Source organism: Pseudomonas sp. Yb2C2 (assembly GCF_052112325.1).
Classification (GTDB): domain Bacteria; phylum Pseudomonadota; class Gammaproteobacteria; order Pseudomonadales; family Pseudomonadaceae; genus Aquipseudomonas; species Aquipseudomonas marginalis.
The window spans coordinates 55,609-110,857 of the sequence record NZ_JAVAJK010000005.1 but is presented as its reverse complement, the minus strand read 5'-3'; the positions used below and the strand labels follow the sequence as shown (position 1 = coordinate 110,857).

At 61.2% G+C, this 55,249-nt stretch carries 56 protein-coding genes (2 of these 56 running past the window's edge); 31 read left to right on the top strand and 25 right to left on the bottom strand.

Annotated features, from left to right (window positions below; all coding sequences use genetic code 11):
- A protein-coding gene (locus tag Q8X51_RS08630; protein ID WP_407693769.1) for a CHASE2 domain-containing protein crosses the window boundary here: on the top strand, positions 1–1,727 show its 3' portion. Its footprint begins 556 nt before the window's first position; 1,727 of the gene's 2,283 nt are visible here — the last part of the coding sequence; its start codon lies off the left edge, out of view; it ends in the stop codon at positions 1,725–1,727.
- 179 nt (positions 1,728–1,906) lie between these two features.
- Here the strand turns inward: Q8X51_RS08630 and Q8X51_RS08625 are convergent, their stop codons facing one another.
- From Q8X51_RS08625 to glyQ, 4 genes are all read right to left on the bottom strand, one after another.
- Positions 1,907–2,677 (bottom strand): lysophospholipid acyltransferase family protein, encoded by a 771-nt coding sequence (locus tag Q8X51_RS08625; RefSeq protein ID WP_065926814.1) that lies wholly within the window; start codon positions 2,675–2,677, stop codon positions 1,907–1,909.
- Positions 2,678–2,759: 82 nt separating this feature from the next.
- Entirely contained in the window at positions 2,760–3,296 is a 537-nt protein-coding gene (gmhB, locus tag Q8X51_RS08620; RefSeq protein ID WP_162494271.1) for a D-glycero-beta-D-manno-heptose 1,7-bisphosphate 7-phosphatase, read from the bottom strand.
- Positions 3,297–3,298: 2 nt separating this feature from the next.
- Positions 3,299–5,353 (bottom strand): glycine--tRNA ligase subunit beta, encoded by a 2,055-nt coding sequence (gene glyS, locus Q8X51_RS08615; RefSeq protein WP_065926815.1) that lies wholly within the window; start codon positions 5,351–5,353, stop codon positions 3,299–3,301.
- Positions 5,350–6,303 carry a glycine--tRNA ligase subunit alpha gene (gene glyQ / locus Q8X51_RS08610; RefSeq protein ID WP_003187265.1) on the bottom strand — a complete coding sequence of 318 codons (954 nt, stop codon included), beginning with the start codon at positions 6,301–6,303 and terminating at the stop codon, positions 5,350–5,352. The genes glyS and glyQ overlap by 4 nt, the downstream gene beginning before the upstream one ends.
- 81 nt (positions 6,304–6,384) lie before the next feature.
- Here glyQ and Q8X51_RS08605 point away from each other — a divergent pair, with 81 nt between their 5' ends.
- The gene (locus Q8X51_RS08605) at positions 6,385–6,942 is read left to right on the top strand and encodes a DNA-3-methyladenine glycosylase I (protein WP_065926816.1); all 558 of its coding nucleotides are present in this window, start codon (positions 6,385–6,387) and stop codon (positions 6,940–6,942) included.
- A gap of 40 nt (positions 6,943–6,982) precedes the next feature.
- Positions 6,983–7,870 carry a lysophospholipid acyltransferase gene (locus Q8X51_RS08600; protein WP_012721461.1) on the top strand — a complete coding sequence of 296 codons (888 nt, stop codon included), beginning with the start codon at positions 6,983–6,985 and terminating at the stop codon, positions 7,868–7,870.
- A 116-nt stretch (positions 7,871–7,986) separates the two neighbouring features.
- On the opposite strand, the gene Q8X51_RS08595 is transcribed toward Q8X51_RS08600, so the two are convergent.
- From Q8X51_RS08595 to def, 5 genes are all read right to left on the bottom strand, one after another.
- A complete protein-coding gene (locus Q8X51_RS08595) occupies positions 7,987–8,298 on the bottom strand; it encodes a tetratricopeptide repeat protein (RefSeq protein ID WP_065926817.1) in 312 nt (103 codons plus the stop codon).
- Positions 8,299–8,316: 18 nt separating this feature from the next.
- Complete coding sequence (gene trkA / locus Q8X51_RS08590; protein ID WP_027608153.1) at positions 8,317–9,690, bottom strand: Trk system potassium transporter TrkA; 1,374 nt, start codon at positions 9,688–9,690, stop codon at positions 8,317–8,319.
- A 22-nt stretch (positions 9,691–9,712) separates the two neighbouring features.
- Positions 9,713–11,023, bottom strand: a complete 1,311-nt coding sequence (gene rsmB, locus Q8X51_RS08585) for a 16S rRNA (cytosine(967)-C(5))-methyltransferase RsmB (protein WP_407693770.1) — start codon at positions 11,021–11,023, stop codon at positions 9,713–9,715.
- On the bottom strand, positions 11,020–11,973 hold the full coding sequence (gene fmt, locus Q8X51_RS08580; protein WP_407693771.1) for a methionyl-tRNA formyltransferase: 954 nt from the start codon (positions 11,971–11,973) through the stop codon (positions 11,020–11,022). Before fmt ends, rsmB begins: the two co-directional genes overlap by 4 nt.
- A 69-nt stretch (positions 11,974–12,042) precedes the next feature.
- On the bottom strand, positions 12,043–12,549 hold the full coding sequence (def, locus tag Q8X51_RS08575) for a peptide deformylase (RefSeq protein WP_407693772.1): 507 nt from the start codon (positions 12,547–12,549) through the stop codon (positions 12,043–12,045).
- A 254-nt stretch (positions 12,550–12,803) separates the two neighbouring features.
- Here def and dprA point away from each other — a divergent pair, with 254 nt between their 5' ends.
- Together dprA and Q8X51_RS08565 are read left to right on the top strand one after the other, a co-directional pair.
- Positions 12,804–13,907, top strand: coding sequence for a DNA-processing protein DprA (dprA, locus tag Q8X51_RS08570; protein WP_137211755.1), 1,104 nt, complete (start codon positions 12,804–12,806; stop codon positions 13,905–13,907).
- A gap of 75 nt (positions 13,908–13,982) precedes the next feature.
- Entirely contained in the window at positions 13,983–14,540 is a 558-nt protein-coding gene (locus Q8X51_RS08565) for an L-threonylcarbamoyladenylate synthase (RefSeq protein WP_027608149.1), read from the top strand.
- Positions 14,541–14,599: 59 nt separating this feature from the next.
- Here the strand turns inward: Q8X51_RS08565 and Q8X51_RS08560 are convergent, their stop codons facing one another.
- Positions 14,600–15,577 carry a quinone oxidoreductase family protein gene (locus tag Q8X51_RS08560; protein ID WP_065926821.1) on the bottom strand — a complete coding sequence of 326 codons (978 nt, stop codon included), beginning with the start codon at positions 15,575–15,577 and terminating at the stop codon, positions 14,600–14,602.
- A 188-nt stretch (positions 15,578–15,765) separates the two neighbouring features.
- On the opposite strand from Q8X51_RS08560, the gene hemF reads away from it, so the two are divergent.
- Positions 15,766–16,698, top strand: coding sequence for an oxygen-dependent coproporphyrinogen oxidase (hemF, locus tag Q8X51_RS08555; protein WP_065926822.1), 933 nt, complete (start codon positions 15,766–15,768; stop codon positions 16,696–16,698).
- Positions 16,698–17,519 (top strand): shikimate dehydrogenase, encoded by an 822-nt coding sequence (aroE, locus tag Q8X51_RS08550; protein WP_253492701.1) that lies wholly within the window; start codon positions 16,698–16,700, stop codon positions 17,517–17,519. Before hemF ends, aroE begins: the two co-directional genes overlap by 1 nt.
- On the opposite strand, the gene Q8X51_RS08545 is transcribed toward aroE, so the two are convergent.
- The 3 genes from Q8X51_RS08545 to betC form a co-directional block, all read right to left on the bottom strand.
- Complete coding sequence (locus tag Q8X51_RS08545) at positions 17,520–19,088, bottom strand: SulP family inorganic anion transporter (RefSeq protein WP_065926824.1); 1,569 nt, start codon at positions 19,086–19,088, stop codon at positions 17,520–17,522.
- 159 nt (positions 19,089–19,247) lie between these two features.
- A complete protein-coding gene (gene choX / locus Q8X51_RS08540; protein WP_065926825.1) occupies positions 19,248–20,162 on the bottom strand; it encodes a choline ABC transporter substrate-binding protein in 915 nt (304 codons plus the stop codon).
- A gap of 16 nt (positions 20,163–20,178) precedes the next feature.
- A complete protein-coding gene (gene betC / locus Q8X51_RS08535) occupies positions 20,179–21,693 on the bottom strand; it encodes a choline-sulfatase (RefSeq protein ID WP_407693773.1) in 1,515 nt (504 codons plus the stop codon).
- Between the two features lie 103 nt (positions 21,694–21,796).
- Between betC and Q8X51_RS08530 the strand changes: the two genes are divergently transcribed.
- The 6 genes from Q8X51_RS08530 to Q8X51_RS08505 all read left to right on the top strand — a co-directional run bounded on the left by Q8X51_RS08530 (position 21,797) and on the right by Q8X51_RS08505 (position 27,492).
- Positions 21,797–22,747, top strand: a complete 951-nt coding sequence (locus Q8X51_RS08530) for a choline sulfate utilization transcriptional regulator (protein ID WP_137211759.1) — start codon at positions 21,797–21,799, stop codon at positions 22,745–22,747.
- Positions 22,748–22,778: 31 nt separating this feature from the next.
- Entirely contained in the window at positions 22,779–23,105 is a 327-nt protein-coding gene (locus Q8X51_RS08525; RefSeq protein WP_027608141.1) for a DOPA 4,5-dioxygenase family protein, read from the top strand.
- Between the two features lie 177 nt (positions 23,106–23,282).
- Positions 23,283–24,248, top strand: coding sequence for a 2-dehydro-3-deoxygalactonokinase (locus Q8X51_RS08520; RefSeq protein WP_065926828.1), 966 nt, complete (start codon positions 23,283–23,285; stop codon positions 24,246–24,248).
- Between the two features lies 1 nt (position 24,249).
- On the top strand, positions 24,250–24,870 hold the full coding sequence (locus Q8X51_RS08515) for a 2-dehydro-3-deoxy-6-phosphogalactonate aldolase (RefSeq protein WP_053127387.1): 621 nt from the start codon (positions 24,250–24,252) through the stop codon (positions 24,868–24,870).
- A gap of 47 nt (positions 24,871–24,917) precedes the next feature.
- Entirely contained in the window at positions 24,918–26,066 is a 1,149-nt protein-coding gene (gene dgoD / locus Q8X51_RS08510; protein WP_003170741.1) for a galactonate dehydratase, read from the top strand.
- A gap of 115 nt (positions 26,067–26,181) precedes the next feature.
- Positions 26,182–27,492 carry an MFS transporter gene (locus tag Q8X51_RS08505; protein WP_027608138.1) on the top strand — a complete coding sequence of 437 codons (1,311 nt, stop codon included), beginning with the start codon at positions 26,182–26,184 and terminating at the stop codon, positions 27,490–27,492.
- A gap of 36 nt (positions 27,493–27,528) precedes the next feature.
- Here the strand turns inward: Q8X51_RS08505 and Q8X51_RS08500 are convergent, their stop codons facing one another.
- The 5 genes from Q8X51_RS08500 to trpB form a co-directional block, all read right to left on the bottom strand.
- A complete protein-coding gene (locus Q8X51_RS08500) occupies positions 27,529–28,374 on the bottom strand; it encodes a BBE domain-containing protein (RefSeq protein WP_407693774.1) in 846 nt (281 codons plus the stop codon).
- On the bottom strand, positions 28,311–29,180 hold the full coding sequence (locus tag Q8X51_RS08495) for an FAD-binding protein (protein ID WP_407693775.1): 870 nt from the start codon (positions 29,178–29,180) through the stop codon (positions 28,311–28,313). The genes Q8X51_RS08500 and Q8X51_RS08495 overlap by 64 nt, the downstream gene beginning before the upstream one ends.
- A 162-nt stretch (positions 29,181–29,342) precedes the next feature.
- On the bottom strand, positions 29,343–29,783 hold the full coding sequence (locus Q8X51_RS08490; protein ID WP_027608136.1) for an anti-virulence regulator CigR family protein: 441 nt from the start codon (positions 29,781–29,783) through the stop codon (positions 29,343–29,345).
- 135 nt (positions 29,784–29,918) lie between these two features.
- The gene (gene trpA / locus Q8X51_RS08485; protein ID WP_065926830.1) at positions 29,919–30,728 is read right to left on the bottom strand and encodes a tryptophan synthase subunit alpha; all 810 of its coding nucleotides are present in this window, start codon (positions 30,726–30,728) and stop codon (positions 29,919–29,921) included.
- A complete protein-coding gene (gene trpB, locus Q8X51_RS08480; RefSeq protein ID WP_027608134.1) occupies positions 30,729–31,955 on the bottom strand; it encodes a tryptophan synthase subunit beta in 1,227 nt (408 codons plus the stop codon).
- A 111-nt stretch (positions 31,956–32,066) separates the two neighbouring features.
- On the opposite strand from trpB, the gene Q8X51_RS08475 reads away from it, so the two are divergent.
- Positions 32,067–32,963 carry a LysR family transcriptional regulator gene (locus tag Q8X51_RS08475; protein WP_065926831.1) on the top strand — a complete coding sequence of 299 codons (897 nt, stop codon included), beginning with the start codon at positions 32,067–32,069 and terminating at the stop codon, positions 32,961–32,963.
- An 8-nt stretch (positions 32,964–32,971) separates the two neighbouring features.
- Here the strand turns inward: Q8X51_RS08475 and Q8X51_RS08470 are convergent, their stop codons facing one another.
- On the bottom strand, positions 32,972–33,298 hold the full coding sequence (locus tag Q8X51_RS08470; RefSeq protein WP_003170746.1) for a DUF883 family protein: 327 nt from the start codon (positions 33,296–33,298) through the stop codon (positions 32,972–32,974).
- Positions 33,299–33,454: 156 nt separating this feature from the next.
- On the opposite strand from Q8X51_RS08470, the gene Q8X51_RS08465 reads away from it, so the two are divergent.
- Together Q8X51_RS08465 and Q8X51_RS08460 are read left to right on the top strand one after the other, a co-directional pair.
- On the top strand, positions 33,455–33,670 hold the full coding sequence (locus tag Q8X51_RS08465) for a dodecin (RefSeq protein WP_027608132.1): 216 nt from the start codon (positions 33,455–33,457) through the stop codon (positions 33,668–33,670).
- Between the two features lie 115 nt (positions 33,671–33,785).
- The gene (locus Q8X51_RS08460; RefSeq protein WP_005783407.1) at positions 33,786–34,010 is read left to right on the top strand and encodes a DUF1161 domain-containing protein; all 225 of its coding nucleotides are present in this window, start codon (positions 33,786–33,788) and stop codon (positions 34,008–34,010) included.
- A 60-nt stretch (positions 34,011–34,070) separates the two neighbouring features.
- Here the strand turns inward: Q8X51_RS08460 and Q8X51_RS08455 are convergent, their stop codons facing one another.
- Complete coding sequence (locus Q8X51_RS08455) at positions 34,071–35,072, bottom strand: LLM class flavin-dependent oxidoreductase (protein WP_021491416.1); 1,002 nt, start codon at positions 35,070–35,072, stop codon at positions 34,071–34,073.
- A gap of 215 nt (positions 35,073–35,287) precedes the next feature.
- Between Q8X51_RS08455 and Q8X51_RS08450 the strand changes: the two genes are divergently transcribed.
- Both Q8X51_RS08450 and Q8X51_RS08445 read left to right on the top strand, forming a co-directional pair.
- Positions 35,288–35,719 carry an OsmC family protein gene (locus tag Q8X51_RS08450; protein WP_065926832.1) on the top strand — a complete coding sequence of 144 codons (432 nt, stop codon included), beginning with the start codon at positions 35,288–35,290 and terminating at the stop codon, positions 35,717–35,719.
- Positions 35,720–35,865: 146 nt separating this feature from the next.
- Positions 35,866–36,105 carry a DUF1161 domain-containing protein gene (locus Q8X51_RS08445; RefSeq protein WP_017734725.1) on the top strand — a complete coding sequence of 80 codons (240 nt, stop codon included), beginning with the start codon at positions 35,866–35,868 and terminating at the stop codon, positions 36,103–36,105.
- On the opposite strand, the gene Q8X51_RS08440 is transcribed toward Q8X51_RS08445, so the two are convergent.
- A complete protein-coding gene (locus tag Q8X51_RS08440) occupies positions 36,106–36,528 on the bottom strand; it encodes a PA0061/PA0062 family lipoprotein (RefSeq protein WP_065926833.1) in 423 nt (140 codons plus the stop codon).
- A 110-nt stretch (positions 36,529–36,638) separates the two neighbouring features.
- Between Q8X51_RS08440 and Q8X51_RS08435 the strand changes: the two genes are divergently transcribed.
- Entirely contained in the window at positions 36,639–37,682 is a 1,044-nt protein-coding gene (locus Q8X51_RS08435; RefSeq protein WP_407693776.1) for an aminopeptidase, read from the top strand.
- Between the two features lie 60 nt (positions 37,683–37,742).
- On the opposite strand, the gene Q8X51_RS08430 is transcribed toward Q8X51_RS08435, so the two are convergent.
- Both Q8X51_RS08430 and Q8X51_RS08425 read right to left on the bottom strand, forming a co-directional pair.
- A complete protein-coding gene (locus Q8X51_RS08430; RefSeq protein ID WP_065926835.1) occupies positions 37,743–38,402 on the bottom strand; it encodes an HAD family hydrolase in 660 nt (219 codons plus the stop codon).
- Positions 38,399–38,941 carry a gamma carbonic anhydrase family protein gene (locus tag Q8X51_RS08425; protein ID WP_027608127.1) on the bottom strand — a complete coding sequence of 181 codons (543 nt, stop codon included), beginning with the start codon at positions 38,939–38,941 and terminating at the stop codon, positions 38,399–38,401. Before Q8X51_RS08425 ends, Q8X51_RS08430 begins: the two co-directional genes overlap by 4 nt.
- Before the next feature lie 102 nt (positions 38,942–39,043).
- Between Q8X51_RS08425 and prlC the strand changes: the two genes are divergently transcribed.
- Positions 39,044–41,095 (top strand): oligopeptidase A, encoded by a 2,052-nt coding sequence (gene prlC, locus Q8X51_RS08420; RefSeq protein ID WP_065926837.1) that lies wholly within the window; start codon positions 39,044–39,046, stop codon positions 41,093–41,095.
- Positions 41,092–41,364: a YheV family putative zinc ribbon protein gene (locus tag Q8X51_RS08415; protein WP_027608125.1), complete on the top strand. Its 273-nt coding sequence runs from the start codon at positions 41,092–41,094 to the stop codon at positions 41,362–41,364. Before prlC ends, Q8X51_RS08415 begins: the two co-directional genes overlap by 4 nt.
- Positions 41,365–41,389: 25 nt before the next feature.
- Here the strand turns inward: Q8X51_RS08415 and Q8X51_RS08410 are convergent, their stop codons facing one another.
- Positions 41,390–42,076 (bottom strand): phosphatase domain-containing protein, encoded by a 687-nt coding sequence (locus tag Q8X51_RS08410; protein WP_065946459.1) that lies wholly within the window; start codon positions 42,074–42,076, stop codon positions 41,390–41,392.
- Positions 42,077–42,355: 279 nt separating this feature from the next.
- Here Q8X51_RS08410 and Q8X51_RS08405 point away from each other — a divergent pair, with 279 nt between their 5' ends.
- The 6 genes from Q8X51_RS08405 (at position 42,356) to Q8X51_RS08380 (ending at position 49,925) form a co-directional block, all read left to right on the top strand.
- Positions 42,356–43,108 (top strand): gluconate 2-dehydrogenase subunit 3 family protein, encoded by a 753-nt coding sequence (locus Q8X51_RS08405; protein WP_027608123.1) that lies wholly within the window; start codon positions 42,356–42,358, stop codon positions 43,106–43,108.
- Between the two features lie 14 nt (positions 43,109–43,122).
- A complete protein-coding gene (locus tag Q8X51_RS08400) occupies positions 43,123–44,895 on the top strand; it encodes a GMC family oxidoreductase (RefSeq protein ID WP_407693777.1) in 1,773 nt (590 codons plus the stop codon).
- 12 nt (positions 44,896–44,907) lie between these two features.
- Complete coding sequence (locus Q8X51_RS08395; RefSeq protein WP_027608121.1) at positions 44,908–46,206, top strand: cytochrome c; 1,299 nt, start codon at positions 44,908–44,910, stop codon at positions 46,204–46,206.
- 70 nt (positions 46,207–46,276) lie between these two features.
- Positions 46,277–47,335 (top strand): PA0069 family radical SAM protein, encoded by a 1,059-nt coding sequence (locus Q8X51_RS08390; protein ID WP_407693778.1) that lies wholly within the window; start codon positions 46,277–46,279, stop codon positions 47,333–47,335.
- 226 nt (positions 47,336–47,561) lie between these two features.
- Positions 47,562–48,293, top strand: coding sequence for a carbonic anhydrase (locus Q8X51_RS08385; RefSeq protein ID WP_027608119.1), 732 nt, complete (start codon positions 47,562–47,564; stop codon positions 48,291–48,293).
- An 84-nt stretch (positions 48,294–48,377) separates the two neighbouring features.
- Entirely contained in the window at positions 48,378–49,925 is a 1,548-nt protein-coding gene (locus Q8X51_RS08380; protein ID WP_065946461.1) for a SulP family inorganic anion transporter, read from the top strand.
- Positions 49,926–49,993: 68 nt separating this feature from the next.
- On the opposite strand, the gene Q8X51_RS08375 is transcribed toward Q8X51_RS08380, so the two are convergent.
- Positions 49,994–50,641 (bottom strand): hypothetical protein, encoded by a 648-nt coding sequence (locus Q8X51_RS08375; RefSeq protein WP_027608050.1) that lies wholly within the window; start codon positions 50,639–50,641, stop codon positions 49,994–49,996.
- A 367-nt stretch (positions 50,642–51,008) separates the two neighbouring features.
- Between Q8X51_RS08375 and coxB the strand changes: the two genes are divergently transcribed.
- The 4 genes in view from coxB to Q8X51_RS08355 are tightly spaced (at most 58 nt apart) and all read left to right on the top strand, a layout consistent with a single transcriptional unit that may run on beyond the window.
- Positions 51,009–52,136 carry a cytochrome c oxidase subunit II gene (coxB, locus tag Q8X51_RS08370; RefSeq protein ID WP_065926843.1) on the top strand — a complete coding sequence of 376 codons (1,128 nt, stop codon included), beginning with the start codon at positions 51,009–51,011 and terminating at the stop codon, positions 52,134–52,136.
- A gap of 58 nt (positions 52,137–52,194) precedes the next feature.
- A complete protein-coding gene (ctaD, locus tag Q8X51_RS08365; RefSeq protein WP_024072609.1) occupies positions 52,195–53,784 on the top strand; it encodes a cytochrome c oxidase subunit I in 1,590 nt (529 codons plus the stop codon).
- 21 nt (positions 53,785–53,805) lie between these two features.
- Positions 53,806–54,357 carry a cytochrome c oxidase assembly protein gene (locus Q8X51_RS08360; RefSeq protein ID WP_065926844.1) on the top strand — a complete coding sequence of 184 codons (552 nt, stop codon included), beginning with the start codon at positions 53,806–53,808 and terminating at the stop codon, positions 54,355–54,357.
- A gap of 35 nt (positions 54,358–54,392) precedes the next feature.
- Positions 54,393–55,249 carry the 5' portion of a cytochrome c oxidase subunit 3 gene (locus Q8X51_RS08355; RefSeq protein ID WP_027608047.1) on the top strand. The gene runs 31 nt beyond the window's last position, so 857 of the gene's 888 nt are visible here — the first part of the coding sequence; the start codon lies at positions 54,393–54,395; its stop codon lies beyond the right edge, outside the window.

Genomic DNA, 55,249 nt, shown 5'->3' with positions numbered 1-55,249 from the left:
CCGGTGCCACGGCGCTTCAGTTAGCGTGGCTGGCTTTCGCGATGAGCGGGCAATCGGCCGAGATGCCCGGGGAACCTCTGCCATCGATCACCCAGGATTGGCACCGGGAGCATGCGGTCCGTATCCCGTTTATTGCTGTCGACACCCATTTCCCGAGCGTGTCTTATGTCAGCGTATTACGTGGTGAGGTCCCTCCCGAGCGGTTGCGGGGCCGTCTGATTCTGGTGGGGGCGACAGCGTCGGGCATGGGCGATCGCTTTGTCACACCGCTCTCTCCTATGGCCGGCACCACAGCGGGTGTGGAGATCCAGGCCAATGTGCTCAATGGCTTGCTGCAAGATCGAAGTATTGTGGACTTGCCCGGCTGGCTGGCCGCACTGATCGCAACGTCCCTGGTGGCGATGTTGCTGGGCCTGCTGCTCTACCGCCCACGCTATGCGCTGTGGATGACCCTGGGGTGCATGTGCATGGCCTTGGTGGGTTCAGCGGCCTTGTTGCGCCTGGGCTACTGGTGGTCGCCTGCGGCCTGCTTGATCGGTTTGCTGCTCAGCTATCTGATCTGGAACTGGCGGCGTCTCAGCGTGATCCTGGCCTACTTCGGCTGGGAATTGACGCGCCTGGATAACGAACCCAAAGTCTTGCCCGAGCGCCGCCGTGCACCCGCCAATAAGGGTGACGTATTGCAGGGCCGTATCTTTGCCTTGGAGCAAGCCGTCAGTCGTACGCGGGACACCCGACGGTTTATGGCCGATGGATTGGAATGCCTGCCGGTGGCGACGTTGATCACAGACACCCAGGGTAATGTCCTGTTGGCCAACCGCATCGCCCGGGAAGTGTTCGGCAATGACTTGATCAACCATAACCTTCTGGAGCAACTGGCCGACCTGGGTTATCCACCGCTGCACAATGGCGTACGCCCCCCCCTCTCGACACTGGAACTCGTTGAGTTTCGTGATATCCATCAACGCAGCCTGCGCATGGAACTTGCCCCCTTGCTGCCGGCCGAAGGGGATGTCGCGCTTGGCTGGCTGTTGAGCCTTACTGATCTGAGCAAGGAACGCGAGGCCCAGCAGCATCGGGAAACCATGCTGCGTTTCCTCTCTCACGACTTGCGTGCACCCCACTCGGCGATCCTCGCCCTGTTGGATGTGCACGGCAGTGAGTCGCCGATATTTGCCCAGATAGAGCAACAAGTACGCCGCGCCTTGAGCCTGACCGAATCATTTGTGCAACTGGCGAGGGCTGAGGCCGATGGCTACCAGTTCGAGCCTACGCTGTTCGCCATGCTGGTAATGGATGCCTTTGATCAAGTGGCCGTGATCGCCCAGCTCAAGGGGATTCACCTGGTCCACGATCTGGACGAGGCCGACGAAGGGATGGTGTCAGCCGATCAATCGCTGCTCACCCGCGCATTGTTCAATGTGCTGGAGAACGCGATCAAATATTCCCCGTCCGGTACCACTGTCCGGCTGCGACACAGCAGCGCGCAAGGCTGGCTGGAATGCCGCATCAGCGACCAGGGCCCAGGGATAGCCGCCGAGGATTTGCCTGAACTGTTCAGCCAGTACAAACGCTTTGACTCGGCCCAAGGCAGCGAAGGGCTGGGGTTGGGACTGAGCATGGTCAAGGCGGTGGTGGAGCGTCATGGGGGCCGTATCGAGTGTGAAAGCACCGTGGGCAAAGGCACCTCTTTCAGCCTGCAGCTGCCCTTGCTGGACGACGGCTAAAACGTACCTTTGTGCTGTGCATAAAAAACCGGTCTCAAGGACCGGTTTTTTAATGCGGAAAAAACTTATGCACGTTTTTTGCGGTTTTGATGGATTTGGAAATATCTAACTAAATCAACTTATTAGGAACAAAAAAAGCCAATTCGCCAACAAAGCGTACACAGGTTATCCACAGACGCTCATACCACCGGCGTCTCCACCACAATCGGCTCCGGCGGCAGGGAACCCATGGCCCGCTGCTGCGCTTCATTCCATGCCTGGGCACGGTCATTCAGCGCGGCAATGGCGCGTGGGCCTTCCCCTTCTGCGTACATTGGCTCGCCTATCACCACAGTGATGGTGCCCGCGCGTTTTGCCCAGCCCGCCTTCGGCCAGAACTTGCCAGCGTTATGCGCAATCGGCAGCACCGGCAGGTTGGCGTTGACTGCCAATGCGGTACCGCCGCGAGAGAACTTGCCTACTGTCCCAAAGGGTACCCGCGTACCTTCCGGGAAGATCAGCACCCACACGCCATCCTTGAGCAGTTCATCGCCCTTCTTGGCGACGTGCTTGAGCGCCGCCTTGGGGTTGTCACGGTCGATGGCGATCGGGCGCAACATGGCCATGGCCCAGCCGAAGAACGGCACGTACAACAGCTCGCGCTTGAGCACCTGGCTCAATGGCGAGAAGTAAGCCGAGAGGAAGAAGGTCTCCCAGGTGCTCTGGTGGTTCGACAGAATCACACACGGCTGGTCCGGTACGTTTTCAGCGCCCTTGATCTCGAAGCGAATGTTCAGGAACACCTTGGTCAGCCACAACGCGCAGCGGCACCAATAGACGTTGATAAAGCGATAGCGCGCCTTGAACGGCAGGAACGGCGCAATAAAAAAGCTCAGGGTGCACCAGAGAAACGAACTGGTGCCCAGCAGCAGGTAAAAGAAAAAGGTTCTGATGGCCTGCAAAATCGACATGGCGGCATTTACCGTTGCGGGACATGGCCCGCCTGTTAAAAGCGCACTCCCGAACAGTCCTTGGCCAGGAAGTCGAAGGCGGCTAGTTGTTGATAAGTTCTGCGGCAACCGCCGCCAGATCGTCAAAAATCAAGGTGCCTACCGGCAGGTTTTTCGCCTGGGTCTTTTCGCCTTTCCCGGTCTTTACCAAAACTGGCTGAGAGTCGACGGCTTTGGCCGCCTCCAGGTCACCGAGGCTGTCCCCGACGAACCATATCCCAGCCAAGGGCACCTTGTAATGTTCTGCAATGATTTTCAACATGCCAGGCTTGGGTTTGCGGCAATCGCATCCCTCATCCGGCCCGTGAGGGCAGTACACCACCAGCCCCACTTCCCCGCCCTGCTCCGCCACCAGGGTGCGCAAGCGCGCGTGCATGGCGTCCAGGGTGGCGATGTCGTAATAGCCGCGGGCGATGCCGGACTGGTTGGTGGCGATGGCCACCGTCCAGCCGGCTTTGCTCAACTGCGCGATGGCCTCGATCGAACCGGGCAGTGGAATCCATTCCGCCACCGACTTGATGTAAGCGTCGGAGTCGTAGTTGATCACCCCGTCCCGATCGAGAATCAGCAGTTTCAACATGGTCAGCTCAGCGTCGAAATGTCAGCGATGTTGACGAACAGGCCACGCAGACGCGCCAGCATGGCGTAGCGGTTTTTCCGCACGCCGGCATCTTCGGCATTGATCATCACCGCTTCGAAGAACGCATCCACCGGCTCACGCAAGGTCGCCAGGCGTGCCAGGGCTTCGGCGTAATTGCGTTCGGCGATCAGCGGCTTCACCGCGTTCTCTGCCTTGGCAATGGCTGAGTTCAGCGAGAACTCCTTGGCGTCGGCAAACAGGCCTGGGTCGACATCGGCGTTGCCCAGGCCTTCGGCCTTGCCCAGCAGGTTCGACACTCGCTTGTTCACAGCGGCCAGGGCGTCGGCTTCCGGCAGCTTACGGAACGCCTGTACGGCTTGTACGCGCTGATCGAAGTCCAGTGCCGAACCCGGTTGCAGGGCACGTACCGACAGGTAGACGGAAACGTCCACGCCTTCGTCTTCATAACGCGCACGCAGGCGGTCGAACACGAACTCCAGCACTTGCTCGGCCAGGCCGGCTTGCTTGACCTTGCCACCGAACTGGCCGACCGCGAACACCACGGCCTGGGTCAGGTCGAGGTCGAGCTTCTTGTCGATCAGGATACGCAGCACGCCGAGGGCCGCGCGACGCAGGGCATACGGGTCTTTGCTACCGGTAGGCAGCATGCCGATACCGAAGATACCGACGAGGGTATCCAGCTTGTCGGCGATGGCCACGGCCGCACCGGTCAGGGTGGTCGGCAGCTCGGCGCCGGCGCCACGCGGCATGTACTGCTCGTTCAGCGCCAGCGCGACATCGTCCGCCTCGCCATCGTTGAGGGCGTAGTAGTAACCGGCAACGCCCTGCATCTCCGGGAACTCGCCGACCATTTCGGTGGCCAGGTCGCACTTGGACAGCAAGCCTGCACGCGCAGCCCAGGCGGCATCACCGCCGATGCGTGGGGCAATGTAGGCCGCCAGCTTGGAAACGCGCACGGCCTTGTCGTAGACGCTGCCGAGTTTTTCCTGGAATACCACGTTCTGCAGGCGCAGGTTGAAGTCTTCGAGTTTCTGCTTCTTGTCTTGCTTGAAGAAGAACTCGGCGTCAGTCAGGCGCGGACGCACGACTTTCTCGTTACCGGCGATGATCTGCTGCGGGTCCTTGCTTTCGATGTTGGCCACGGTGATAAAGCGCGGCAGCAACTTGCCGTCCACGTCCAGCAGGCAGAAATACTTCTGGTTGTCCTGCATGGTGGTGATCAGCGCTTCCTGCGGCACATCGAGGAAACGTTCTTCGAACGAGCACACCAGCGGCACCGGCCATTCAACCAGCGCGGTCACTTCGTCGAGCAGGCTTGGCGGCACGATGGCGGTGCCTTCCTGCAGGCGGGCGAGTTCTTCGGTGCGCTTGCTGATCAGCTCGCGACGCTCGTTGGCATCGGCCAGCACGTAGGCAGCACGCAGATCGGCGGCATAGTTAGCCGGCGAAGTGATGCGCACCGCTTGTGGATGGTGGAAGCGATGGCCACGGGAATCACGGCCAGCTTTCTGGGCGAGGAGGGTGCAATCGATGACCTGGTCACCGAGCAGCATCACCAGCCACTGGGTCGGGCGTACGAACTCTTCCTTGCGCGCGCCCCAGCGCATGCGCTTGGGAATCGGCAGGTCGTTCAGGGAGTCTTCGACGATGGTCGGCAACAGGCTGGCGGTGGGCTTGCCTGTGATGACCTGGCTGAAACGCAGTTTCGGACCGCTCTGGTCGATCTCGCTCAGCTCCACACCGCACTTCTTGGCGAAGCCCAGTGCGGCTTGGGTCGGGTTGCCTTCGGCGTCGAAAGCCGCCTGGCGTGGCGGGCCGTCGAGGTTGATGCTGCGGTCCGGCTGCTGGGTTTCCAGCGCGGTCAGCAACACGGCCAGGCGGCGCGGCGCGGCGTAGACTTTCTTCGCTTCAAACTTCAGGCCGGCGCTCTGCAGGCCTTTTTCGATACCGGCCAGGAACGCATCGGCCAGGGTATTGAGTGCCTTGGGTGGCAGCTCTTCGGTGCCCAGTTCAACCAGGAAATCTTGAGCACTCATTGTGCAGCCTCCAGCTTAGCCAACACTTCATCACGCAGGTCCGGGGTGGCCATCGGGAAGCCCAGCTTGGCGCGAGCCAGCAGGTAGGCTTGGGCGACGGAACGCGCCAGGGTGCGTACACGCAGGATGTATTGCTGGCGCGCGGTTACCGAGATGGCACGGCGGGCGTCCAGCAGGTTGAAGGTATGGGAGGCCTTCAACACCATTTCATAGCTCGGCAACGGCAGCGGCTGGTCGAGTTCGATCAGGCGCTTGGCTTCGCTTTCATAGAAGTCGAACAGTTCGAACAGCTTGTCGACGTTGGCGTGTTCGAAGTTGTAGGTCGATTGCTCCACTTCGTTCTGGTGGAACACATCGCCATAGGTCACTTTGCCGAACGGGCCGTCAGCCCACACCAGGTCGTAGACCGAATCCACGCCCTGCAGGTACATGGCCAGGCGCTCGAGGCCGTAGGTGATCTCGCCGGTCACCGGGTAGCACTCGATGCCACCGGCCTGTTGGAAGTAGGTGAACTGGGTGACTTCCATGCCATTGAGCCAGACTTCCCAGCCCAGGCCCCAGGCGCCGAGGGTGGGCGACTCCCAGTTGTCTTCGACGAAACGGATGTCGTGCACCAGCGGGTCGAGGCCCACGTGCTTGAGCGAGCCCAGGTACAGTTCCTGGAAGTTGTCCGGGTTCGGCTTCAGGACTACCTGGAACTGATAGTAGTGCTGCAGACGGTTCGGGTTTTCGCCGTAGCGGCCGTCAGTCGGGCGACGACTGGGCTGCACATAAGCGGCGTTCCAGGTTTCCGGGCCGATGGCCCGCAGGAATGTAGCGGTGTGGAAAGTGCCGGCGCCTACTTCCATATCGTAGGGCTGAAGTACCACACAACCTTGCTCGGCCCAGTATTGCTGGAGGGCGAGGATCAAGTCTTGGAAGGTACGCACGGCTGGCGTAGGCTGGCTCACGAAATTCACCTGTTACTTGGGCTGCGATTTAAAGAGCGGGAGTATACCCGATTCGGCCGCGCCACCATCCCCTGGAGCCTTATGCCACGCTGCTTTTGGTGTTCTGAAGATCCGCTGTACATGGCTTATCACGATCAGGAGTGGGGAACGCCGCTGCGCGATGCGCAGGGTTTGTTCGAGTTGCTTTTGCTCGAAGGGTTCCAGGCGGGCCTGTCCTGGATCACCGTTTTACGCAAACGCGAGCATTATCGAAAGGTCTTGTTTGGTTTTGATGCCCGGCGTCTGGCACAGCTGACCGATGCCGAGATCGAAGCGCTGATGCTTGACCCTGGCATTGTGCGTAACCGCCTCAAGCTCAACGCCACCCGGCGCAACGCCGCAGCCTGGCTGGCGCTTGAAGATCCGGTGGGGTGGCTCTGGTCGTTTGTCGGCGGCGTGCCCAAGGTCAACCATTTCAAGGACCGCAGCGAAGTGCCTGCGATTACGCCGGAGGCTGAAGCCATGAGCAAAGCACTCAAGAAAGCCGGCTTCACCTTTGTCGGCCCGACCATCTGTTACGCGTTCATGCAGGCCTCGGGCATGGTCATGGACCACACCCAGGACTGCGACCGTTACGCGGACTTGGCCAACGCCGGTTAGAATGGCGGCTTTGCGCACCACACACGATCAGGAGTGACCTGTGGAAAAGTTTAAAGGCGCCTTGCTGGTAGGCGCTCTTCGGTTGTTTGCCCTATTGCCCTGGCGCGCGGTTCAAGCGGTCGGCACGGCCATCGGCTGGATCATGTGGAAAACCCCTAACCGCTCCCGTGACACGGTGCGGATCAACCTCTCTAAATGCTTCCCGGACATGGACCCCGCCGCGCGCGAGCGCCTGGTTGGCCAGAGCCTGAAGGACATCGGCAAGTCCCTTACCGAAAGCGCCTGCGCCTGGATCTGGCCGGCCCAGCGCTCCATCGACCTGGTGCGTGAAGTCGAAGGCCTTGAGGTGCTGCACGAAGCCCTGGCCTCGGGCAAAGGTGTGGTCGGCATCACCAGCCACCTGGGCAACTGGGAGGTGTTGAACCACTTCTATTGCAGCCAGTGCAAACCGATCATTTTTTACCGCCCGCCCAAGCTCAAGGCGGTGGACGAGTTGCTGCGCAAGCAGCGCGTACAACTGGGTAACCGCGTGGCGGCGTCCACCAAGGAAGGCATCCTCAGTGTGATCAAGGAAGTGCGCAAGGGCGGCCAGGTGGGTATTCCGGCCGACCCGGAGCCGGCCGAGTCCGCAGGGATCTTCGTGCCGTTCTTCGCCACCCAGGCGCTCACCAGCAAGTTCGTGCCGAACATGCTCGCCGGCCACAAGGCCGTGGGGGTGTTCCTGCATGCGCTGCGGCTGCCGGACGGTTCGGGCTACAAAGTGATCCTGGAAGCGGCGCCGGAAGACATGTACAGCACCGACACCGCCACCTCCTGCGCGGCGATGAGCAAAGTGGTGGAGCGTTATGTCGGCGCCTACCCGAGCCAGTACATGTGGAGCATGAAGCGCTTCAAGAAACGCCCGCCGGGTGAAGAGCGGTGGTACTGACCCACTGCTGACTAAATGTGGGAGGGGGCTTGCCCCGATAGCGGTGGTTCAGTCAACTATGCATTGGCTGACACACTGCTATCGGGAGCAAGCCCCCTCCCACATTTTCGATCTGCTTAGCTTTGGCGGTCGAGTTTCTTCAGGAACACCGTCATTTCTTTCTCGGCCTGCTTGTCGCCATGGGCCTGGGCCGCTTCGATGCCCTTCTCCCACGCCTGTCGCGCCGCGGCGTTATCACCCTGCCCCAGCTGCGCCTTGCCCAACAACTTCCACGCCGCCGAATACTTCGGATCGAACTCGACGCATTTGTGCAAATGCTCCGCCGCCTTGGCATTGTCCTTCAGGTCCAGATAACCCTTGCCCAGCCCAAAGCGCAGCAGGGAATTATCCACACCCTTGGCGAGCATTTTTTCCAGGGATTCGAGCATGTCGGTCACTCCGGTTGATCAGAAAAAGCTCAATCCCACGTGGAACAGCTTCTCCACATCGCGGATATGTTTTTTATCCACCAGGAACAGGATCACGTGGTCACCCGTGGCGATCACCGTGTCGTCGTGGGCGATGATCACTTCCTCATCACGAATGATTGCGCCAATGGTGGTGCCCGGCGGCAGGCCTATATCGCGGATGGCCTTGCCGATCACTTTGCTCGACTTCGAATCACCGTGGGCAATCGCCTCGATGGCCTCCGCCGCCCCCCGGCGCAGGGAGTGCACGCTGACGATATCGCCCCGGCGCACGTGGGCAAGCAAGGTGCCGATGGTGGCCAGTTGCGGGCTGATGGCGATGTCGATATCGCCGCCCTGGATCAGGTCGACATAGGCCGGGTTGTTGATGATGGTCATGACCTTCTTGGCCCCCAGCCGCTTGGCCAGCAAGGACGACATGATGTTGGCCTCGTCATCGTTGGTCAGGGCCAGGAAGATATCCGCGTCGGCGATGTTTTCTTCCATCAGCAGGTCGCGGTCCGAGGCACTGCCTTGCAGTACGACCGTGCTGTCCAGGGTGTCGGACAAATGCCGGCAGCGTGCCGGGCTCATCTCGATGATTTTCACCTGGTAGCGACTCTCGATCGCTTCGGCCAGGCGCTCGCCAATCTGCCCGCCGCCGGCGATGACGATGCGTTTGTAGCTCTCATCGAGCCGACGCATTTCACTCATGACGGCACGAATATTCGCTTTGGCAGCGATGAAGAATACTTCGTCATCGGCCTCGATCACCGTATCGCCCTGGGGCAGGATCGGCCGGTCACGTCGGAAAATCGCGGCTACGCGGGTTTCCACATTCGGCATGTGTTCACGCAGTTGACGCAATTGCTGACCCACCAGCGGTCCACCGTAGTAGGCCTTCACCGCCACCAGTTGCGCCTTGCCGCCGGCGAAGTCGATCACCTGCAAGGCGCCCGGGATTTCGATCAGGCGCTTGATGTAGTGGGTGACGACCTGTTCCGGGCTGATCAGAACGTCCACGGGGATGGCGTCGTTATCGAACAGGCCGGCGCGGGTCAGGTAGGCGGCTTCACGCACCCGGGCGATCTTGGTCGGGGTGTGGAACAGGGTGTGGGCGACCTGGCAGGCGACCATATTGGTCTCGTCGCTGTTGGTGACCGCGACCAGCATGTCGGCGTCGTCGGCACCCGCCTGACGCAGCACGGTGGGAAACGACGCCCGGCCTTGTACGGTGCGGATATCCAGGCGGTCGCCCAGGTTGCGCAGGCGCTCGGCATCGGTGTCGACCACGGTGATGTCATTGGCTTCACTGGCCAAATGTTCGGCCAGTGTGCCGCCAACCTGCCCTGCTCCAAGGATGATGATTTTCATCCGGTCACTCCCTTAAACCCGTTCAGCCGCGCGCGGCGGCGATCTTGATCAGTTTGGCGTAGTAGAAACCATCATGCCCGCCTTCCTGCGCGAGTAACTGGCGGCCATGGGGCTGTTTGATACCAGCTGCCGTGGCGAGGTCCAGTTCCCGCGCGCCGCTGGTGCGGGCGAGAAAGGCTTCGATCACCTCGGTGTTTTCGGTGGGCAAGGTGGAGCAGGTGGCGTAAAGCAGGATGCCGCCGACTTCGAGGGTCGGCCACAGTGCGTCGAGCAGTTCGCCTTGCAGCACCGCCAGGGCGGTGATGTCGTCGGGTTGGCGGGTGAGCTTGATGTCCGGGTGACGGCGGATCACACCGGTGGCGGAACACGGCGCGTCAAGCAGGATGCGTTGGAACGGTTTGCCGTCCCACCAGGTGGCGGTGTCGCGGCCGTCGGCAGCGATCAGCTCGGCGCTGAGGCCCAGGCGTGCGAGATTCTCCCGTACACGCACCAGACGCTTGGCTTCCAGATCGACCGCCACTACACCGGCCAGGTCCTTTTCAACTTCGAGGATGTGACACGTCTTACCGCCTGGAGCACAGCAGGCGTCCAGTACACGCTGACCGGGAGCCAGGTCGAGCAGGTCGGCGGCCAGTTGCGCGGCTTCGTCCTGCACACTGATCCAGCCTTCGGCGAAGCCCGGCAGGCTGCGCACGTCGGTGGCCGCTTCCAGCACAATGCCGTCGCTGCTGTACACGCAGGGCGTAGCGTTAATACCTGCGCTCGTCAGCAAGTGCAGATACGCATCACGGCGGTGATGGCGGCGGTTGACCCGCAGGATCATCGGTGGGTGCGCGTTGTTGGCCGCGCAAATGGCTTCCCATTGCTCGGGCCAGAAGGCCTTCAGGGATTTTTGCAGCCAGCGCGGGTGAGCGGTGCGCACCACCGGGTCATGTTCCAACTCGGCCAGCAGCGCTTCGCTTTCGCGCTGGGCGCGGCGCAGTACCGCATTGAGCAGGGCCTTGGCCCAGGTTTTTTTCAGCTTGTCGGCGCAACCGACGGTTTCACCGATGGCGGCGTGGGCCGGCACGCGGGTGTAGAGCAGCTGATAGAGACCGACCAGCAGCAGCGCCTCGACATCAGCATCGGCCGCCTTGAACGGTTTTTGCAGCAGCTTGGCTGCCAGCGCCGACAACCGTGGTTGCCAGCGGGCGGTGCCGAAGGCCAGGTCCTGGGTGAAACCACGATCGCGGTCTTCGACCTTGTCCAACTGCGTGGGCAGCGAACTGTTCAGCGAAGCCTTGCCGTTGATTACGGCGGCCAGGGCCTTGGCGGCGGCCAGACGTGGGTTCATTGGGTTGCCACCCCGAGGATCGTGCCCAGGGAAAATTTCTCACGGCGACTGTTGTACAAATCGCTGAAACTAAGCGCCTTGCCACCGGGCAATTGCAGACGGGTCAGGCACAGCGCCTGTTCGCCGCAAGCGACCAGCAGCCCCTCCTTGCTGGCACCGATGATTTCACCGGGTGTGCCTTTGCTGTCGACCAAGGTCGCGGCCAACACTTTCAAGGCCTCGCCATTGAGGGTGCTGTGGCAGATCGGCCACGGGTTGAAGGCACGCACCAGGCGTTCCAGCTCCACAGCCGGGCGGCTCCAGTCGATGCGGGCTTCGTCCTTGTTCAGCTTGTGGGCGTAGGTGGCCAGGCTGTCGTCCTGCACCTCACCTTGCAGGGTGCCAGCGGCGAGACCGGCAATGGCCTGGATCACGGCGGGCGGGCCCATCTCGGCGAGGCGGTCGTGCAGGCTGCCACCGGTGTCTGCGGCCGTGATCGGGGTGGTGACTTTGAGCAGCATCGGGCCGGTGTCCAAACCCGCCTCCATGCGCATCACCGTCACGCCGCTTTCGCTGTCGCCTGCCTCCACGGCACGCTGGATCGGCGCCGCACCGCGCCAGCGTGGCAGCAGTGAGGCGTGGCTGTTGATACAGCCCAGGCGTGGAATATCCAGCACGACCTGGGGCAGGATCAAACCGTAGGCCACCACCACCAGCAAGTCCGGTTGCAGCGCCGCCAGTTCAGCCTGGGCCTCGGCGTTGCGCAGGGTCGGCGGTTGCAGCACGGGGATGTTGTGCTCAAGCGCCAACTGCTTGACCGGGCTTGGCATCAGTTTTTGCCCGCGACCGGCCGGGCGATCCGGCTGGGTGTACACCGCGACGATGTCATAAGGGCTGGCAAGCAGGGCCTTGAGGTGTTCGGCGGCAAATTCAGGCGTGCCGGCAAAAACAATGCGCAATGGCTCGGTCATGGGAGGTCTCGGTTAAAAGCAGTCACAAAAGAAAAAGGCTTGCCGCAGCAAGCCTTTGGAAGGAGGGCATCAAGCTTGCTGGCGATGCTTTTTTTCCAGCTTCTTCTTGATCCGGTCGCGTTTGAGCGTGGACAGGTAATCGACAAACAGCTTGCCGTTGAGGTGGTCGCATTCGTGCTGGATGCACACGGCCAGCAGGCCTTCGGCAATCTGTTCGAACGGCTTGCCATCGCGGTCGAGGGCCTTGATCTTCACGCGCAGCGGGCGCTCGACGTTCTCGTAGAACTCCGGTACCGAGAGGCAGCCTTCCTGGTATTCGCCCATCTCGTCGGTCAGCGGTTCGAACTCGGGGTTGATGTACACCCGCGGTTCGCTGCGATCTTCCGACAGGTCCATGACCACGACGCGCAGATGCACATTGACCTGGGTGGCGGCGAGGCCGATACCAGGCGCTTCATACATTGTTTCAAACATGTCATCGACCAGCTGACGAACCTTGTCGTCCACTACGGCCACCGGCTTGGCGATTGTGCGCAGGCGCGAGTCGGGGAATTCGAGGATGTTCAAAATAGCCATAAGCGTAATTGCTGCACATGTGAGGTAAAGGCAAATCGGCGGTGGGAATGGACCCATACGGCCGGTGTGAAACGCCCGAAAGCCGCGAAGGCCCTGGCATTTCACGCGAACGCACATAATAAAGGAGATTCACCCCATGAGGAAATCGCTACTTATCCCCCCGTTTCGAGACTGCCCCTCGACCGTAATAAATAGCCTGCTAAATAAGTTACCAACAGAGTTATCCACAGCTTGTTCCGGTCAAGGATGATCAGATGCTTTCGAAAAACTGCAATGAAATTTCCCCTTCAGAACTGGAAGCCCGCCTACGCCTGCACAGGCTGCCGGAGGTAGGCCCGAAGCGTTTTCGGTTGTTGATCGAAGCGTTCGGCAGCGCTTCAAAGGCCATCGGCGCCCCGGCCAGCGCGTGGCGCTCCTTGGGGTTGTCACCCATCAGCGCCGATGCCCGCCGTAGCCATGAGATCCGCGACGGTGCCAGTGAGGCGTTGGCCTGGTTGGAACGTCCGGACCAGCATTTGCTGATGTGGGACCAACCTGAGTACCCGGCACTGCTCGCCCAGATAGATGACGCCCCGCCGCTTTTATTTGTCGCCGGCGACCCCGGGATCCTGGAAAAACCGCAACTGGCGATGGTCGGCAGCCGCCGTGCATCCCGCCCCGGCATGGACACGGCCGCTGCATTTTCCCGCAGCCTGGCGAGCGCCGGTTTTGTCATCACCAGTGGCCTTGCGCTGGGTATCGACGGTGCGGCCCATCAAGCCGCTTTGGATGTGGGGGGGCATACAATCGGCGTACTCGGCACGGGCCTGGAAAATCTTTATCCACAGCGCCATCGACGGCTTGCGGCGGCGATGATTGCCCAAGGCAGCGCAGTGGTTTCCGAGTTTCCGCTGGACGCCGCGCCCCAGGCCGGTAACTTCCCCCGGCGCAACCGCATCATCAGCGGCCTGTCCCTGGGCGTGCTGGTGGTGGAGGCCAGCATGGCCAGCGGCTCGCTGATCACTGCCAAGCTCGCGGCCGAGCAAGGGCGCGAGGTGTATGCAATCCCGGGCTCCATCCATCATCCCGGGGCCAAGGGGTGTCACCAGTTGATCCGTGATGGTGCGATGCTGGTGGAAACCATTGAACACATCCTCGAAGGCTTGCGTGGTTGGCAGGCATTGTCGCGCCCGGCGCCGATGCCTGTGATACATCCGTTGGTGGCGCTGTTGCACGCGGCGCCCCATACCAGCGAAGCCCTGGCGCTGGTCAGTGGGCGGCCGTTGGCCCAGGTGTTGGCGACCCTCACGGAGTTGGAACTTGAAGGCCTGGTGATCTGCGAAAGCGGGCGCTGGCTTGCGCGTGGCCAGCTTTTGTAGCGGCCAGCTTTTTGGAACTAGGTTTTGTAAAGAAGATCGGTAAACTGCCCAGAGCTTTAGTCCGGAGAGTAAATAATGGTCAACAGGTGGCGTGTGCTGGAAGCCGCACGAGAAATTCGCGCAGGCGCGGTGATTGCCTATCCAACCGAAGCGGTCTGGGGCCTGGGTTGCGATCCATGGAACGAAGAGGCGGTGGATCGGCTGCTGGCGATCAAGAACCGTTCGGTGGACAAGGGCCTGATCCTGGTGGCAGACAATATTCGCCAATTCGACTTTCTGTTCGAAGACTTCCCGGATACCTGGATCGAACGCATGGCCAGCACTTGGCCCGGACCGAATACGTGGCTGGTGCCGCATCAGGATTTGTTGCCGGAATGGGTCACCGGTGTGCACGACACGGTGGCGCTACGGGTGAGCGATCATCCGCTGGTACGGGACTTGTGCGCGCTGGTGGGACCGTTGATTTCCACCTCAGCCAACCCCCAGGGCCGCCCGGCGGCGCGCACGCGGATTCGTGTGGAGCAGTACTTTCGCGGGCAGGTGGATCTGGTTCTGGGTGGTGCCCTGGGTGGGCGCAAGAACCCGAGCCTGATTCGCGATTTGGCAACGGGTGAGGTGGTGCGGCCTTCCTGAGACCGCGTCGCGCCTATCGGGGGGCAAGTGGAATCGTTGCACCGCCCCCGAAGAGGCCCTCAAGGCAACAGAATGGTCGACCCAGTGGTACGCCGCCCCGACAACTCCGTCTGTGCCTTCGCCGCGTCCGCCAGCGAATACCGCTGGTTGATATCAATGCGCACCTTGCCGCTCTTGATCATCGAAAACAGATCATCCGCCATCACCTGCAAGTTCGCCGGATTGTTGGCGTAGGTCGCCAGGGTCGGCCGTGTCACGTACAGCGAGCCTTTGGCCGCGAGTATCCCCAGGTTCACCCCATCCACCGCGCCCGACGCGTTGCCAAAGCTCACCACCAGGCCACGTGGCGCCACGCTGTCCAATGAGGTCAGCCAGGTGTCTTTGCCGACGCCGTCGTAGACCACAGGCACCTTTTTGCCGTCGGTCAATTCCAGCACGCGCTGTGCGACATTTTCCTTGCTGTAGTCGATGGTTTCCCACGCGCCGAGAGATTTGGCCAGGGCGGCTTTTTCTGGCGAGCTCACGGTACCGATGAGCTTCACGCCCAGTGCCTTGGCCCATTGGCAGGCCAGGGAGCCCACGCCACCGGCGGCGGCGTGGAACAGGATGGTCTCGCCACCTTTGAGCTCATAGGTCTGGCGCAGCAGGTATTGCACGGTCAGGCCCTTGAGCATGGCGCCGGCGGCTTGTTCGAAGCTGATGTCGTCCGGCAGGTGTACCAGGTTGGCGGCAGGCAGCACGTGCAATTCGCTGTAGGCCCCGAGCGGGCCGCTGCCGTAGGCCACGCGATCGCCGACTTTAAATTGCGTGACTTCGCTGCCCACCGCATCAACCACCCCGGCGCCTTCTGCGCCCAGCCCCGATGGCAGGGCCGGCGGCGCGTAAAGGCCACTGCGGAAATAGGTATCGATGAAATTCAGGCCAATCGCCTCGTTACGCACTCGAACCTGCTGCGGGCCCGGCTCTGCCGGTGTGTAGTCCACATATTCAAGTACGTCGGGGCCGCCATGGGCGCTGAACTGGATACGTTTGGCCATCTGCACTTCTCCTGAGGTCGAATTCGCGTAGCCCCCTATCGGACTCCTAAGCTTGATCTTCGTCAACTGTGGCGCTCCTAAGTGCAGTGCTATCTGCAGTGCTATCTAAGCGCAGTGGTATCCTGTGCGCCCATTTGCCGCCGACGCCCTGTGGCTTCGCGTAGCTTTGCCCGATTCAAGGTGATGTCATGACTACTCGCACCGAGGCTGTCAAAGCCTACCTGCTCGACCTGCAAGACCGCATTTGCAGCGCCCTGGAAACCTTCGAGACGGACACTCGCTTTATCGAAGACGCCTGGACCCGGCCTGCCGGCGGCGGCGGTCGCACCCGTGTGATCGAGAACGGCTCGGTCATCGAAAAGGGCGGCGTTAACTTTTCCCACGTGTTCGGCAGCGGCCTCCCACCGTCAGCCAGTGCGCATCGCCCCGAGCTGGCCGGTCGCGGGTTTGAAGCCCTGGGCGTGTCGCTTGTGATTCATCCGCACAACCCACACGTGCCGACGTCCCACGCCAACGTGCGTTTTTTCATCGCCGAAAAAGAAGGCGAAGAGCCGGTGTGGTGGTTCGGTGGCGGCTTCGACCTCACGCCCTACTACGGCAACGAAGAAGACTGCATTCACTGGCACCGCGTGGCCGAGCAGGCCTGCGCGCCGTTTGGCCCGGACGTTTACTCGCGCTACAAGGCCTGGTGCGATACCTACTTCCACATCAAGCACCGCAACGAGCCCCGTGGTATCGGCGGCCTGTTCTTCGACGACTTGAACGAGTGGGACTTCGACACCTGCTTCGCCTTCATCCGCGCCATCGGCGACGCCTACATCGACGCCTACCTGCCGATCGTGCAACGTCGCAAAGCCAGCGCGTATACCGAACAGCAACGCCAGTTCCAGGAATTCCGTCGCGGCCGCTACGTTGAATTCAACCTGGTCTACGACCGTGGCACCCTGTTCGGCCTGCAATCGGGCGGGCGTACCGAGTCGATCCTGATGTCGCTGCCGCCCCAGGTGCGCTGGAGCTACGACTGGAAAGCCGAGGCCGGCAGCGAAGAAGCACGCCTAACCGACTACTTCCTGCAAGACCGCGATTGGCTGGGCATCGCCGCGCCTAAGGCGGCTGTTTGATGGATCGTTATGTGGTGTTCGGCAACCCCATCGGCCACAGCAAGTCGCCGCTGATTCACCGTATGTTCGCCGAGCAGACTGGCGAACAACTGGACTACAGCACCTTGCTCGCGCCGCTGGAGGATTTCACCGGCTGTGCCCGTGAGTTTTTCCAACAGGGCCGAGGTGCCAACGTCACCGTGCCGTTCAAGGAAGACGCCTATCGCCTGGCCAACAGCCTCACCGAACGCGCCCAGCGCGCCGGGGCGGTGAACACCTTGAGCAAACTCGCTGACGGTACGTTGCTCGGCGACAACACCGACGGCGCCGGCCTGGTGCGTGACCTGACGGTAAACGCCGGCTTGAATCTGCAAGGCAGACGCATCCTGTTGCTGGGCGCGGGTGGCGCGGTAAGGGGCGCGTTGGAGCCGTTGCTGGCTGAACGGCCCGCTTCGTTGATCATCGCCAACCGTACCGTGGAAAAAGCCGAATTGCTCGCCGAGCTGTTCGACGACCTGGGCCCGGTGTCCGCCAGTGGTTTCGACTGGCTGCGTGAGCCGGTGGACGTGATCATCAATGCCACGTCCGCCAGCCTGTCAGGCGATGTACCGCCGATTGCCGGCAGCCTGATCGAACCGGGCAAGACGTTTTGCTACGACATGATGTACGCCAAGGAACCGACTGCGTTCTGCCGTTGGGCCAGTGAGCAAGGCGCAGCCGTGGCGATGGATGGCCTGGGCATGCTGGTGGAGCAGGCGGCCGAAGCGTTCTTTCTGTGGCGTGGTGTTCGTCCGGATTCGGCGCCGGTGTTGGCTGAACTGCGCCGGCAGTTGGCGCAGTAATCAATCTTCAAACTGGATGGGGCATTTATCGGCCCCCTCCAGTTTTTTCAACTCGTCCACCACCTGCGGCCTGGCGCGGCGCAATGTCAGGCTACGGCCCAGCCCGCTTAAACGACGCGCCTCCTGGTGCAGCATCTCCACCCCGGAATAGTCGATAAAGTTGATCTGCTGCGCCTCGATCACCACCCGTTCACCCTGCAAGCTTTGCAGGCGTACTTGCAGGTAATGGCTGGCGCCAAAGAAGATCGACCCACCGACGCGCAACACATCCTCTTCCCCATCACGCCATTGCTGTACCCGTGGCTGCGACGTGCGCTTAAGGTAGAAAAACAACGACGCCAACACCCCCGCATAAATCGCCGTTTGCAACTCCAGCAACAAGGTGGCGACACAGGTCAGGCTCATCACTACGAACTCTGCGCGGCTCACGCGGAACAACGCACGAATACCCCGACGATCCACCAGGCCCCAGGAAATCAGCAAGATGCTGGCGGCCATGCTCGGGATCGGAATATGTGCGATCAATGCGGCGCCAAACAGCGCAAACAATGCCACCCATACTGCGGAAAACACCCCGGCCAACGGCGAACAGGCGCCCGACTCATAGCTGAGGCCGGAGCGGGTGAACGACCCTGCCGACAGATACCCGGAGAAAAATCCGCCAACGATATTGGATAAACCCTGGGCGCGAACTTCCTGGTTGGCATCGAGCAATTGTTGCGAACGGGCCGACAGCGAACGGGCAATCGACAGACTGGTCACCAGCCCCAGCATGCCCACCGCAACGGCGCTGGGCAGCAGGCGCAGGATCATGTCCGGATCCAGCGGCAGCGGGCTGAACGGTGGCAGCTTGCCGATAAACGAACTGACGAGCGCCACATGCCCGAACATCGCCGGCCATAGCCACGTTGCCAGGCTACCCAGGGTCAGTGCGATCAGTAGCGTTGGCCAGCGAGGCACAAGGTATTTGAGCAACGCGCCCACCAGCAAAGTACCGAGTCCAAGGGCGAGGGAGGCGTGGTCCCACTCGCCAGCGTGGTCGATCAGCGCCAGCAGGCTATTGATCGCTGTGGCCTGGCTCGGTAAATCCAGGCCAAGCAGATTGGGCAGCTGCCCGAGGGCGATCACCACGGCGGCACCGAGGGTGAAACCCAGCACCACCGAATGCGAGACGAAGTTCACCAGCGCGCCAAAGCGCAGCATGCCCAGCAGCCACTGGAATACCCCGGCGAGGAATGTCAGCAACAGGATCAGGGTGATGTAGTCCTGAGACCCCGGCACGGCCAACGGGCTGACGCTGGCGTACAGCACGATGGAAATCGCTGCCGTGGGGCCACAGATCAGGTGCCAGGATGAACCCCACAGGCAGGCGATCAGCACCGGGATGATGGCGGCATACAGACCGTACTCCGGTGGGAGACCGGCGATCAGCGCGTAGGCAATCGACTGGGGCAGCGCGAGCACGGCACCGCTGAGGCCGACCAGCGCGTCCCGGCCGACGCTGGCGCGGGTTTGACGCGGGAGCCAGCGGAGGAAGGGGAAGAGTGTATGGCGGTTGGGCCGGGGCATTTATAACTCGGCTGAAAAGGTTTGACTCAGGGTATCAGTACACACTGGTCCTTGCGGGAGGGGGCTTGCTCCCGATATAGGTGGACCCGTCTAAATCTCTCTGACTGGCACTCCGCTATCGGGAGCAAGCCCCCTCCCACATTGGAATAGCGCAAGGCCCTAGAGTTTGGCCTTTACTGCCGGCAACGCGTCCTTGCCATCCACGGTTTTCACACCGTCGAGCCATTTGTCCAATACAGCCGGGTTCGCCTTGATCCACGCCTTCGCCGCGTCGGCATTGCTGACCTTGTTGTTGGCCACCTCAGCCATGATGCTGTTCTCCATCTCCTGGGTGAAACTCAGGTTGGTCAACAGTTTGCCAACGTTAGGGCAGGCCTGCGCATACCCTTTGCGGGTCAAGGTATACACACTGCCGGTGTCACCGAAGTATTTCTCGCCGCCTTTGAGATAGTGCATTTTCAGTTGCACGTTCATCGGGTGCGGTGTCCAGCCGAGGAAGGTGACGAATTTCTGCTTCTTCACCGCCCGTGACACTTCCGCCAGCATTGCCTGCTCGCTGGACTCGATCAGCTTCCACTGGCCAAGGTCGAAGTCATTCTTCTTGATGATCTCCTGCAGCGAGATATTTGCCGGCGCGCCCGAGCCGATGCCGTAGATCTTCTTGTCGAACTTGTCGGCGAATTTGTTCAAGTCGGCAAAGTCATGCACCCCGGCATCCCACACATAATCCGGCACGGCGAGAGTGAACTCGGTGCCGTCGAGGTTCTTCGCCAACTGCACCACATCGCCGTTGGCCACGAACTTGTCGTAGAAGCCCTGCTGCGCCGGCATCCAGTTACCCAGGAACACATCCACCTGGCCGTCCTTGAGCCCGCCGAAGGTGATCGGCACCGCCAGGGTGTCGACCTTGGCCTTGTAGCCCATGCCGTTCAGCAGGAAACCGGTAATGGCGTTGGTGGCGGCAATGTCGCTCCAGCCTGGATCGGCCATCTTCACGGTCTCACAGCGGGTGTCCGCATACGCATTGGCACTACTTAGCACCAACATGCCCACTACTGCAGTTAACTTTTGCATGGCCTTCCCTCTGTATTTATTGGTTTTGGCAGGGTTGTGGATAACGTGCCTTGCGCTCCAGGTCGTCGAGGTCGATATGGTTGCGCATGTATTGCTGACTGGCGTCCACCAGTGGCTGGTGATCCCAGCTCTTCAGCTTGCCTTGGGTCAGCGCCTCGAATACCAGGCGACGACGGCGTTGGCTGGCGACCACCTGCTGGTGGATCGCCGGGATGTCCCACTTGGCCCGCGCCTCATTCAAAAACGCCTCGAACAGTGGCCGGTGTTCCGGTGACTGGCTGAGGTCTTCCCGCTCGTGCGGGTCGTTGTGCACATCGAACAGTAGACAAGGGTCGTCTTCGCTGTAGATGAATTTGTAGGCGCCACGGCGAATCATCATCAATGGGCTGATGGTGCCTTCGGCCATGTATTCGCCAAAGACTTCGTCATGCCCGCCCTGCCCCTGCAAGTGCGGGACCAGCGAGCGGCCGTCCAGGGGCAGGCGCGGGTCCAGCTCGCCGCCGGCCAGTTCCACCAGGGTCGGCAGCAGGTCGGCGGTGGACACTGCCTGGGTTACGCGGCCCGGCGCAAATTGCCCCGGCGCACTGACCAGCAGCGGCACGCGGGCGGCCATTTCAAACCAGTGCATTTTGTACCAGAGGCCGCGTTCACCGAGCATGTCGCCGTGGTCGCCGGAGAAAATGATGATGGTGTCGTCGGCCAGGCCGGTGTCTTCCAGGGTCTGCAGCAGCTTGCCGACATTGCTGTCGATGTAGCTGCACGCGCCGAAGTAGGCGCGGCGGGCGTCGCGAATTTTATCCACAGGCAGCGGCTTGTCCCACAGGTCATAGACCTTGAGCAGACGCTGGGAATGCGGGTCGAGATCTTCCTGGTTCGGCGTTGCAGGCAAAGGGATGTCGTTGTCGTCGTACAGGTCCCAGAACGGCTTGGGAATGGTGTACGGGTCGTGGGGATGGGTCATCGACACGGTCAAGCAGAACGGCTGGTCACCGTCTTCGCGGATGTGGTCGAACAGGTACTGCTGGGCCTTGAACACCACCTCTTCGTCGAAATCCAGCTGGTTGGTACGCACGCACGGGCCGGCTTGCAGCACCGAGGACATGTTGTGGTACCAGGTGGGGCGTACGTCCGGCTCATCCCAATTCACTGCCCAGCCATAGTCGGCGGGGTAGATGTCGCTGGTCAGGCGTTCTTCATAGCCATGCAGTTGGTCGGGGCCGCAGAAGTGCATCTTGCCCGACAGCGCGGTGCGATAACCGAGGCGCCGCAGGTAGTGGGCATAGGTCGGCACATCGGCGGGAAAATCCGCCGCGTTGTCGTAGGCGCCGATCTTGCTCGGCAATTGGCCGCTGACCAGGGTGAAGCGTGAGGGGGCACACAGTGGGCTGTTGCAATAGGCCGCGTCGAACACCACGCCCTGTGCGGCGAGGCGGCTCAAATTCGGCAGCTTGATGGGGGAATGTCCGTAGAACGGCAGCATCGGCGCGGCCATTTGATCGGCCATGATGAAAAGAATGTTCTTGCGCTTCATGGGTCTTCGGCATTCCATAGGCAGTGTTTATGCGAATGAGCATGCAGCCCATGTAAAATGGGGTAAAGCCCATGACGAGCAATGTCTAGGATAAGCGCAGCTTATGTATGAAGCCCTTGGAGACCTGTCCCTCGACCTGCTACGCGCATTCGAGGCGGCCGCGCGCCATCGCAGCTTTACCGCCGCTGCGATGGAGCTGGGTACCACTCAGCCGGCGATCAGCCAGCAGATCAAGCGCCTTGAAGAACAACTGACGATCCGCCTGTTTGACCGCATCTATCGGGGCATCGAACTGACCGACGCCGGCGCCCTGCTGTTCGAGCATGTGCAAGGCGGTTTGCAGAACATCAACCAGGGCCTCAGTGTGATTACCCAGCAGGACCAGCACGAAGTGCTGCAAGTGGCCACAGACTTTGCGTTCGCCGCCTATTGGCTGATGCCGCGCCTGCATCGCTTCCACGCCGCCAACCCGCAGGTGGACGTGAGCCTGGTGACCAGCGAGCGCAACCACGCGACACTGCGCAGTGACATCGATGTGGCAGTGCTGTTTGGCGATGGCCGCTTCAAGCAGGGCGACAGCCTTTGGCTGTTCAACGAGGAAGTGTTCCCGGTGTGCAGCCCGCAATGGCTCAAGGAGCAGGCCAGGCCTTTGACTGTGCACACCTTGCCCGACTACCCGTTGCTGCACCTGCGCCAGGAAAACAACAGCCAGTGGTTCGACTGGAGTGGTGTATTCCGCGAGCTGGGTATCACCGCCGCACCCACGCCCGGCCAGCTGCGATTCGACAACTACACCTTATTGATCCAGGCAGCGATTGCCGGCCAAGGGGTGGCGATCGGCTGGCGCCATTTGGTGGATAACCTGCTGGAACAGAACTGGTTGTGCCGACCGATCGGCAACACGGTGATTTCGCGCTTTGGCTATTACGTGGTGCAGCCCCAGCGCAAGCGGCGTGGGCAGTTGGTCGAACGTTTCGTCGACTGGTTGCAGGCAGAACAGGCCAGCAGCGCGCAGTCCCTGACCGGACTGGCCCTGCCATCGATTGCGGTCTAGGATTTGCCGCACATTGGATCCGGAGTCCGTCATGCAACGTATCAAGGGCTACCATGCCCATATCTACTTTGACGCCAGCACCATCGACCAGGCGCGCACCCTATGTGAAGACGGCGCGAAACTGTTCCCGCTGCGCATGGGCCGTGTGCATGAACGGCCCGTAGGTCCGCACCCGGACTGGAGCTGCCAGCTGGCGTTCGATGCCGAATACATTGGCGTGGTGCTGCCGTGGCTGGCGCTGCATCGCAATGGGCTGGTGGTGTTCCTGCACCCCGAAACCGGCGATGAGCTGAAGGATCACACCGATCACGCGATCTGGATGGGTGCGATGCGCGAGCTGGACCTGTCGGTTTTTTAACCTCCCCTTATCAGATAAAAACCGCCCCTTCCCGCAGTAAAAGGCGAGGAAGTTGTAGGATTTATCTTGTCTTGTCTCAATATATGGGACTGTTATTTATATATTGAGATATTGCCGGCCATAGGTTTATATTCGCCCATCTGCTTTTTTCAGCACCCACTCATTTCAGGTGAAGCGATGCAGGCGCAATTGATCGCGCTCGATTGGGGGACCAGCTCCCTTCGTGCTTATAAACTCGGGCCCGCAGGCGTCGTGCTGGAACAGCGCTCGCTGGCGTCGGGCATCATGCATTTGCCCAGTGAGCCCCGGGACATCGGCGGTGTGCACTGCAGCGATGGCTTCGAGTTGGCGTTCGATGCGGCATGCGGCGACTGGCTCGACGCCCAACCCCATCTTCCAGTGATCGCCTGCGGCATGGTCGGCAGCGCCCAGGGCTGGAGCGAGGCGGCATATCGCAATACGCCGGTCGACGTCGCCAGCCTGGGCCAGGCGTTGCACACGGTGCGCAGCCTGCGCGGCGTCGATGTGCGTATCGTGCCCGGCGTGATCGAGCAGGTCGGTTTGCCCAATGTGATGCGCGGTGAAGAAACCCAGGTGCTGGGTGTGCTGCAAAGCCTGTCGGCCAACGGTGAAATGTTGATCGGCCTGCCCGGCAGCCATTCCAAATGGGTCGAGGTGGTGGAAGGTTGCATCACCCACTTCGATACCTTCATGACCGGTGAACTGTTCGCGGTGCTGAGCAAGCACAGCCTGCTGGGGCGTACGCAAAAGGTATCCGCGCAGTTTCAGGCCGAGGCTTTTGACCGCGGCGTTCAAGTGGCGCTGTCGAACGATGGCCAGCGCGGCGTGCTGTCGACCTTGTTCAGTGCGCGCACCCTGGGCCTGACCGCCGAACTCACCCCTGAGCAGCAGCCCGATTACCTGTCCGGCCTGCTGATCGGCCATGAACTGGCCGGCTTGCCAGCCAGTGCACGGCACATCCCCATCATCCTGGTGGGCGCTGGCCCGCTTTGCGTGCGCTACCAACGCGCCCTCGCCCTCTGCGGTTTCGCCCACGTCAGCCTGGCGCAGGAAGCGACCGAGCGCGGCCTGTGGCAACTGGCAGTGGCCGCCGGGCTCACTCAACCTGCAACGGAGGCCTGACATGCTCAAGCAAGCACTGGCACAAAACGGTTTGATCGCGATCCTGCGCGGTGTGCGCCCGGACGAAGCCCAGGCGGTCGGCCAGGTGCTGTACGACGCCGGTTTTCGCGTGATCGAAGTCCCGCTCAACTCGCCGGACCCTTACACCAGCATCCGCACCCTGCGCGACAGCCTGCCCGCCGATTGCCTGATCGGCGCCGGTACGGTGTTGACGCCTGCGCAGGTCGAGCAGGTGAAAGCCGCTGGTGGCCAAGTGATCGTCATGCCCCACAGCGATGCCAAGGTCCTGCGCGCCGCCAAAGCCGCTGGCCTGTACCTGTCGCCGGGGGTGGCCACGCCCACCGAGGCGTTCGCCGCGCTGGATGAAGGCGCCGACGTGTTGAAGCTGTTCCCGGCCGAGCAAATGGGCCCTTCTGTGATCAAGGCGTGGCTGGCGGTATTGCCGGCAGGCACGTTGCTGCTGCCGGTGGGCGGCATTACCCCGGACAACATGCAGGTGTTTATCGACGCCGGCGCCAAGGGGTTCGGGCTGGGTTCCGGGTTGTTCAAACCGGGTATGACAGTGGATCAGGTAGCGAGCCGCGCCCAGGCTTATGTCGCCGCCTGGAAAGCCCTGAGCTGAGATCAAGTTCCGCGCCCCTGGCGCTGCATCTATAAGAGAGATAACAGATGAAAATCACCAAACTGACGACCTTTATCGTCCCGCCGCGCTGGTGCTTCCTCAAGGTCGAGACCGACCAGGGCGTGACCGGCTGGGGTGAGCCCGTAGTCGAAGGCCGCGCTCACACCGTGGCTGCGGCGGTCGAGGAACTGTCCGATTACCTGATCGGCAAGGACCCACGCAATATCGAAGATATCTGGACCGTGCTCTACCGCGGCGGCTTCTACCGTGGCGGCGCCGTGCACATGAGCGCCCTCGCCGGCATCGACCAGGCGCTTTGGGACATCAAGGGCAAGGCCCTGGGCGTATCGGTCAGCGACCTGTTGGGTGGCCAGGTACGCGACAAGATTCGCGTGTACTCGTGGATCGGTGGCGACCGCCCTGCCGACACCGCCCGCGCCGCCAAAGAGGCCGTGGCCCGTGGCTTTACTGCGGTGAAAATGAACGGCACCGAAGAGTTGCAGTTCGTCGACAGCTTCGAAAAAGTCGACCTGGCCCTGGCCAACGTCGCGGCCGTGCGCGATGCGGTCGGCCCTAACGTCGGCATCGGCGTCGACTTCCATGGCCGTGTGCACAAGCCCATGGCCAAGGTGCTGATGAAAGAACTGGACCCGTACAAACTGATGTTTATCGAAGAGCCGGTGCTCAGCGAAAACTACGAAGCCCTCAAGGAACTGGCGCCGCTGACCAGCACCCCGATTGCCCTGGGCGAGCGTCTGTTCTCGCGCTGGGACTTCAAGCGCGTGCTCAGCGAAGGCTACGTCGACATCATCCAGCCGGACGCTTCCCACGCGGGCGGTATCACCGAAACCCGCAAGATCGCCAACATGGCCGAAGCCTACGACGTGGCCCTGGCCCTGCACTGCCCGCTGGGCCCGATTGCCTTGGCGGCGTGCCTGCAACTGGATGCGGTTTGCTACAACGCGTTTATCCAGGAGCAAAGCCTGGGCATTCACTACAACGAGAGCAACGACCTGCTCGACTACGTGCGCGACCCGGGCGTGTTCGACTATGACCAGGGCTTTGTGAAAATCCCCAACGGGCCGGGCCTGGGGATCGAGATCAACGAGGAATACGTGATCGAACGCGCAGCCATCGGCCATCGCTGGCGCAACCCGATCTGGCGCCACGCCGACGGCAGCTTTGCCGAGTGGTGATGTCTGCCTGAAAGAACGCGGTCAAACATGTGGGAGAGGGCTTGCCCCCTCCCACATGTTGATCCGGTTTCTGCAGAAGTCCCTTCCTCAACAAATATAAGAAGAGGCACCTACCATGCAACCTGAATCCTTGAGCGGGCAGGCTTCTTTAGTCACGCCTACCCGAAAGCGCTACTTCATCATGGTGCTGCTGTTTATCACCGTCGTGATCAACTACCTCGACCGCAGCAACCTGTCGATTGCCGCCCCGGCGCTGACCAGCGAACTGGGTATCGACCCGGTACATGTCGGGCTGATTTTCTCCGCGTTCGGCTGGACGTACGCCGCCATGCAGATCCCCGGCGGCTGGCTGGTGGACCGGGTGCCGCCGCGTATCCTCTACACCGCCGCCCTGTTGCTGTGGTCTATCGCCACCGTGATGCTCGGTTTTGCCGCCAGCTTCATTGCGCTGTTTGTGCTGCGCATGGCGGTGGGTGCCCTGGAAGCACCGGCTTACCCCATCAACAGTCGCGTGGTCACCAGCTGGTTCCCCGAGCGTGAGCGCGCCACGGCCATTGGCTTCTACACCTCCGGGCAGTTTGTCGGGCTGGCGTTCCTGACGCCGGTCCTGGCCTGGTTGCAGCACCATTACGGCTGGCACATGGTATTTGTCGTGACCGGTGGCGTGGGCATTCTGTGGGCGGCAATCTGGTATGCCCTGTATCGCGAGCCCCGTGATTTCAAAGGCGTCAACGCCGCTGAAATCGAATTGATCCGCGAAGGTGGCGGGCTGGTGGACTTGAGCGCACAAGCGAGCAAGAGCAAGGCGCCCTTCAGCTGGGTCGACCTGGGCATCGTCCTGAGCAAGCGCAAGTTGTGGGGTATCTACCTGGGGCAGTTCTGCCTGAACTCCACGTTGTGGTTCTTCCTGACCTGGTTCCCGACCTACCTGGTGAAATACCGCGGCATGGACTTCATCAAGTCCGGCATGCTCGCGTCACTGCCCTTCCTCGCGGCTTTCGTCGGCGTGCTGTGTTCGGGGTTGTTTTCCGACTGGCTGATCCGCCGTGGCGCCTCGGTGGGGTTTGCCCGCAAGTTGCCGATCATCAGCGGCCTGTTGATCTCTACGGCGATCATTGGCGCCAACTTCGTCGAATCGACACCGTTGGTCATCGCCTTCCTGGCCCTGGCGTTCTTCGGTAATGGCCTGGCCTCGATCACTTGGTCGCTGGTCTCGACGCTTGCCCCGGCACGTCTGCTGGGACTGACCGGCGGGGTGTTCAACTTCATCGGCAACCTGGCGGCGATTGCCACGCCGATCGTCATCGGTTTCCTGGCCAGTGGCGATTCGTTTGCGCCGGCGATCACCTACATCGCCGTGCTGGCGCTGTTGGGCGCACTCTCCTATGTGCTGCTGGTGGGCAAGGTCGAGCGGATCGAGCTGTAAGCAGTGGGCGGCCTGCGGGCCGCCCGTTGGCCGGGCTCAGGGCACCGACATTTCGTTACGGAACACATTCGAAGGATCCCAGCGTTGCTTGGTTCGGCGCAGGCGGTTCTCGATGATCGTGTTGGGGAAGAAAATTCCATACCACAGAGGGTTCCTGGGGTTAGCGGGATTGCCACCGAGGTGGGTCATGTCCAGGTCGGGGTAGTTGATGTAGCAGCCCTCGAACTCAGGGTCATTGGGAACACCGTTGGTGAATGCAGCGTAATAGAGGCTGCGGATCCAGTCGGCATGGGCGCGGTCGATGGCGTCATCGTCGGCGTGCCAGTAACACTGCGGTTGCCATTTGAGGTACGAGGAGCGTTGCGCGGCTGACGTCTGCGCCAGGATCGGGCCGTCCATCTGGTTGATGCGCCCGCCGAACGACTGGATCTGGATCAGGCTCTGGGTCAGGTATTGCTCGGGGTCCGGCAAGGTCAGCGTCGTCCAGATCGCGTCCAGCACGCGCTGTGTAAACCCGCCTTTCTGATACGCCGATTTATACCGCCCGCGCTGATTGTCACCGGAACCGTTGAGCGATTGGGTGGCGTACAGCCAGTCCAAACGCCTGGCGGCCTCATGGGCACTCTGCAGGGAGTCGACCCAGCGGCCCTTTTGCCCGCCACGTGGCTGATGCGCGACGTGGAACGGCAGGAGCGACTCCGTCGCACCGACACCCACCGCGGTCTGCATGCTGCTGACAAAGTCGTCGAAAGGCGCCAGGTCATCGAGCTTCCCGTCCTTGTCGACGTAGTGGATGCCCAGGGTCACGTTGCCAGTGTTCAGATGACGCATTTCCAGTTTGGTGGCCAGGCCCCAGGTTGCCGGGTCGGCCTGATGGTCCACGAACCAGTTTTGATAGGCGTGCAGCAAACGTTCGAGGGCGGCGCGTGTGAGGTCTGACCAGTCCCATTCCAATGGCAGCCAAAGCACTTCGTCCGGGGCTGGCGGCAGCGTCTTGAAATAGTAACTGGTGATGATGCCGAACTGCCCACCACCGGCGCCGCAACAGGCGGCGAACAGGTCCAGCTCATCAGTGTCGAGGCTGTTACGGGAGACATGGACAGGTTCAAGACCCGAGCCGGGTCCATTGCGACCAGCAAGTCGACGCCGTCCAGCCAGTCGCAGACCAGCCCGTATTTACGCGACAACAACCCATAGCCGCCGCCGCAGATATGCCCGCCCAGTCCCACCGAATAGCAGGATCCACTGGGCAGCGCCTTGCCTGCCAATTTGTACAGCGCGACGCTGGTGTCCCAGTTCTGGCAGCCGGGCTCCAGGCGGAATGCATAGCGATGGGGCGAAGCGGGTACCAGCACTGAGCTGATCAGGCCGTTGGGGTCGTAGGCCAATTGGTTGATCTGGCCGATGTCCAGGATCGACAACACCTCGCCTGGCGCATCCGGCATCTTGTTAGAGACAAATCCTTCATAGCAATGCCCGCCGCTGCGCACCGTGATACGGCCATTGGGCACAGCCAGGGCCTGGGCGGCTGCGTCGATGATGTCTCGTGGGGTGTGGCAGAGGTAGATCTGGCTGGCGCCGTTGGATGAAGACTCGCCCTGGACGTTGCCCAATGGCCAGCGCAGGTTGAAACCCTTTTGCAACGTGGAATGACGACGGTCCGAGGGGGTGATGAGATCAAATGCCATGATGGACTCCTAGGAGACGATAATGACTTCTGATGCAGCTAACTTAACGACCGGCAACGCAAGAAGGCGTGACTTGCAGAGGTGGTTAGACGGCAATAGGCACGAAGTGTGTTGAGGGGGTGTGTTCCCCCTCAAGCCTAGCCTATATGGAAAAAGCCCGGATCAGTTCAGCACGCCGTCCAGAATTTCATAGACGATACCGGTACCCACCGCGATCAACACCACATCCGGCCCCGAACGGCGCCACTCATAACCCGGGTACACCGGCAGGCGCGCCAGCGCACGGTTGTCCAGGCGCTCGCCGTAATAGCCGCGCGGCAGGGGCTGGCCGCGCACCAGGCGCACATTCGGCGGCGGCGGTGCGCCACGGGAGAACTGGCCGTGGTTATCGTGAATGATCTGGCGTACCGGGCCGAAGTCCTGGGGCGGGCCTCCGCGACGGTTGTCCTGCGGGCCGCGATGGTCGTCGCCCCGTTGCTCGTGCTGGCCCTGCGGGCCGCCACGGTCGTCACCCCGCTGGTCAGGCGGCGCGGCTTGCACCAGGGCGCTGGCGCCAAGCACCAGCACACCAAGACCTGCAATCACGGATTTGGGCATTTTCATCGGGTATTCCTCAGGGCACACATACAAAAAAGGGATCTCGAACGCGGTTCGAAATCCCTTGGTCTTGCTGTTTAGGCCGTGATTGCGCGCGTTGATTCCTCTGTATCAGGAACTTTACCTCTCGCTACATGGCGCTTACTTACGGGCGTTGCGCACACCTTCCGACAGCGCCGCGCACAGGCTCAATACGCCATCGATTGCTTGTTGATCGTTACTGGCATTGGCGATGTGATCGATCAGGGCCGAGCCCACCACCACGCCATCGGCCAGGCGCGCGATGGCGGCCGCCTGTTCCGGTGTGCGGATACCAAAACCGATGCTGATCGGCAGGTCGGTATGCCGACGCAGGCGGGTCACGGCTTCCTCGACGTGTTCCAGGGTCGCGGCGCCGGCGCCTGTCACACCGGCCACGGATACGTAGTACACGAACCCGGAACTGCCGTTGAGCACGGTCGGCAGGCGCACGTCATCGGTGGTCGGCGTGGTCAGGCGAATAAAGTCGATACCCGCAGCCTGGGCCGGGTCGCACAGCTCGCCGTTATGCTCGGGCGGCATGTCGACCACGATCAGGCCGTCGACGCCGGCCTCTTTGGCGTCAGCGATGAACTTAGGCACGCCGTATTTGTGGATCGGGTTGAAGTAGCCCATCAACACCAGCGGGGTGTCGTTGTTGTCCTTGCGGAACTCTCGCACCATCTGCAGGGTTTTCAGCAGGTTCTGCTTGGCTTCCAGTGCGCGGATGTTGGCCAGTTGGATGGCCGGGCCGTCGGCCATCGGGTCGGTGAAGGGCATGCCCAACTCGATCACATCGGCGCCCGCAGCGGGCAAGCCCTTGAGGATCGCCAGCGAGGTGTCATAACCCGGGTCACCGGCCGTGACGAAGGTCACCAGGGCGGCGCGGTTTTGTTCCTTGAGTTGCGCAAAGCGGGTTTGCAGGCGGCTCATTTAGTGTTTCTCCTGCTGAGACTGTTCCATGTGGTGCATCACGGTCTGCATGTCTTTATCGCCACGGCCGGACAGGTTGACCACCATCAGGTGATCCTTCGGCAGGGTCGGTGCGCGCTTGAACACTTCGGCCAGGGCATGGGCGCTTTCCAGGGCAGGAATGATCCCTTCCAGGCGGCAGCATTTGTGGAACGCGTCCAAGGCTTCATCGTCGGTCACCGAGGTGTACTGGACGCGGCCGATATCGTGCAACCAGGCGTGTTCCGGGCCGATGCCGGGGTAGTCGAGGCCGGCGGAAATCGAGTGGGCGTCGATGATCTGGCCGTCGTCGTCCTGCAGCAGGAAGGTACGGTTGCCGTGCAGCACGCCCGGTACGCCACCGTTGAGGCTGGCGGCGTGCTTGCCGGTCTCGATGCCGTGGCCGGCGGCTTCAACGCCGATGATCTCGACGCTGGTGTCGTCCAGGAATGGGTGGAACAGGCCCATGGCGTTGGAGCCACCGCCGATGCATGCCACCAGGCTGTCCGGCAGGCGGCCTTCCTGGGCTTGCAGCTGGGTGCGGGTTTCCTTGCCGATCACGGCCTGGAAGTCGCGCACCATCGCCGGGTACGGGTGCGGGCCGGCCACGGTGCCGATCAGGTAGAAGGTGTCGTCGACGTTGGTCACCCAGTCGCGCAGGGCTTCGTTCATGGCGTCCTTGAGGGTGCCGGTGCCGGCGACCACCGGGATCACTTCAGCGCCCAAAAGCTTCATGCGGAACACGTTGGCCTGTTGGCGCTCGATGTCGGTGGTGCCCATGTAGATCACGCACTGCAGGCCGAAACGCGCGGCCACGGTGGCGGTCGCCACACCGTGCATACCGGCGCCGGTCTCGGCGATGATGCGTTTCTTGCCCATGCGCCGCGCCAGCAGGATCTGGCCGATGCAGTTGTTGATCTTGTGCGCGCCGGTGTGGTTCAGCTCTTCGCGCTTGAGGTAGATCTTGGCGCCGCCGCAGAACTCGGTCAGGCGCTCGGCGAAATACAGCGGGCTGGGGCGGCCGACGTAGTCGCGCTGGAAGTAGGCCAACTCTTCGTTGAACGCCGGATCGATCTTGGCCGCTTCGTATTCGCGGGCCAGGTCGAGGATCAACGGCATCAGGGTTTCGGCGACGTAGCGGCCGCCAAACGCGCCAAACAGGCCGTTGGCATCAGGGCCGTTGCGCAGATCGGTCTGGGACTGAGTCATGGGACGCTCCAGGTAGGAATTCTGTATGGGAAGCAATGACGGCCACTCTACCCCTCACATCCGGCGCTGAAAACCGATAAGATCGCTGTAACCTGTCAGGAAAACTCACAGATGAGCCGCGACCTCCCGCCCCTCAATGCCCTGCGCGCATTTGAAGCCACTGCCCGCCTCAACAGCGTCAGCCAGGCTGCCGAGCAATTGCACGTGACCCACGGTGCGGTCAGCCGCCAGTTGAAAGTGCTGGAGGAGCATTTAGGTGTCAGCCTGTTCATCAAGGACGGGCGCGGCCTTAAACTCACAGATGCAGGTGTGCGGTTACGAGATGCCAGCGCGGAGGCGTTCGAGCGCTTGCGGGACGTGTGCGCCGAACTCACCCAGGCCAGCGCCGACGCGCCTTTCGTGCTCGGCTGCTCAGGCAGTCTGCTGGCGCGTTGGTTGATCCCGCGCCTGGGACGCTTGAATGCCGACCTGCCGGACCTGCGCCTGCACCTGTCGGCGGGCGACGGCGACCTTGACCCCCGACGCCCCGGTCTCGATGCCCTGCTGGTCTTCGCCGAACCGCCGTGGCCGGCGGATATGCAGGTATATGAACTGGCGAGCGAGCGTATCGGCCCGGTGATGAGCCCGCGTTTTGCCGGCTACCAGCGCCTGCGCCAGGCGCCGCCGCACGCCTTGTGTGGCGAAGCTTTATTGCACACCACGTCCCGTCCGCAAGCCTGGCCCAGTTGGGCGCAGCAGCACGGCATCGAGCCCGGCGCGTTGAAACACGGCCAGGGTTTTGAGCATTTGTATTATTTGCTGGAGGCGGCGGTTGCAGGGTTGGGCGTGGCGATTGCGCCAGAACCGCTGGTAGCAGAGGACCTGCGTGCGGGTCGCCTGGTGGCGCCGTGGGGTTTCAGTGAAACCCCGGCGCACCTGGCGTTGTGGCTACCCAAGCGCGCCGCAGACGGGCGCGCGGGTCAATTGGCGCACTGGCTCAAGGCTGAGCTGGCGCGCCAGCCGGTGTAGCCGGTCAATCAGTCACCGCGTTTGCACAGCAGGTAAGCCGCCAGCAGGCCCAGTGCGCCAACGGCGACGCCGGCGGTGGTCCATGGGTGCTCTTGTGCGTAGTCCCGGGTGGCAACACCGGTTTCGCGGATTTTGACTTTGCTTTCTTCGTAGGCATCGCTGATCAGGTGACGGGAATGCTTGAGGGCATTCTCGGCATTGCTTTTCAGGGCCTTCAGGGTTTTGCGCGACTCATCCGACGCATCGTCCTTGAGGCTCTCAAGGGACTTGAGCAGGCTCGAAATCTCGGCTTCCATGCTTTCCAGCGACGCTTTGCGTAAAGAAGTGTTGGCCATGTGAATTCTCCTGAAGTGATTGAGTGGCGTGTGTAGATACCGACTCCAGCGTTTTCAGAAAGTGCAGTAAATCTGAACTTTCGGGTAGGAACGGTCGCCAGAAGCAGTATGAACAATGACTGCTAGGCTTTATTGACGACCCTCAGGAGAAACACCATGTCTGATCATCACACCTACAAGAAAGTCGAATTGGTAGGTTCATCCACCACCAGCATCGAAGACGCAATCAACAATGCCCTGGCCGAAGCCAACAAGAGCATCAAGCACTTGGAGTGGTTTGAGGTGACGGAGACCCGTGGTCATATCAAGGACGGCAAGGTCGCCCACTATCAGGTCACGCTCAAGGTGGGGTTTCGAATTGCCAGTAGTTGATCGCGTCGGTTGAACTTGCCGGCTGGCCGATTGCCATAACCTGCGCTACAAACAATGGGTGCCGATGCCTGCAGCGTCGGCACGCTCGTTTCAATCAGCGCAAGGAAAGTGACGGATGAAGAAGTTCCTGTTAGCGGTAGGTTTGTTGAGCATTGCGGGCACAGCCCTGGCGGCGGGCAAGCCTTGTGAAGAGCTGAAAAGTGAAATTGCAGCGAAAATCGACGCCAAGGGCGCTTCGGGTTATTCGCTGGAAGTCGTGGATAAAGGCGCCTCGACCGACGCTAAAGTGGTTGGCACCTGTGAGGGTGGTACCAAGGAAATCGTCTACAAGCGCGGTTAATCCCGTGTGGCAGGCTTGAAACCGACGCACAGGTGCGTCGGTTTTTTTTCGCCTGGGGGTTTAGCCCTTCATCAACTGCGCCAGCAGCTCGTAGGAATGAATCCGATCGGCGTGCTCGTACAGGTCGCAGGTGAAGATCAATTCGTCGGCGCCGGTCTGTTCGATCAGTACTTCCAGCTTGGCACGGATCTTCGCCGGGCTGCCCACCATTGCCAGTCCGAGGAAACTGCCGACGGCGTCTTTTTCATGGGGCAGCCACAGGCCGTCCATGGTTTTCACCGGTGGGCGCTGCACCAGGCTTTGCCCGCGCATCAAGGCAAGGATGCGCTGGTACACCGAGGTGGCCAGGTAGTCGGCCTGCTCATCGGTGTCGGCGGCAACCAATGGAATGCCGAGCATCACGTAAGGCTTGTCCAGCACGGCCGAGGGCTTGAAGTGGTTGCGGTACACGCGAATCGCCTCGTGCATCAAACGCGGTGCGAAATGGGAGGCGAAGGCGTAGGGCAAACCGCGTTCGCCCGCCAGTTGCGCGCTGAACAGGCTGGAACCCAGCAGCCATACCGGTACGTTGGTGCCGGTGCCGGGCACCGCAATCACCCGTTGGTCCGGTGTGCGTGGGCCGAGGTAGGCCATCAGCTCGGCCACGTCTTCCGGGAAGTCATCCGCGCTGCCGGAGCGTTCACGGCGCAGGGCGCGAGCGGTCATCTGGTCGGAGCCGGGTGCGCGGCCCAGGCCCAGGTCGATACGTCCGGGGTAGAGGCTTTCCAGGGTGCCGAACTGCTCGGCGATCACCAGCGGTGCATGGTTGGGCAGCATCACGCCGCCGGAGCCGACGCGAATCGTCGAGGTACCGCCGGCCAAGTAACCCAGCAATACCGAGGTGGCCGAGCTGGCGATGCCATCCATATTGTGGTGTTCCGCCACCCAGAAACGGTTGTAGCCGAACTTTTCCACATGCTGGGCCAAATCCAGGGAATTGCGCAACGACTGCGCCGGGCTGCCGTTGGCGCGCACCGGCACCAGGTCGAGGGTCGAGAACTTTACGTCGGACAGCGATTTCATAAGCCTGCTTCTCCAATGGGGGCGCAGGCTTCTTAGACGAACCAAAACCTGCCGCTTCATGTGCATGTCCTATGCAATGAGGGCATATACCCGAGATTCAATAGCAGCAATGAAATTTCCTACTTAATTGCTAGGTTTCTCTTACAACTGAACTTTGCCGGCGCGTCTATCCTCAGAACCTTACCGACGCAAAACCACCGTTCGAGGAGAAAGCTATGAGTATCGTTAAAAAGGCATCCGCGCATTGGGAAGGTGATCTGAAGACTGGCCTGGGCTCCATTTCCACCGAAACCGGCGTGCTGCGCGAAGCGCCCTACGGCTTTAAGGCCCGTTTCGAAGGCGGCAAGGGTACCAATCCTGAAGAACTGATTGGCGCGGCCCACGCCGGCTGTTTCTCCATGGCTTTTTCCATGATTCTCGGCGACGCCGGGCTCAAGGCTGACAGCATCGACACCCAGGCCGAAGTGACCTTGGACCAGGTCGATGGCGGCTTCGCGATCACCGCCGTGCACTTGGTGCTCAAGGCCAAGATTCCAGGTGCCAGCCAGGCGCAGTTCGATGAATTGAGCAAGAAGGCCAAGGAAGGGTGCCCGGTGTCCAAGGTGCTGAATGCGAAGATCAGCCTGGATGCCACGCTGGTCAACTGACACTGCAGGTCCAGTGTGGGAGGGGGCCAGCCCCCTCCCACATTTTGTTCTGCGTTAAATCAGAACTCGTGTTTCCCGAATGTGGTCCTATAGCCTATGCAGCCTTAGGCGCACACCCGTGCGCATGCATTCAGGGAGCTTCACACATGAAACGTTTTGCTTTGGCGATCATTTGCGGTGTGTTGGCCACATCGGCTGTGGCCGCACCAAAAGACTGCGAAGAGCTCAGGAAAGAGATTGAGGTCAAGATCCAGGCGAACGCAGTTCCGTCCTACACCTTGGAAATTGTCAGCAAGGAAGAGGCTGACAAGCACGACGTCGCCATGGTCGTCGGCAGCTGTGAGAACGGTACCAAAGCCATCATCTATCAGAAGAACAACGATTGATCAGAGACAGTTGACGCTGCGTTCTTCCGCCAGCAATTGGCGAGCGGCGTTATACAGCCGGATATTCGGCGTGAAGGCCAATGAGCGCCCTTCCAGGCGATAGCGTTGGCCAGCCTCGAAATGGTCGTACTGCAGAGTGATGAAACAGGTGCGGTCGGCCGTTTGCCCAAAGCCATTGAGGCTGCCGCCGGTCGGCACCTCGAAATCAAAGCGCACCATCAACTCGTGACTGCCCGGTGAAACCTGGAAGTAGCGTCCGTCCGGCAGGTTCTTACCATCCAGGCGCTGCGCCATCACCAGCTTGGCTCCCGGCGTTGGCGTAGCGAAATCGACCCAGGCCTGATGCGGATCGACCGGCGGCAGGGGGGTCGAAGCGCAGGCGCTGAGCAACAGGGCGACGACGGGAAGCAGGAGCTGGCGCATGGCAGGTACTCAACGCAAGGAGAGCTTTGAGTATAAACACGCCACGCCGTGGAAAAATCCCCTTCAGGCGCGATAGTCTGGCGAACACATCACCCAGGAGCGGTCGGGGCATGGTCAGGCGTTTTCTTCCAGGGTTGATAGTCGTGCTGCTCAGTGGCTGCTCCAGCGTCAGTTACTACAGCCAATTGGCAGGTGGTCAGTGGCAGCTGTTGCGAGCCCGGGAGCCGGTTGCCGAGGTCATCGCCGATCCGTCGCGGCCGCAGGGGCTGCGTGATCATCTGGCTCAAGCACAGAAAGCTCGAACCTTCGCCAGCGAACACCTGAATCTGCCTGACAACCAAAGTTACCGGCTGTATGCCGATATCGGCCGACCTTATGTGGTCTGGAATGTCTTCGCCACGCAGGAATTTTCCCTGGCGCCTCAAACCCATTGCTTCCCCATTGCCGGTTGCGTGGCCTATCGCGGCTATTACAGCCAGGGCGCGGCACGGGGTGAGGCGGCGTTGTTGCGCCAGCAAGGCATGGACGTATCGATAGGTGGCGTCGAAGCCTATTCCACCCTGGGTTGGTTCAACGACCCGATCATGAATTCGATGATGAACTGGGGCGACGAACGCCTGGCCACGCTGATCTTCCATGAGCTGGCGCACCAGCGGTTCTACGTGCAGGACGACACCGAATTCAACGAGTCGTTTGCCAGCTTCGTCGAGCAGGAAGGCACCCGCCAGTGGCGCGCGGCCCAGGGCCTGGCGCCGCTTGGCAGCTCGACGCGGCAGCAGCGGGACCAATTTACCCAGTTGATCCTCGATACACGTAAGCGCCTGGAAAAACTCTACGTGCAACTGCTGTCCGTCGAGGCGATGCGCCAGGCCAAGGCGGCCGAATTCGAGGCGTTGCGCCGTGAGTACCGGCAGATGCGCGATAGCCAATGGGGCGGGGACAAGCGTTATGACGTCTGGATGAACCTGCCGATGAACAATGCGCGGTTGTTGCCGTTCGGGCTGTATGACCGGTGGGTGCCGGCGTTTGCGGCGTTGTTCAGGCAGGAAGGCGGGGATTGGCGCAAGTTTTACGCCGCAGTGGAGAAGATGGGCGAGTTGCCGGTGGGGCAGCGCAAGGCTGCGTTGAGGCGGTTGGAAGGTACTGATCGGTAGAGCCTCATCGGCGGGCAAGCCGCTCCCAATGTGGGAGGAGGCTTGCCCCCGATGGCGGCCTCAGGGCCGCATCAAAAACGCCTGATGCATCTGCGCCAACGTCTCGAAATGCCAGGTCGGCGCTTCGGCGTTCAACTCTTCGAAACTGCCAAACCCATAACCGACGGCCGCCGAATCCACGCCATTGCTGCGCGCCCCTATCAGGTCGTGCTTACGATCACCGATCATCAAGGTAGTGGCCGGATCCAGGCCTTCTTCGCGGAGCACATGCGCAATCAACTCAACCTTGTTGGTGCGTGTCCCGTCCAGTTCACTGCCGTAGATCACCTTGAAGTGCCTGGCAAAATCGAAATGCCGCGCGATCTCGCGGGCAAACACCCAGGGCTTGGATGTGGCGACGTACAACTGGCGGCCCTGTTTGTCCAGGTCTTCGAGCAGCGGCATCACGCCCTCGAATACGCGGTTTTCATACAGCCCGGTGACCTTGAAGCGCTCGCGGTAGAAATTCACCGCCTCCCAGGCCTTGGCCTCATCGAAGTCGTAGAACTGCATGAAGGCTTGCAGCAACGGCGGGCCGATGAAGTGTTCGAGTTGGGTCAGGTCGGGTTCGTCGATGCCCAGTTTGCCAAGGGCGTACTGGATCGAGCGGGTGATACCCTCGCGTGGGTCGGTGAGGGTGCCATCCAGGTCGAACAGGACGGTTTGGTAAGGGAGGGTCATTGGTCGAATCCTTCAGCCAGGTGCAGGTCTTTGAGCTTCACGTAGTTGGCGGCGCTGTAGGTGAAAAAGGCGCGTTCCTTGTCAGTCAGCGGGCGGATTTGTTTAACCGGGCTGCCCACATACAAAAAACCACTGTCGAGTTTCTTGCCCGGTGGCACCAGGCTGCCGGCGCCGATGATGACGTCGTCTTCCACCACGGCGCCGTCCATCACGATGCTGCCCATGCCGATCAAAATCCGGTTGCCCACCGTGCAGCCGTGCAGCATGACCTTGTGGGCGATGGTCACGTCATCGCCGATCAGCAGCGGGAAACCGTCAGGATTGAACGGTCCGGCATGGGTAATGTGCAGCACGCAGCCGTCCTGCACGCTGGTGCGCGCGCCGATACGGATGCGGTGCATGTCGCCGCGAATCACGGTCAGCGGCCAGACCGAGCTGTCGGTGCCGATTTCGACATCGCCGATCACCACCGCCGAAATATCGACAAAAGCCCCGGCGCCCAGGGTTGGCGTGTGGTTCTGATAGGTGCGAAGGGTCACGATAGCCTCTCTCTTATGTGCTGATAGCTGCGGTGGGCGTTGATTGTAATTAAGATGGCCCCATCTTTGTTCTTACATGTTTCTTCAGCCAAGGTGCCAACCGTGAGCGCGAACAACCCTCTTCTGCAGTCCTACGACCTGCCGCCGTTCTCGGCGATCCGTGCCGAGCACGTGCAACCGGCCATCGAACAGATCCTCGCCGACAACCGTGTTGCCATCGAAGGCATCCTGCAAAGCCAGGGTAAAAATCCGACATGGGCCGGCCTGGTGCTGGCCATGGACGAATTGAATGATCGCCTGGGCGCCGCCTGGAGCCCGGTCAGCCACCTCAACGCCGTGTGCAACAGCGCCGAGCTGCGCGAAGCCTACGAGGCGTGCCTGCCGGCGTTGAGTGCCTACTCCACCGAGATGGGCCAGAACCGCGCGCTGTTCCAAGCCTTCGAAGCCCTGGCCAACAGCCCGGAAGCCGCCGGTTTCGACGTGGCGCAAAAAACTATTCTTGAACACTCCCTGCGCGACTTCCGCCTCTCGGGTATCGACTTGCCGCCTGAGCAGCAAAAACGTTATGCCGAAGTGCAGAGCAAGCTTTCCGAGCTGGGCAGCAAATTCTCCAACCAACTGCTGGACGCCACCCAGGCGTGGACCAAGCACGTCACCGAGGAAGCCACCCTCGCCGGCCTGACCGATTCGGCCAAGGCGCAGATGGCCGCTGCCGCGCAGGCCAAAGGCCTCGACGGTTGGCTGATCACCCTGGAGTTTCCGAGCTACTACGCGGTCATGACCTACGCCCAGGACCGCGCCCTGCGCGAAGAAATCTACGCGGCCTACTGCACCCGTGCGTCAGACCAAGGTCCGAATGCCGGTCAGAACGATAACGGCCCGGTGATGGAACAGATCCTCGATCTGCGTCAGGAACTGGCCAAGCTCCTGGGTTACGCCTCGTTCTCCGAGCTGAGCCTGGCCACCAAGATGGCCGAGTCCAGCGACCAGGTGTTGAGCTTCCTGCGTGACCTGGCCAAGCGCAGCAAGCCGTTCGCTGCCCAGGACCTGCAACAGCTCAAGGCCTACGCCGCCGAACAAGGCTGCGCCGACCTGCAAAGCTGGGACAGCGGTTTCTACGGCGAAAAGCTGCGTGAGCAACGCTACAGCGTGTCCCAGGAAGCCCTGCGCGCCTACTTCCCGATCGACAAGGTGCTGGGCGGCCTGTTCGCCATCGTGCAGCGTTTGTACGGCATCGAGATTGCCGAGCAAAAAGGCTTCGACACCTGGCACCCGGATGTTCGCCTGTTTGAAATCAAGGAAAACGGCCAGCACGTCGGGCGTTTTTTCTTCGACCTGTACGCCCGCGCCAACAAGCGTGGCGGTGCCTGGATGGACGGCGCGCGCGACCGTCGTCGCACCATCGACGGTGTGCTGCAAAGCCCGGTGGCGAACCTGGTGTGCAACTTCACCCCGGCCGACAGCGGTAAGCCTGCCCTGCTGACCCACGATGAAGTGACCACCCTGTTCCACGAATTCGGCCATGGCCTGCATCACCTGCTGACCCGCGTCGAGCATGCCGGCGTGTCCGGTATCAATGGCGTGGCGTGGGATGCGGTGGAGTTGCCAAGCCAGTTCATGGAGAACTGGTGCTGGGAGCCGGAAGGCCTGGCGCTGATCTCCGGTCATTATGAAAGCGGCGAGCCACTGCCCCAGGACCTGCTGGAAAAAATGCTCGCGGCGAAGAACTTCCAGTCCGGCCTGATGATGGTGCGCCAGTTGGAGTTCTCGCTGTTCGATTTCGAATTGCATGCCACCCATGGCGATGGCCGCAGCGTGGCCCAGGTGCTCGAAGGCGTGCGCGATGAGGTGTCGGTGATGCGTCCTCCGGCCTACAACCGTTTCCCCAACAGCTTTGCGCACATCTTCGCTGGCGGTTATGCCGCGGGCTACTACAGCTACAAATGGGCCGAAGTGCTGTCGGCGGATGCCTTCTCCAAATTCGAAGAAGACGGCGTGCTCAACGCAGAGACCGGCCGTGCATTCCGTGAGGCGATCCTGGCGCGCGGCGGCTCCCAGGCGCCGATGGTGCTGTTCGTCGACTTCCGCGGACGTGCCCCGTCGATTGACGCACTCTTGCGCCACAGCGGCCTGAGTGAGGACGCAGCAGCATGAGTGAAGGGCCTGTGATTACCAAAAAGCAATTTATCGCCGGGGCGGTCTGCCCGGCGTGCAGCGAACCGGACAAGTTGAAGATGTGGACCGAGGACAGCGTGCCGCATCGTGAGTGCGTGGCCTGCGGGTACACCGATACGCTGAATGATCAAGGTCTGTCGGTGCCCAAGGAATTGGGCACGCGGGTCAATACATCGGCGTTGAAAGCGCCGGACCCGAAGGTGCAGGCGGTGCAGTTCTTTCCTAACCCGAAGCTGAAGAAAGACTGACTCGTCTACCCCCTGGGAGTGCGTCTCAGGGGGTGACCAGCAGTGCGGTTTTTTCCTCGGCGGGCTCGTGATCCTTGTTCGCCGGGTTCAGCCAGCTGTTCATTGAGCACAGGGCAAAGGCGCTGGTGCTGCAATCGCCATTCGCCAAGGCTGTGCGCAACTTGTCGATATCGGCCCTCATCATGTAGCGAACGCCGTCCTTGAAGCCGTTACTGGTGCCGAAACCGCCCAAGGTCATCTCGTTCAGCGCATCCTCCTTGCTCCATCCCTGGATCACCACGCGATACATCGCCGCCATCAGGCCGGTGCGGTCAGAGCCGTGCTTGCAGTGCATCAGCACCGGGCCGTCAGCTTCCGCTTCCTTGATCGCCCTGAGTGCCGCCAGCACGTCAGAGTCATCCACATGGTTGGTGCGATAACTCAACTGAACCTGACGGATGCCTGGCGCCTTCAGCCAGTTGCTATCGGACTCGGGCAGGAAGTTGATCACGGTCCCGATCTTGAGCTGTTCCAGCAACGGCGCTGCCTTGCTATCCGGCAATGCGCTGCGATAGAGCGTGGGCGTCATTTGATGCAGGTTGTAGCGGTCGCCCACTGGCTGGGCCCATTCTGGAGAACGCAGGGACGTAGCGTCATCGGCCCGAACAAAAGCTGTGGTGAACAGTGCCATGAACGCGAGGCCCAGGGCCGGCAACCAATGATGCTTGTACATGGGCGACGTCACCCTATAGGTAGGGAGTGGTTGATAGCGCCCAGAGTCGGTCACGGCGGGTCAAGGAGGTGTGAGGTGTGCGTCAAAGAATCGTGAATCCTCAATCTTTAGTCGCTGAAGCGATTCTCTAGATGCTTAGGCTGCTATCATTTGTAACTATTGTTTGCGCGCTGCGCTCTATCCACTTGGATCGCCTGGATCCAATTCGCCGCCCGACAAAAGCCAAGCCACTCCCTAGAAGCGGCTGATAAACCCGTGACCACATGATGAGGTGCCACCATGTCTGATCAAGATCAAGACAACCCCCGGCGTGACTTTCTACGCAAATCCTTGACCTTGATCCCGGTGGTCACGGTTGCCAGCACCGGCCTTGGCGGTTCGATGCTGATGGCGACGCCTGCGCCGGTCGAGGCTGCGCCAGCCAAGCCTGCGGCCAGCGAAAAAGCCTACGAGCCAAGCTATTTCACTGCCGAGGAATGGGCGTTTATCAACGCTGCCGTCGAGCGTCTGATCCCGGCCGATGCCCAAGGCCCCGGCGCCCTGGAAGCTGGCGCGCCGGAGTACATCGACCGGCAGATGAACACGCCTTACGCCAGCGGTGCCCTGTGGTTCATGCAAGGCCCGTTTAATGCCGATGCGCCGCCGGAGATGGGCTGGCAGAGCAAATTGGTGCCCAAGGACATCTATCGCCTGGGTATTGCCGCGACGGATGCCTGGTCGAAGGCGTTCAACGGCAAAGTTTTTGCTGCGCAAGACAGCGCTACCCGAGACGATATGTTGCGGCGCCTGGAGGCGGGCGGCAGTGAGGTCACGGCACATTTTGACGCGGTGCCGCCGAAGATGTTCTTCAACCTGCTGCTGCAAAACACCAAGGAAGGCTTCTTCTGCGACCCGATCCATGGTGGCAACAAAGGCATGGTCGGCTGGACCATGATTGGCTTCCCCGGCGCCCGCGCCGATTTCATGGACTGGGTGGAACGCAACGAGCAGTACCCCTTCCCGGCAGTATCCATCCGCGGCGAGAGGGCATAAACGTGGCGATCATCATGAAGAAAGTGGATGCGGTGATTGTCGGCTTCGGCTGGACCGGCGCGATCATGGCCAAGGAGCTGACGGAAGCCGGGCTGAACGTGGTAGCGCTGGAGCGCGGCCCGATGCAGGACACTTACCCGGACGGCAACTATCCCCAGGTCATCGACGAACTGACCTACAGCGTGCGTAAAAAACTCTTCCAGGACATCTCCAAGGAGACGGTGACGATTCGCCATAGCGTGAATGACGTTGCCTTGCCTAACCGTCAGCTCGGCGCGTTTTTGCCGGGTAACGGCGTGGGCGGTGCGGGCTTGCACTGGTCGGGCGTGCATTTCCGTGTCGATCCGATTGAACTGCGCATGCGCAGCCATTACGAGGAACGCTACGGCAAGCATTTCATTCCCAAGGACATGACCATCCAGGACTTCGGCGTGAGCTACGAAGAGCTGGAGCCGTTTTTCGACTATGCGGAAAAAGTCTTCGGCACCTCAGGCCAGGCCTGGACCGTGAAAGGCCAGGTGGTGGGTGAAGGTCGTGGCGGCAACCCCTATGCGCCGGACCGTTCCAACCCGTTTCCGTTGGAAGCGCAAAAGAACACAGTCTCCGCACAGCTGTTTCAGAAAGCCGCCGCCAGCGTCGGGTACAAGCCCTACAACCTGCCGTCAGCCAATACCTCGGGACCTTACACCAACCCCTACGGCGCGCAGATGGGCCCGTGCAACTTCTGCGGTTTTTGCAGCGGCTACGTGTGCTACATGTACTCCAAGGCCTCGCCGAACGTGAACATCCTGCCGGCGCTGCGCCAGGTGCCGAATTTCGAGCTGCGGCCCAACTCCCACGTGCTCAAGGTCAATCTGGACAGCACCAAGAGCAAGGCCACCGGCGTGACCTATATCGACGCCCAGGGCCGAGAGTGCGAACAACCGGCAGACCTGGTGATCCTCGGCGCGTTCCAGTTCCACAACGTGCGGTTGATGCTGCTGTCGGGCATCGGCAAGCCTTACGACCCGATGACCAATGAGGGTGTGGTGGGCAGGAACTTTGCCTACCAGAACATGGCCACCATCAAGGCGTTCTTCGACAAGGACACCCATACCAACAACTTTATCGGTGCCGGCGGCAATGGCGTGGCCATCGATGACTTCAACACCGACAACTTCGATCACGGGCCCCATGGCTTTGTGGGCGGTTCGCCGATGTGGGTCAACCAGGCCGGCAGCCGGCCGATTGCCGGTACGTCCAACCCGCCCGGCACTCCGGCCTGGGGCAGTGCCTGGAAGCGCGCCACCGCCGATTACTACACCCACCAGGTGTCGATGGATGCTCACGGTGCCCATCAATCCTACCGGGGTAACTACCTGGATCTGGACCCTGTCTACCGTGATGCCTACGGCCTGCCGTTGCTGCGCATGACGTTCGACTGGCAGGAAAACGACATCAAGATGAACCGCTTCATGGTTGAGAAAATGGGCAAGGTCGCCGAAGCGATGAACCCCAAGGCGATAGCCGTGCTGGGCAAAAAAGTCGGTGAGCACTTCAACACCGCGTCCTACCAGACCACCCACCTCAACGGTGGCGCGATCATGGGGACCGACCCGAAGACCAGTGCGCTGAACCGCTACTTGCAGTGCTGGGATGTGCACAACGTGTTTGTCCCCGGCGCATCCGCTTTCCCACAGGGCTTGGGCTACAACCCTACCGGCCTGGTGGCGGCATTGACTTACTGGTCGGCCCGGGCGATCCGCGAGCAGTACCTGAAAAACCCCGGCCCGCTGGTTCAGGCATAAGGAGCGATGACCATGAAAGCATTTGTTATCGCGACGTTTGCCCTGCTCAGCAGCTGCTCGATCAGTGCCGCCGAAACCGACCTGATCAAGCAGGGCGAATACCTGGCCCGCGCCGGCGACTGCGTGGCCTGCCACACCGCCAAGGGCGGCAAACCGTTCGCCGGTGGCCTGCCGATGGAAACCCCCATCGGTGTGATCTATTCCACCAACATCACCCCGGACAAGACCGGCCTGGGCGACTACAGCTTCGAGGACTTCGACAAGGCCGTGCGTCACGGTGTCGCCAAGAGTGGTAGTACGCTTTACCCGGCGATGCCCTACCCGTCCTATGCGCGTGTCAGCGAAAGCGATATGCAGGCGTTGTATGCGTACTTCATGAAGGGCGTGGAACCGGTCGCCCAGGTGAACAAGGACAGCGACATTCCGTGGCCGTTGAGCATGCGTTGGCCGCTGGCGGCGTGGCGCTGGATGTTTGCCCCTGAGGTGGTGGATAAGCCTGTCGTGGCCGACGCAGACCCGGTGATCAGCCGTGGCGCCTATCTGGTGGAAGGCCTTGGCCACTGTGGCGCGTGCCATACACCACGCGCCCTGACCATGCAGGAAAAAGCCCTGAGCGCGACTGACGGCAAGGCCTTCCTGTCCGGCAGCGCGCCACTGGAAGGCTGGATCGCCAAGAGCCTGCGCGGTGACCACAAGGACGGCCTCGGCAGTTGGAGCGAGGCGCAGCTGGTGCAATTCCTCAAGACCGGTCGCAGTGATCGCAGCGCGGTATTTGGTGGTATGAGCGACGTGGTCGTGCATAGCATGCAGTACATGTCCCAGGACGACCTGACCGCTATCGCCCGTTACCTCAAGAGCCTGCCGGCGGTGGACCCGCAGGACCAGCCGCACCAGTATGACAAGCAGGTGGCCGAGGCGCTGTGGAAGGGCGATGACAGCAAGCCCGGCGCCTCGGTGTACATCGACAACTGCGCGGCCTGCCACCGTACCGATGGCCATGGTTACACGCGGGTGTTCCCGGCGTTGGCGGGCAACCCGGTGGTGCAGACTGCGGACGCCACGTCGTTGATCAACATCGTGTTGAACGGCGGCACGTTGCCGGCCACTCACACGGCGCCGTCGACCTTTACCATGCCGGCGTTCGCCTGGCGCCTGTCGGACCAGGAAGTGGCGGATGTGGTCAGTTTCATCCGTGGCAGTTGGGGTAACCAGGGTGCCGCAGTGAAAGCCAGTGACGTGGCCGACCTGCGCAAGAACGACATGCGCACCACCTCGGGCGATGACCTGGGGCAGGTCACACAAAAGCACTGACCGCCAGACGGCACTGGTCAGGAACCTCGCGCCTCTATACTGTATATAAAAACAGTATCGAGGCGCTTTCATGTCTACTCCGCTGCCGCCCCGTGGTCGGGGCACGGCCACCAACCTGCATAACCGCTTTGCGCCCACCGTCAGCGTGGCGGAGGACGACGGCTGGTACCAGGAAGTGCCGCCGACCCAGGGCACCGAAGTGCGCATCGAAACGGCCAAGACCATCATCACCCGCAACAACTCTCCGGACCTGCCGTTCGACCGCTCCATCAATCCCTATCGTGGCTGCGAACATGGCTGCATTTACTGTTATGCACGGCCCAGTCATGCCTATTGGGACATGTCACCGGGGCTGGATTTCGAAACCAGGCTGATCGCCAAGAGCAATGCGGCCGACGTGCTGGAACAGCAGTTGTCGAAGCCGGGCTATGTGTGTGCACCGATCAACCTGGGTTCCAACACCGACCCGTACCAGCCTATCGAGCGTGAGTACAGGATCACCCGGCAAACCCTCGAAGTGCTGCTGCGCTATCGGCACCCGGTCACCATCATCACCAAGGGCTCGTTGATCCTGCGCGACCTGGACCTGCTGGCGAAGCTGGCCAGGCAACGCCTTGTGGCGGTGATGATCAGCCTCACCAGCCTGGATGATGAGCTCAAGCGCATCCTGGAGCCGCGCACCGCCGCGCCCAAGGCACGGTTGCGGGCCATACGGGTGATGCGCGAGGCGGGCATCCCGGTGGGCGTGCTGTGCTCGCCGATGATCCCGATGATCAACGACAGCGAGTTGGAAAGCCTGCTTACCGAAGCCCATGCCGCCGGTGCGCAGAGTGCGGCGTACATGATGTTGCGCCTGCCGCTGGAGGTGGCGCCGCTGTTCGAGGAGTGGCTGGCGGCGCATTACCCGCAGCGTGCGGCCCATGTGATGAGCCTGGTGCGCCAGGTGCGCGGTGGTGAGGTCTACGACAGCCGGTTCGGTGTCCGCATGCGGGGCGAGGGGCCGTTTGCCGACCTGCTGGCCCAGCGCTTCAGCAAGGCGATCAAACGCCTGGGGCTCGATCGCAGAGAAGGCTTCAATCTGGATTGCACGGCGTTCTGTCCACCGGGCAGACAGATGGCATTGTTGTAGACTGAAAAGGCAGAATGCACCGTTCCTGTAGGAATAGTCGCGTTTTGACATCACTGAAACCCGCGATCTAGAGCGGTTCATTCAGTTTGAGTTAAGTTTCGGTGGTTACCTTGTTCAGCGAGTGACTGATGAGTCGGCAGTCTGGTTGGTGGCTTTTACAACTATTTCACTGGCCTGGCGTCGAACTGACCTGAAAACTCCCCTGCATTAATCAAGAGGATGAATCATGAGTGACAAGGATAAACAGCCGTTGGCTGCGTCGGCTTCAGCCCCTCAGGTGGCAGAGTCTGCCGATGCAGCGCTAAAACACATCGTTGACGGCTTTTTGCATTTCCATCACGACGTCTTCCCTCAGCAGGAAGAACTCTTCAAGAAACTCGCCACGGCCCAGAGCCCGCGGGCGATGTTCATTACCTGCGCCGACTCGCGCATCGTGCCTGAGCTGATTACCCAAAGCTCTCCCGGCGACCTGTTCGTGACCCGCAACGTCGGTAACGTCGTGCCGCCTTATGGGCAGATGAACGGCGGTGTTTCCACTGCCATCGAGTACGCAGTACTGGCCCTGGGCGTGCAGCACATCATCGTGTGCGGGCACTCCGATTGTGGCGCCATGCGCGCGGTCCTCAACCCCGCCAGCCTGGAGAAGATGCCAACGGTAAGGGCCTGGCTGCGGCACGCCGAAGTCGCCAAGTCCATGGTCGAGGACAATTGCGACTGTGCCAACGAAGGCGAGAGCATGAAAGTGCTCACCGAAGAAAACGTCATCGCCCAACTGCAGCATTTGCGCACCCATCCTTCGGTGGCGTCGCGCATGGCCAACGGTCAGCTGTTTATTCACGGCTGGATCTACAACATCGAGACCAGTGAAATTCGAGCCTACGATGCTGATCAGTCGGCATTCCGACCGTTAAGCGGCGAAGGGCCGATTCCTTCCGCGACGCCTAAAGCGCGCTTCTAAACACTTCCCTGCCGGGTAAAGCGGTGGCTGCCATGGATGCAGCCAGGCTTTGCCGCGCCCGGCGAATACCTCGGGAGAGCCATCATGCGTGCTGCTCAATTGAAAGCTGTATTGCCACGGGAGCTGCTCGCCTCCGTGGTTGTGTTTCTGGTCGCCCTGCCCCTGTGCATGGGGATCGCCATCGCGTCCGGCATGCCGCCGGCCAAGGGCCTGATCACCGGGATTATCGGTGGCCTGGTGGTGGGCTGGTTGGCGGGCTCGCCGCTGCAGGTCAGCGGCCCGGCGGCGGGGCTGGCGGTATTGGTGTTCGAGCTGGTGCGCCAGCATGGGATGCTGATGCTCGGGCCGATCCTGCTGCTGGCCGGCTTCCTGCAACTGGTGGCCGGGCGCCTGCGCCTGGGCTGCTGGTTCCGCGTCACGGCGCCGGCAGTGGTGTACGGGATGCTGGCGGGGATCGGCGTATTGATTGTGCTATCGCAGATCCATGTGATGCTCGACGGTGCGCCCAAGCCCTCCGGGCTGGATAACCTGGCGGGCTTCCCCGCCGCGCTGGTGCAGGCGATTCCTACCTTGGGCGGCGGACTGGGTTGGCAGGCCGGATTGCTCGGTTTGTCGACGATGCTGGTGATGTACCTGTGGGATAAATTCCGTCCGCAAACCCTGCGTTTCGTGCCCGGAGCCCTGTTGGGCGTGGGCCTGGCAACGGTGACCAGCCTGGTGCTGGCGCTGCAGGTCAAGCGTGTGGAAGTCCCGGAGAACCTCGCCGACGCCATCGATTGGCTGCGTCCCAGCGACCTGTTGAACCTGGCTGACCCTCAGTTGTTGATCGCTGCGTTTGCGGTGGCGTTTATCGCCAGTGCCGAAACCTTGCTCTCTGCGGCAGCGGTCGACCGCATGCACAGCGGCCAGCGTTCCGATTTCGATAAGGAATTGTCCGCCCAAGGCGTGGGCAACATGTTGTGCGGCCTGGTGGGTGCCCTGCCGATGACCGGTGTGATCGTGCGCAGCTCGGCCAACGTGCAGGCCGGTGCCACCACGCGGTTGTCAGCCATGTTCCATGGCGTATGGCTGTTGGGGTTCGTACTGTTGCTGTCGAGCGTGCTGCAAAGCATTCCTGTGGCAAGCCTGGCGGGTGTGTTGGTGTACACCGGGATCAAGCTGGTGGACATCAAGGCCTTCAAGGCCCTCGGTCGTTATGGGCGTATGCCGATGTTTACCTACGCGGCCACGGCGTTGGCGATCATTTTCACCGACCTGCTGACCGGTGTGCTGGTGGGCTTCGGGCTCACACTGGTCAAGCTGGCGCTCAAGGCCTCGCGCCTGAAAGTCAGTCTGATCGACCTGCCCCCGGAGGGGGAAATGGAGCTGCGTTTGACCGGTGCGGCGACTTTCCTGAAAGTGCCGGCGTTGACCCGGGTGCTGGCGACGGTGCCTCCGGGCACGACTGTGCACGTACCGCTGAGTAACCTGAGTTATATCGACCATTCCTGCCTGGAGTTGCTGGAGGAATGGGACCGGGCGAATGCGGCCAAGGGCTCGAGGCTGGTGATCGAGGCGCGTGGGTTGAAGCGCAGGCTCGAAGGCCGGGTCAGGATGACGACAGGGATCGGCTCGGCGCCCTCAGTCGGCTGAGGGAGTGGGATCAACATGTGGGAGGGGGCTTGCCCCCTCCCACATTCATTCTCTGTGTCATTTAGGATTTAAGCCGGCTGATCCAACGCCAACTCAACCCCCAGCTGGCGGGACAGGCACGGCCAGCGCTTCCACGCGGCTTCCGTTGCCGGGCTTTTCAGCTGTTCGCGATACGCTTCGACAGACTCCAGTGCAAAGCTGTCTTCGTTGAGCATTTCATCCACCGCATGATGAACGGCTTCATCCAGCTGGTTGGCGAATGCTTCGCCGATCAACTGATGGGCAATCACGTTGGCCACGGTGGTATCTGCTGGAATCAGTGGTTGGCCAAAGTGTTTGATATACAAATCGTTGACCTCTTCCACCAGGCGATGGGCCAGGTAAGCCTCGTCCAGCAGACCGTCGAGCCCTTCATGGCCGGCCAGGATCGCGGGGGGCTGCAGGAAGAAATGCTCGGCGATTTTCAGCACTGGCTTGATCTGGCTTTCGATGCCGGCCTCGCGGGCCACGTCGTTGGCGGCGTCCAGCAGGTCCGGCACGAGATCGATGTAGGCCGTGACGAAACGGGTCATGACAATGTTGCGATCGCCATCAGCCAGGGAAATGGCCGAATGCAGGTGCGGCAATTGCTCTTCCAGCTGCTTGGCCAACTGGCCAGTGCTGGATTCGTGTTGATGGGCACGGGAAATCTGCTCGCGCAATGCGGCGGTGTTCATGAAGGCTCCAGTGAAGCAGGCGTAGGAATAGGGACAGCATAAGGTAGCTCGTTTATACGAGCGCCTAAGACGCATTTGTCATAATTATTTCATGGTTATGCACAGGCGTTATATCGAATTGCCATCGTTGGTCGGATAAACGATTCCGCAGCCGGTTTTATTAGGCCTGGCCACTCATTTTTGCTCATTTGCCCCTACACATTGCGGGGTTGCAGAGCGTGTCTATACTCGGGTTTGTACGCGATTAGCTGATGACGCCAGACTGCATAAGCAGGTAAGGCTAAGCGGTTGTAAGCAGTATGGAAGCCGCTCCCTTCGACGCAGGTGCAAACCGGCGGGATAACAAGAACGATAAGGGGAACCCGCAATGACGCGACATCCACATGTTTGGATGGGCCTCCTGTTGTGGTCGGTATTCGGCCAGGCGCACGCCGCCTGGACAACGAATATGGCGCCAGGGGCAACTGAAGTCAGTCACGCTGTGTTCGACCTGCACATGACCATTTTCTGGATCTGTGTAGTGATCGGCATTGTCGTTTTTGGCGCGATGTTCTGGTCGATGATCCTTCATCGCCGCTCTACGGGCCAGGTTGCGGCCAAATTCCACGAAAGCACCACCGTGGAAATCCTCTGGACCGTGGTGCCCTTGCTGATCCTGGTCGCGATGGCCATTCCGGCGACCAAGACCCTGATCAATATCTACGACAGCACCGAGTCGGATATCGATATCCAGGTCACCGGCTATCAGTGGAAGTGGCACTACAAATACCTGGGCCAGGACGTGGAGTTCTTCAGCAACCTGGCCACGCCCGCCGAGCAGATCCATAACCAGGCCACCAAGGGCGAACATTACCTGCTGGAAGTCGACCAGCCGCTGGTGCTGCCGGTGGGCGCCAAGGTGCGCTTCCTGGTGACCGCCGCCGACGTGATCCACTCCTGGTGGGTGCCGGCCTTTGCGGTCAAGCGTGACGCCATCCCGGGGTTCGTCAACGAAGCCTGGACCCGCGTCGAGAAGCCTGGCATCTACCGTGGCCAATGCGCCGAACTGTGTGGCAAGGACCACGGTTTCATGCCCATCGTGGTAGAGGTCAAGTCCAAGGCCGACTACGACACCTGGCTCGGCGAGCGCAAGGCAGAGGCCGCCAAGCTCAAGGAGCTGACCTCCAAGGAGTGGACGCTGGAAGAGCTGGTGGCCCGCGGCGACAAGGTCTACCACACCACCTGCGTGGCCTGTCACCAGGCCGAGGGCCAGGGCCTGCCACCGATGTTCCCGGCCCTCAAGGGTTCGAAAATCGCCACCGGGCCCAAGGAAGGTCACCTGAGCCTCGTCTACCACGGCAAGCCCGGTACGGCGATGGCCGCATTCGGCAAGCAGCTCTCGGAAGTGGATATCGCCGCCGTGGTGACCTACGAGCGCAACGCCTGGGGTAACAACAAAGGCGACATGGTCACGCCTAAAGACGTGCTGGCCATCAAGCAGGCGGAAAGCAAATGACTTCATTCATTGCGTATGCCCCGAACCGCCCCGCCCACTCGCTTGCAGGAGAACGGCCATGAGCGCTGTGATCGATGACCATGGCCACGCCGGTGACCATGCCCACGGCCCCGCCAAAGGCTTGATGCGCTGGGTGCTGACCACCAACCATAAGGACATCGGCACGATGTACCTGTGGTTCGCGTTCACCATGTTCCTGCTCGGCGGCTCGTTCGCCATGGTGATCCGTGCCGAGCTGTTCCAGCCTGGCCTGCAGATCGTCGAGCCGGCGTTTTTCAACCAGATGACCACCATGCACGGCCTGATCATGGTGTTCGGGGCGGTAATGCCGGCGTTTGTCGGCCTGGCCAACTGGATGATTCCGCTGATGATCGGCGCGCCGGACATGGCCTTGCCGCGCATGAACAACTTCAGCTTCTGGCTGCTGCCGGCGGCGTTCCTGCTGCTGGTCTCGACCCTGTTCACGCCTGGTGGCGGGCCGAATTTCGGCTGGACGTTCTACGCCCCGCTCTCCACCACCTACGCGCCGGAAAGCGTGACGTTCTTCATCTTCGCCATCCACTTGATGGGCATCAGCTCGATCATGGGCGCGATCAACGTGGTTGCCACCATCCTCAACCTGCGCGCGCCCGGCATGACCCTGATGAAGATGCCGCTGTTCGTCTGGACCTGGCTGATCACTGCGTTCCTGCTGATCGCGGTGATGCCGGTGCTGGCCGGCTGCGTGACCATGATGTTGATGGACATCCACTTCGGCACCAGCTTCTTCAGCGCGGCCGGTGGCGGTGATCCGGTGCTGTTCCAGCATGTGTTCTGGTTCTTCGGCCACCCCGAGGTGTACATCATGATCCTGCCGGCGTTTGGCGCCGTCAGTTCGATTATCCCGACCTTCTCGCGCAAGCCGTTGTTCGGCTATACGTCGATGGTCTACGCCACGGCGAGCATCGCGTTCCTCTCGTTTATCGTGTGGGCGCACCATATGTTCGTGGTGGGCATTCCGTTGGTCGGCGAGTTGTTCTTCATGTACGCCACGTTGCTGATTGCGGTGCCCACCGGCGTGAAGGTGTTCAACTGGGTCAGCACCATGTGGCAAGGCTCCCTGACCTTCGAGACGCCGATGCTGTTTGCCGTGGCCTTTGTGATCCTGTTCACCATCGGCGGCTTCTCCGGATTGATGCTGGCGATTGCCCCGGCGGACTTCCAGTATCACGACACCTACTTCGTGGTGGCGCACTTCCATTACGTACTGGTGCCTGGTGCGATCTTCGGCATCTTCGCCTCGGCCTACTACTGGCTGCCGAAATGGACCGGCCACATGTACGACGAAACCCTGGGCAAGCTGCATTTCTGGTTGTCTTTCGTGGGCATGAACATGGCGTTCTTCCCGATGCACTTCGTGGGACTGGCCGGTATGCCGCGTCGGGTGCCGGACTACAACCTGCAGTTCGCCGACTTCAATATGGTCTCGTCGATTGGCGCGTTCATGTTTGGCGCCACGCAGATCTTCTTCCTGTTTATCGTGATCAAGTGCATCCGTGGCGGCCCGCCCGCGCCGGCCAAGCCGTGGGATGGCGCCGAAGGCCTGGAGTGGAGCGTGCCCTCGCCCGCGCCGTACCACACCTTCACCACGCCACCGGAGGTCAAATGAACAGGGTAAGCGGAGGTGGTCATGGCTGACTCCGTGCCCCTCAAGCGCCTGGTTACCCGCCTGCTGATCCTGGTGGTAGCGATGTTCGCCTTCGGCTTTGCCCTGGTGCCGATCTACGACGTGATGTGCAAGGCGTTCGGCATCAACGGCAAGACGGCCGGGCAGTACGAAGGCGAGCAGGTCGTCGACCTCACGCGCCAGGTACGGGTGCAGTTCCTGTCCACCAATGCCATCGACATGGTCTGGGAGTTTCATTCCAAGGCTGACGAGGTGGTGGTCAACCCCGGTGCCGTCACCGAGATGCTGTTCGTGGCCTACAACCCCACTGACAAGCCGATGACCGCCCAGGCGGTGCCGAGCATTTCCCCCGCCGAAGCGGCGATGTATTTCCACAAGACCGAATGCTTTTGCTTCACCCAGCAAGTGCTGCAGCCAGGCCAACGCATCGAGATGCCAGTGCGTTTTATTGTCGACCGTGACATGCCCAAGGATGTGAAGCATTTGACCCTGGCGTACACGCTGTTTGATATCACTGCGCGCCAACCGCCCGTGGCTGTCCGTACCGGCGGCTAGCTACTGTTTGCCCGCTCAATCAGGAGAGCGAATACATGTCGACTCATGATACGTACTACGTACCAGCGCAAAGCAAATGGCCGATAATTGCCACGATTGGCATGCTGGTCACCGTGTATGGCCTGGCCGTGTGGTTCAACGACCTGAAGGCGGCACGCCCTGAATCCCACGGGCCGTGGATCTTTTTCGTCGGAGGGCTGTTGCTGGCCTACATGCTGTTTGGCTGGTTCGGTGCAGTGATCAAGGAAAGCCGCGCCGGTTTGTACAGCGCCCAGATGGACCGCTCGTTTCGCTGGGGCATGACCTGGTTCATTTTTTCCGAGGTGATGTTCTTCATCGCGTTTTTCGGTGCGCTGTTCTACGTGCGCCATTTGTCCGGTCCCGCATTGGCCGGCGAAGGCCCCAAAGGCATTGCGCACATGCTGTGGCCGAACTTCGAGTTTGCCTGGCCGTTGCTCAACAACCCGGACCCGAAGCTCTATCCCGCGCCGGAGGGCACCATCAGCCCGTGGGGCTTGCCGTTGGTGAACACCATCCTGCTGGTGAGTTCCAGCGTGACCATCACCATTGCCCACCACGCCTTGCGCAAGGGGCATCGCGGCGCGCTGAAAATCTGGCTGGCGATCACCGTCTTGCTGGGCCTGGCATTCCTCGGGTTCCAGGCCGAGGAATACATCCATGCCTATAAAGAACTGGGCCTGACCTTGGGTTCGGGGGTGTACGGCGCGACGTTCTTTATGCTCACGGGCTTCCACGGTGCTCACGTGACCATCGGCACCATCATTTTGTTTGTGATGCTGATGCGCATCCTGCGCGGGCATTTCAATGCCGAGCATCAGTTCGGTTTCGAGGCGGCCAGTTGGTATTGGCACTTCGTGGATGTGGTGTGGAT

Bases quoted from the DNA above. Each gene is read 5' to 3' on its own strand.
- Q8X51_RS08415 (WP_027608125.1), top strand. From the start codon at position 41,092: ATGAGTGAAGGGCCTGTGATTACCAAAAAGCAATTTATCGCCGGGGCG.
- betC (WP_407693773.1), bottom strand. From the start codon at position 21,693: ATGAAGCGCAAGAACATTCTTTTCATCATGGCCGATCAAATGGCCGCG.
- Q8X51_RS08375 (WP_027608050.1), bottom strand. From the start codon at position 50,641: ATGAACACCGCCGCATTGCGCGAGCAGATTTCCCGTGCCCATCAACAC.
- dgoD (WP_003170741.1), top strand. From the start codon at position 24,918: ATGAAAATCACCAAACTGACGACCTTTATCGTCCCGCCGCGCTGGTGC.
- glyS (WP_065926815.1), bottom strand. From the start codon at position 5,353: ATGAGTGCTCAAGATTTCCTGGTTGAACTGGGCACCGAAGAGCTGCCA.
- Q8X51_RS08520 (WP_065926828.1), top strand. From the start codon at position 23,283: ATGCAGGCGCAATTGATCGCGCTCGATTGGGGGACCAGCTCCCTTCGT.
- Q8X51_RS08400 (WP_407693777.1), top strand. From the start codon at position 43,123: ATGAAGAAAGTGGATGCGGTGATTGTCGGCTTCGGCTGGACCGGCGCG.
- trpB (WP_027608134.1), bottom strand. From the start codon at position 31,955: ATGACTCAGTCCCAGACCGATCTGCGCAACGGCCCTGATGCCAACGGC.
- coxB (WP_065926843.1), top strand. From the start codon at position 51,009: ATGACGCGACATCCACATGTTTGGATGGGCCTCCTGTTGTGGTCGGTA.
- Q8X51_RS08380 (WP_065946461.1), top strand. From the start codon at position 48,378: ATGCGTGCTGCTCAATTGAAAGCTGTATTGCCACGGGAGCTGCTCGCC.
- Q8X51_RS08435 (WP_407693776.1), top strand. From the start codon at position 36,639: ATGGTCAGGCGTTTTCTTCCAGGGTTGATAGTCGTGCTGCTCAGTGGC.
- Q8X51_RS08475 (WP_065926831.1), top strand. From the start codon at position 32,067: ATGAGCCGCGACCTCCCGCCCCTCAATGCCCTGCGCGCATTTGAAGCC.
- gmhB (WP_162494271.1), bottom strand. From the start codon at position 3,296: ATGTTGAAACTGCTGATTCTCGATCGGGACGGGGTGATCAACTACGAC.
- fmt (WP_407693771.1), bottom strand. From the start codon at position 11,973: ATGACCGAGCCATTGCGCATTGTTTTTGCCGGCACGCCTGAATTTGCC.
- ctaD (WP_024072609.1), top strand. From the start codon at position 52,195: ATGAGCGCTGTGATCGATGACCATGGCCACGCCGGTGACCATGCCCAC.
- Q8X51_RS08360 (WP_065926844.1), top strand. From the start codon at position 53,806: ATGGCTGACTCCGTGCCCCTCAAGCGCCTGGTTACCCGCCTGCTGATC.
- Q8X51_RS08490 (WP_027608136.1), bottom strand. From the start codon at position 29,783: ATGAAAATGCCCAAATCCGTGATTGCAGGTCTTGGTGTGCTGGTGCTT.
- Q8X51_RS08430 (WP_065926835.1), bottom strand. From the start codon at position 38,402: ATGACCCTCCCTTACCAAACCGTCCTGTTCGACCTGGATGGCACCCTC.
- Q8X51_RS08605 (WP_065926816.1), top strand. From the start codon at position 6,385: ATGCCACGCTGCTTTTGGTGTTCTGAAGATCCGCTGTACATGGCTTAT.
- trpA (WP_065926830.1), bottom strand. From the start codon at position 30,728: ATGAGCCGCCTGCAAACCCGCTTTGCGCAACTCAAGGAACAAAACCGC.
- Q8X51_RS08410 (WP_065946459.1), bottom strand. From the start codon at position 42,076: ATGTACAAGCATCATTGGTTGCCGGCCCTGGGCCTCGCGTTCATGGCA.
- Q8X51_RS08445 (WP_017734725.1), top strand. From the start codon at position 35,866: ATGAAACGTTTTGCTTTGGCGATCATTTGCGGTGTGTTGGCCACATCG.
- Q8X51_RS08595 (WP_065926817.1), bottom strand. From the start codon at position 8,298: ATGCTCGAATCCCTGGAAAAAATGCTCGCCAAGGGTGTGGATAATTCC.
- Q8X51_RS08505 (WP_027608138.1), top strand. From the start codon at position 26,182: ATGCAACCTGAATCCTTGAGCGGGCAGGCTTCTTTAGTCACGCCTACC.
- Q8X51_RS08525 (WP_027608141.1), top strand. From the start codon at position 22,779: ATGCAACGTATCAAGGGCTACCATGCCCATATCTACTTTGACGCCAGC.
- Q8X51_RS08460 (WP_005783407.1), top strand. From the start codon at position 33,786: ATGAAGAAGTTCCTGTTAGCGGTAGGTTTGTTGAGCATTGCGGGCACA.
- choX (WP_065926825.1), bottom strand. From the start codon at position 20,162: ATGCAAAAGTTAACTGCAGTAGTGGGCATGTTGGTGCTAAGTAGTGCC.
- Q8X51_RS08440 (WP_065926833.1), bottom strand. From the start codon at position 36,528: ATGCGCCAGCTCCTGCTTCCCGTCGTCGCCCTGTTGCTCAGCGCCTGC.
- Q8X51_RS08465 (WP_027608132.1), top strand. From the start codon at position 33,455: ATGTCTGATCATCACACCTACAAGAAAGTCGAATTGGTAGGTTCATCC.
- trkA (WP_027608153.1), bottom strand. From the start codon at position 9,690: ATGAAAATCATCATCCTTGGAGCAGGGCAGGTTGGCGGCACACTGGCC.
- rsmB (WP_407693770.1), bottom strand. From the start codon at position 11,023: ATGAACCCACGTCTGGCCGCCGCCAAGGCCCTGGCCGCCGTAATCAAC.
- Q8X51_RS08470 (WP_003170746.1), bottom strand. From the start codon at position 33,298: ATGGCCAACACTTCTTTACGCAAAGCGTCGCTGGAAAGCATGGAAGCC.
- Q8X51_RS08450 (WP_065926832.1), top strand. From the start codon at position 35,288: ATGAGTATCGTTAAAAAGGCATCCGCGCATTGGGAAGGTGATCTGAAG.
- Q8X51_RS08560 (WP_065926821.1), bottom strand. From the start codon at position 15,577: ATGGCCAAACGTATCCAGTTCAGCGCCCATGGCGGCCCCGACGTACTT.
- Q8X51_RS08395 (WP_027608121.1), top strand. From the start codon at position 44,908: ATGAAAGCATTTGTTATCGCGACGTTTGCCCTGCTCAGCAGCTGCTCG.
- dprA (WP_137211755.1), top strand. From the start codon at position 12,804: ATGCTTTCGAAAAACTGCAATGAAATTTCCCCTTCAGAACTGGAAGCC.
- aroE (WP_253492701.1), top strand. From the start codon at position 16,698: ATGGATCGTTATGTGGTGTTCGGCAACCCCATCGGCCACAGCAAGTCG.
- Q8X51_RS08625 (WP_065926814.1), bottom strand. From the start codon at position 2,677: ATGTCGATTTTGCAGGCCATCAGAACCTTTTTCTTTTACCTGCTGCTG.
- Q8X51_RS08455 (WP_021491416.1), bottom strand. From the start codon at position 35,072: ATGAAATCGCTGTCCGACGTAAAGTTCTCGACCCTCGACCTGGTGCCG.
- Q8X51_RS08495 (WP_407693775.1), bottom strand. From the start codon at position 29,180: ATGGCATTTGATCTCATCACCCCCTCGGACCGTCGTCATTCCACGTTG.
- Q8X51_RS08565 (WP_027608149.1), top strand. From the start codon at position 13,983: ATGGTCAACAGGTGGCGTGTGCTGGAAGCCGCACGAGAAATTCGCGCA.
- Q8X51_RS08390 (WP_407693778.1), top strand. From the start codon at position 46,277: ATGTCTACTCCGCTGCCGCCCCGTGGTCGGGGCACGGCCACCAACCTG.
- def (WP_407693772.1), bottom strand. From the start codon at position 12,549: ATGGCTATTTTGAACATCCTCGAATTCCCCGACTCGCGCCTGCGCACA.
- Q8X51_RS08385 (WP_027608119.1), top strand. From the start codon at position 47,562: ATGAGTGACAAGGATAAACAGCCGTTGGCTGCGTCGGCTTCAGCCCCT.
- Q8X51_RS08405 (WP_027608123.1), top strand. From the start codon at position 42,356: ATGTCTGATCAAGATCAAGACAACCCCCGGCGTGACTTTCTACGCAAA.
- Q8X51_RS08545 (WP_065926824.1), bottom strand. From the start codon at position 19,088: ATGCCCCGGCCCAACCGCCATACACTCTTCCCCTTCCTCCGCTGGCTC.
- hemF (WP_065926822.1), top strand. From the start codon at position 15,766: ATGACTACTCGCACCGAGGCTGTCAAAGCCTACCTGCTCGACCTGCAA.
- Q8X51_RS08515 (WP_053127387.1), top strand. From the start codon at position 24,250: ATGCTCAAGCAAGCACTGGCACAAAACGGTTTGATCGCGATCCTGCGC.
- Q8X51_RS08530 (WP_137211759.1), top strand. From the start codon at position 21,797: ATGTATGAAGCCCTTGGAGACCTGTCCCTCGACCTGCTACGCGCATTC.